Annotated in this window: 42 protein-coding genes, 1 tRNA gene, 1 pseudogene and 1 other annotated feature (2 of these 45 running past the window's edge); of the genes and pseudogenes, 12 read left to right on the plus strand and 32 right to left on the minus strand. The window is 66.2% G+C overall.

The window, feature by feature from the left end:
- The 11 genes from ACE11G_RS11655 to rpmE form a co-directional block, all read right to left on the minus strand.
- Positions 1-687, minus strand: the 5' portion of a protein-coding gene (locus tag ACE11G_RS11655) for a F0F1 ATP synthase subunit delta (protein WP_006896401.1). Its footprint begins 138 nt before the window's first position; 687 of the gene's 825 nt are visible here — the first part of the coding sequence; its start codon is at positions 685-687; the stop codon falls past the left edge of the window.
- Between the two features lie 124 nt (positions 688-811).
- A complete protein-coding gene (locus ACE11G_RS11660; protein WP_006896402.1) occupies positions 812-1366 on the minus strand; it encodes a F0F1 ATP synthase subunit B in 555 nt (184 codons plus the stop codon).
- A gap of 14 nt (positions 1367-1380) precedes the next feature.
- A complete protein-coding gene (locus tag ACE11G_RS11665) occupies positions 1381-1623 on the minus strand; it encodes an ATP synthase F0 subunit C (protein ID WP_006896403.1) in 243 nt (80 codons plus the stop codon).
- A gap of 113 nt (positions 1624-1736) precedes the next feature.
- Complete coding sequence (atpB, locus tag ACE11G_RS11670; RefSeq protein ID WP_231875735.1) at positions 1737-2465, minus strand: F0F1 ATP synthase subunit A; 729 nt, start codon at positions 2463-2465, stop codon at positions 1737-1739.
- Positions 2466-2766: 301 nt separating this feature from the next.
- Complete coding sequence (locus ACE11G_RS11675) at positions 2767-3258, minus strand: hypothetical protein (RefSeq protein WP_006896405.1); 492 nt, start codon at positions 3256-3258, stop codon at positions 2767-2769.
- Between the two features lie 27 nt (positions 3259-3285).
- A complete protein-coding gene (locus tag ACE11G_RS11680) occupies positions 3286-4443 on the minus strand; it encodes a glycosyltransferase family 4 protein (RefSeq protein ID WP_062367574.1) in 1158 nt (385 codons plus the stop codon).
- Positions 4444-4445: 2 nt separating this feature from the next.
- Positions 4446-5669, minus strand: coding sequence for a serine hydroxymethyltransferase (glyA, locus tag ACE11G_RS11685; RefSeq protein WP_006896407.1), 1224 nt, complete (start codon positions 5667-5669; stop codon positions 4446-4448).
- Positions 5666-6325 carry an L-threonylcarbamoyladenylate synthase gene (locus tag ACE11G_RS11690; RefSeq protein WP_062367573.1) on the minus strand — a complete coding sequence of 220 codons (660 nt, stop codon included), beginning with the start codon at positions 6323-6325 and terminating at the stop codon, positions 5666-5668. Before ACE11G_RS11690 ends, glyA begins: the two co-directional genes overlap by 4 nt.
- Positions 6322-7254, minus strand: a complete 933-nt coding sequence (gene prmC, locus ACE11G_RS11695; protein ID WP_062367564.1) for a peptide chain release factor N(5)-glutamine methyltransferase — start codon at positions 7252-7254, stop codon at positions 6322-6324. Before prmC ends, ACE11G_RS11690 begins: the two co-directional genes overlap by 4 nt.
- Positions 7251-8324, minus strand: coding sequence for a peptide chain release factor 1 (prfA, locus tag ACE11G_RS11700; protein ID WP_062367563.1), 1074 nt, complete (start codon positions 8322-8324; stop codon positions 7251-7253). The genes prmC and prfA overlap by 4 nt, the downstream gene beginning before the upstream one ends.
- Before the next feature lie 184 nt (positions 8325-8508).
- A complete protein-coding gene (rpmE, locus tag ACE11G_RS11705) occupies positions 8509-8721 on the minus strand; it encodes a 50S ribosomal protein L31 (protein WP_006896411.1) in 213 nt (70 codons plus the stop codon).
- Between the two features lie 300 nt (positions 8722-9021).
- On the opposite strand from rpmE, the gene ACE11G_RS11710 reads away from it, so the two are divergent.
- A complete protein-coding gene (locus ACE11G_RS11710; protein WP_062367562.1) occupies positions 9022-10206 on the plus strand; it encodes a sulfite reductase flavoprotein subunit alpha in 1185 nt (394 codons plus the stop codon).
- Positions 10207-10299: 93 nt separating this feature from the next.
- Here the strand turns inward: ACE11G_RS11710 and rho are convergent, their stop codons facing one another.
- The 9 genes from rho to ACE11G_RS11755 form a co-directional block, all read right to left on the minus strand.
- Entirely contained in the window at positions 10300-12228 is a 1929-nt protein-coding gene (gene rho, locus ACE11G_RS11715) for a transcription termination factor Rho (protein ID WP_217997340.1), read from the minus strand.
- Between the two features lie 212 nt (positions 12229-12440).
- Positions 12441-13391, minus strand: coding sequence for a homoserine kinase (thrB, locus tag ACE11G_RS11720; RefSeq protein WP_039867429.1), 951 nt, complete (start codon positions 13389-13391; stop codon positions 12441-12443).
- Between the two features lie 16 nt (positions 13392-13407).
- Entirely contained in the window at positions 13408-14493 is a 1086-nt protein-coding gene (gene thrC, locus ACE11G_RS11725; RefSeq protein ID WP_006896415.1) for a threonine synthase, read from the minus strand.
- Positions 14486-15793 carry a homoserine dehydrogenase gene (locus tag ACE11G_RS11730; RefSeq protein ID WP_006896416.1) on the minus strand — a complete coding sequence of 436 codons (1308 nt, stop codon included), beginning with the start codon at positions 15791-15793 and terminating at the stop codon, positions 14486-14488. Before ACE11G_RS11730 ends, thrC begins: the two co-directional genes overlap by 8 nt.
- Positions 15790-17214: a diaminopimelate decarboxylase gene (lysA, locus tag ACE11G_RS11735; protein WP_174302286.1), complete on the minus strand. Its 1425-nt coding sequence runs from the start codon at positions 17212-17214 to the stop codon at positions 15790-15792. The genes ACE11G_RS11730 and lysA overlap by 4 nt, the downstream gene beginning before the upstream one ends.
- Positions 17211-18863: an arginine--tRNA ligase gene (gene argS / locus ACE11G_RS11740; protein WP_375002252.1), complete on the minus strand. Its 1653-nt coding sequence runs from the start codon at positions 18861-18863 to the stop codon at positions 17211-17213. The genes lysA and argS overlap by 4 nt, the downstream gene beginning before the upstream one ends.
- A 97-nt stretch (positions 18864-18960) precedes the next feature.
- Positions 18961-19344, minus strand: a complete 384-nt coding sequence (locus tag ACE11G_RS11745; RefSeq protein ID WP_006896419.1) for a VOC family protein — start codon at positions 19342-19344, stop codon at positions 18961-18963.
- Positions 19345-19372: 28 nt separating this feature from the next.
- The gene (locus ACE11G_RS11750) at positions 19373-20083 is read right to left on the minus strand and encodes a haloacid dehalogenase type II (protein WP_231875733.1); all 711 of its coding nucleotides are present in this window, start codon (positions 20081-20083) and stop codon (positions 19373-19375) included.
- Positions 20080-20931, minus strand: coding sequence for a shikimate 5-dehydrogenase (locus ACE11G_RS11755; protein WP_006896421.1), 852 nt, complete (start codon positions 20929-20931; stop codon positions 20080-20082). Before ACE11G_RS11755 ends, ACE11G_RS11750 begins: the two co-directional genes overlap by 4 nt.
- A gap of 251 nt (positions 20932-21182) precedes the next feature.
- On the opposite strand from ACE11G_RS11755, the gene ACE11G_RS11760 reads away from it, so the two are divergent.
- Positions 21183-22559, plus strand: coding sequence for an NAD(P)-binding domain-containing protein (locus ACE11G_RS11760; protein WP_375002254.1), 1377 nt, complete (start codon positions 21183-21185; stop codon positions 22557-22559).
- A gap of 78 nt (positions 22560-22637) precedes the next feature.
- The gene (locus ACE11G_RS11765) at positions 22638-23939 is read left to right on the plus strand and encodes a replication-associated recombination protein A (protein WP_346075743.1); all 1302 of its coding nucleotides are present in this window, start codon (positions 22638-22640) and stop codon (positions 23937-23939) included.
- Between the two features lie 7 nt (positions 23940-23946).
- On the opposite strand, the gene ACE11G_RS11770 is transcribed toward ACE11G_RS11765, so the two are convergent.
- Both ACE11G_RS11770 and ACE11G_RS11775 read right to left on the minus strand, forming a co-directional pair.
- Positions 23947-25125: a serine hydrolase domain-containing protein gene (locus ACE11G_RS11770; RefSeq protein WP_375004145.1), complete on the minus strand. Its 1179-nt coding sequence runs from the start codon at positions 25123-25125 to the stop codon at positions 23947-23949.
- A 136-nt stretch (positions 25126-25261) separates the two neighbouring features.
- A complete protein-coding gene (locus ACE11G_RS11775) occupies positions 25262-26251 on the minus strand; it encodes an AraC family transcriptional regulator (RefSeq protein ID WP_375002256.1) in 990 nt (329 codons plus the stop codon).
- 334 nt (positions 26252-26585) lie between these two features.
- Between ACE11G_RS11775 and ACE11G_RS11780 the strand changes: the two genes are divergently transcribed.
- On the plus strand, positions 26586-26801 hold the full coding sequence (locus ACE11G_RS11780; protein ID WP_375002257.1) for a hypothetical protein: 216 nt from the start codon (positions 26586-26588) through the stop codon (positions 26799-26801).
- Here the strand turns inward: ACE11G_RS11780 and ACE11G_RS11785 are convergent.
- The 4 genes from ACE11G_RS11785 to ACE11G_RS11800 form a co-directional block, all read right to left on the minus strand.
- Complete coding sequence (locus ACE11G_RS11785; protein ID WP_375002259.1) at positions 26798-29422, minus strand: TrlF family AAA-like ATPase; 2625 nt, start codon at positions 29420-29422, stop codon at positions 26798-26800. The genes ACE11G_RS11780 and ACE11G_RS11785 overlap by 4 nt on opposite strands.
- Positions 29419-32391, minus strand: coding sequence for a DEAD/DEAH box helicase family protein (locus ACE11G_RS11790; protein ID WP_375002261.1), 2973 nt, complete (start codon positions 32389-32391; stop codon positions 29419-29421). Before ACE11G_RS11790 ends, ACE11G_RS11785 begins: the two co-directional genes overlap by 4 nt.
- Positions 32391-34349 (minus strand): site-specific DNA-methyltransferase, encoded by a 1959-nt coding sequence (locus ACE11G_RS11795; RefSeq protein WP_375002264.1) that lies wholly within the window; start codon positions 34347-34349, stop codon positions 32391-32393. The genes ACE11G_RS11790 and ACE11G_RS11795 overlap by 1 nt, the downstream gene beginning before the upstream one ends.
- A gap of 70 nt (positions 34350-34419) precedes the next feature.
- On the minus strand, positions 34420-37284 hold the full coding sequence (locus ACE11G_RS11800; protein ID WP_375002266.1) for an SNF2-related protein: 2865 nt from the start codon (positions 37282-37284) through the stop codon (positions 34420-34422).
- A 452-nt stretch (positions 37285-37736) separates the two neighbouring features.
- Between ACE11G_RS11800 and ACE11G_RS11805 the strand changes: the two genes are divergently transcribed.
- Together ACE11G_RS11805 and ACE11G_RS11810 are read left to right on the plus strand one after the other, a co-directional pair.
- Entirely contained in the window at positions 37737-38027 is a 291-nt protein-coding gene (locus tag ACE11G_RS11805) for a hypothetical protein (RefSeq protein ID WP_375002268.1), read from the plus strand.
- Between the two features lie 82 nt (positions 38028-38109).
- Positions 38110-38430 carry a hypothetical protein gene (locus ACE11G_RS11810; RefSeq protein WP_375002270.1) on the plus strand — a complete coding sequence of 107 codons (321 nt, stop codon included), beginning with the start codon at positions 38110-38112 and terminating at the stop codon, positions 38428-38430.
- Between the two features lie 212 nt (positions 38431-38642).
- On the opposite strand, the gene ACE11G_RS11815 is transcribed toward ACE11G_RS11810, so the two are convergent.
- A protein-coding gene (locus tag ACE11G_RS11815) for an IS3 family transposase (RefSeq protein ID WP_085948520.1) occupies positions 38643-39865 on the minus strand; the annotation gives its coding sequence in 2 pieces (ribosomal slippage) (positions 38643-39586 and positions 39586-39865; 1224 coding nt in all).
- Positions 39463-39596, minus strand: a sequence feature (AL1L pseudoknot). (Overlaps the previous gene by 134 nt.)
- Before the next feature lie 92 nt (positions 39866-39957).
- Here ACE11G_RS11815 and ACE11G_RS11820 point away from each other — a divergent pair.
- Positions 39958-40226: pseudogene (locus ACE11G_RS11820) on the plus strand (IS256 family transposase); the annotation flags it as partial.
- Positions 40227-40447: 221 nt separating this feature from the next.
- Here the strand turns inward: ACE11G_RS11820 and ACE11G_RS11825 are convergent.
- The 4 genes from ACE11G_RS11825 to ACE11G_RS11840 all read right to left on the minus strand — a co-directional run bounded on the left by ACE11G_RS11825 (position 40448) and on the right by ACE11G_RS11840 (position 46003).
- Positions 40448-40523, minus strand: a tRNA-Arg gene (locus tag ACE11G_RS11825).
- Positions 40524-40590: 67 nt separating this feature from the next.
- Complete coding sequence (locus ACE11G_RS11830; RefSeq protein WP_375002272.1) at positions 40591-43215, minus strand: AAA family ATPase; 2625 nt, start codon at positions 43213-43215, stop codon at positions 40591-40593.
- Entirely contained in the window at positions 43212-44501 is a 1290-nt protein-coding gene (locus ACE11G_RS11835) for an exonuclease SbcCD subunit D (RefSeq protein ID WP_375002274.1), read from the minus strand. Before ACE11G_RS11835 ends, ACE11G_RS11830 begins: the two co-directional genes overlap by 4 nt.
- Before the next feature lie 116 nt (positions 44502-44617).
- Positions 44618-46003, minus strand: a complete 1386-nt coding sequence (locus tag ACE11G_RS11840) for a DHA2 family efflux MFS transporter permease subunit (RefSeq protein WP_375004147.1) — start codon at positions 46001-46003, stop codon at positions 44618-44620.
- Between the two features lie 314 nt (positions 46004-46317).
- Here ACE11G_RS11840 and ACE11G_RS11845 point away from each other — a divergent pair, with 314 nt between their 5' ends.
- From ACE11G_RS11845 to ACE11G_RS11855, 3 genes are all read left to right on the plus strand, one after another.
- Entirely contained in the window at positions 46318-47115 is a 798-nt protein-coding gene (locus ACE11G_RS11845) for a hypothetical protein (RefSeq protein WP_006896431.1), read from the plus strand.
- Positions 47112-50930 (plus strand): ABC transporter ATP-binding protein, encoded by a 3819-nt coding sequence (locus ACE11G_RS11850; protein WP_375002277.1) that lies wholly within the window; start codon positions 47112-47114, stop codon positions 50928-50930. Before ACE11G_RS11845 ends, ACE11G_RS11850 begins: the two co-directional genes overlap by 4 nt.
- Positions 50931-51159: 229 nt before the next feature.
- Positions 51160-54858 (plus strand): multifunctional oxoglutarate decarboxylase/oxoglutarate dehydrogenase thiamine pyrophosphate-binding subunit/dihydrolipoyllysine-residue succinyltransferase subunit, encoded by a 3699-nt coding sequence (locus tag ACE11G_RS11855; RefSeq protein ID WP_375002279.1) that lies wholly within the window; start codon positions 51160-51162, stop codon positions 54856-54858.
- 96 nt (positions 54859-54954) lie between these two features.
- Here the strand turns inward: ACE11G_RS11855 and ACE11G_RS11860 are convergent, their stop codons facing one another.
- Positions 54955-55557, minus strand: a complete 603-nt coding sequence (locus tag ACE11G_RS11860; RefSeq protein ID WP_006896434.1) for a TetR/AcrR family transcriptional regulator — start codon at positions 55555-55557, stop codon at positions 54955-54957.
- Between the two features lie 78 nt (positions 55558-55635).
- On the opposite strand from ACE11G_RS11860, the gene ACE11G_RS11865 reads away from it, so the two are divergent.
- Complete coding sequence (locus ACE11G_RS11865; RefSeq protein WP_375002281.1) at positions 55636-57189, plus strand: flavin-containing monooxygenase; 1554 nt, start codon at positions 55636-55638, stop codon at positions 57187-57189.
- Positions 57190-57244: 55 nt separating this feature from the next.
- A protein-coding gene (locus ACE11G_RS11870) for an SDR family oxidoreductase (protein WP_045538384.1) crosses the window boundary here: on the plus strand, positions 57245-57671 show its 5' portion. The gene runs 404 nt beyond the window's last position; the window shows 427 of its 831 coding nt (coding positions 1-427); its start codon is at positions 57245-57247; the stop codon falls past the right edge of the window.

A 57671-nucleotide genomic window follows, 5' to 3' on the forward strand; every position in this document is an offset into this window, starting at 1 on the left:
CTCGGTGAGCTTGGCCGCGAGCGCGTTGCGCTGATCGCTCGACAGCTCGCCCGCGCTGGTGACGTAGGCGACCTTGCGGCCGTTGCTCGCCGCGGCGAGCTGCGACAGTTCGTCGACCGCGTCGCCGGGGAGCTCCTCGGTGGTCGCGACCGCGTTCACCGCCAGCCGCTCGGTGATGGTGTCCACCTTGCCGTCGATCAGCTTGCGCAGCAACGCGGTGCGATCGGCGGTGCTGCGTGCACGATCGGACAGTGCCTGCTCCAGAGCCGTGTCGCCCTTGATCACGCGTGCGAGGCGGAACAGCTCGTCTTCGACGGCATCGGACTTGCCCGCGTCCTTGGCAGCCAGCAGCAGAGCCTCTCGGCCCAGCCGGCGGAGGCCTTCGACGAGGTCGGCATCGCTTGACCACGCCCGCGCCGCCGTCGAGGAGACGATGGAACGGGTGGCGTCAGAGACCTTGCCGGTCAGGACCTTGTCGGCCACTGCCGCCCGGGTGTCGGGCGCAGTGCTCGAGTCGGCCAGCGCGATGCGCAGCGAGCGGTCACCACTGACGGCGTCGGACACCGACAGCAGTTCCTCGCCGACAGTCACCGCATCGGTGTCGGACGATGCGGAGGTTCCACGAAGGACGGTTTCCAGCTCAACGCGGGCCCCTTCGAGGGCTTCGCGGCTTGACGCTGCGTACATCTAGCTACATTCCTTGTCTAGGCGGACCCCGCCTGGGTGTCGGCTTGCCTCGGATGCGGCGGAGCGAGGGACGGAGATCTCTCCGACCCCCTCGCCGACCCGCACCATCGGTGTATCCATCGGATTACTTGGCGGTCTCGTTCGACACGCCGTCCAGCTCGGCGAGGAACCGGTCGACGGTTCCGGCCTGCTTGACGTCGTCCGACAGGGACGCACCGACCAGCTTCTCGGCCAGATCGACCGACAGCTTGCCGAGGTCACCGCGCAGTTCGGAGACGACCTGCTGACGCTGGGCGTCGAGCTGAGCCGCGCCGTTGGCGATGATCCGCTCGCTCTCGGTGGTTGCCTGAGCCTTCATGTCCGAGACGATCTGCGCACCCTGGGTGCGTGCCTCGTCGCGGATCGCCGCAGCCTCTTCACGAGCTCCTGCGAGCTGCTCGCGGTACGCCGCCAGCTGCTGAGCCGCTTCGGCCTGAGCCGCCTCGGCGCGGGCGATACCGCCCTCGATCGTGTCGTGACGCTCGTCGAGCACCTTGCGGTACCGCGGGATGACGAACTTCCAGAAGACGAAGAGGACGACGGCGAAGGCGACCAGCGACCAGGTGATGTCGTACCACTCGGGAAGGAGCGGGTTATGGCTCTCGCTCTCTTCGGCGAGAATCAGACTGGTGTTGATCATGTCGTGGTCTCGTATCAGAAGATGAAGCCGGCGACGATACCGATCAGCGCCAGAGCCTCAGAGAGTGCGATACCGAGGAACATGGTGGTGCGGATCTGACCGGCCAGCTCGGGCTGACGGGCGATACCCTCGATGGCCTTGCCGGCCACGATGCCGACGCCGATACCGGGGCCGATGGCAGCGAGGCCGTAGCCGATCGCGCCGAAGCCCTTACCCGTGATGGTTTCGTCGGCCAGAGTCTGGGCGATGTAGCTCATCTTTGCGATTCCCTTTCTTGGTGGCTCCCCACCCGGTCGGGCGAGCGAGTCAGTCTGTTTCGGTCCGGCGCTCGTGCCGGCCCGAAGTATTCAGTTGGTCAGGACGAGTCGTGTCAGTGCGCGTCTGCGTGGATCGACTGGTCGATGTAGACCGCGGTCAGCAGAGCGAAGATGTACGCCTGCAGCGCGATGACCAGAAGTTCGAAGAAGGTGAAGCCGACGGCGGCGACGAGCGAGCCCAGTCCGGCGACGCTCCAGATGCCGCTCTTGTCGATGATGAAGAACTGCGTCGCGGCGAAGAACAGCGCGAGCATGATGTGGCCGGACAGCATGTTGGCCATGAGTCGGACGGTCAGCGTGAACGGCCGCAGAATGAAGGTCGAGACGAACTCGATCGGAACCAGCAGGAAGTGGATCGGCAGCGGCACACCGGGGAGCACGATCGAGGATCGGATGAAGCCGAAGAAGCCGAACTTGGCGATGCCCACCCAGCAGTAGGTGATGTAGGCGACCGCCGCCATCACCAGCGGCATGCCGATGCGTGCGTTGGTGGAGATGTTCAGGAACGGGATGATCGAGGTCAAGTTCAGGAAGATCGTCGCGAAGAAGATCGAGGCGATGATCGGCAGGAACTTGCGGCCGTTCTGCTTGCCGAGGATCTCCTCGGCGATGTTGATGCGCACCCAGTCGATGAAGCTCTCACCGACGTTCTGAAGACCACTCGGGACGATCTTGGGGCTGCGCAGAGCGAGCGCGAAAAACGCCGCGACGAGCACCGCCACGACGACTCGGATCAGCATGAGCCGGTCCATTCCCCACCAGGTGTCTTCTCCGAACAGCATCGGGGGGTAGAAGTCATCCAGGGACGGTGCGTGGAACTCGGCTGCGAGGGTGGCGCTCAGCGTTCTCTCCCGTTCTCGGGCCCGCACAACTTCTCAGCCGGCGGGTTCCATCGTTCAGTGTGCGAGGTGCCGCAGTGCATTGAACTGCACATTGCCGCATCGACCCGCGGTGAGCAGACTAGCAAGTCAGGATGGTCAGCGACCAATCCGGGGCGACAATATCTGCATATCGTCCCGATGCAATCGTTCTACTATCAGCCGTAGTAGCTGGTCAGGCGACCCTTCGTGATACTCGTCACATTCAGACCTCCGAGTCGGCGTCCGGACCCACATAGGTCTGCCGGGTGGTCAACACTCCCCACAGTTCGCTGCCCAGAACCAGAACGATCGCGCCGATCAGCATGCTGACCAGCGCGCCTTTGCTGTAGAAGGTCATATCCTTCAGAAGCGCGGTCACAGCGATCACGATCACCACCTTGACGAGGTATCCACCCATGAGGGCCCCCATCACCACGCTCGGTGACGCCTTCGCGGTGAGCAGGATGGTCAACACCGTGATGAGGATGAAGCCGCCGCCGATCGCTGCGCCCACCAGTACGCCCCACAACCCCGGAGTGCCCTTCCAGGGCCACCAGATCAGCAGGCCCGCGACGAGCAGCGCCCCGAGTCCGTAGAGGCCGTACTTGAGGCCGGCCCGCAGCGGCGCGGTGGGATCGGTGGCCTCGTCCAGCGCCCCCGAGTCGATGCCGCTCGCGGCCGGTTCGGGTGATTCGTTCTCGTCATTGGTCGACACGAGAGACCAGGTTAGCCAGCCGCCCCGCTATCGGGCGAACCGGCGGCTCAACCGCGGAGCGAAGGTCGCCGCCAGCGCGATGACCAGACCACCGAAGAACAGCGGCATCACCACCTCGAGAGGCAGCAGGCTGCCCGCCGCCACGGAGAAGGCCAGCACGCCGACCCACAGGTAGATCAGCAGCGCCACGCGTCGCTGCGAATGTCCGAGTTCGAGCAACCGGTGGTGAAGGTGCATCTTGTCCGGCGTGTAGAAGCCCACTCCGGCGCGCGTCCGCCGGATCACCGCCATGATCATGTCGAGCATCGGAATGAACATCACCGCCGCCACCAGGATCAGCGGCGAGAGCAGGGTGAACATATCCGCGGGGCCGTATGCGCTGCGGGCGACGCGGCCCGAGGCGCTCGTCGACGCGGCGGCGAGCATGAGTCCGATCAGCATGGCGCCCGAGTCGCCCATGAAGATCCGCGCCGGCGAGAAGTTGTGCGGCAGAAAGCCCAGGCACGCGCCGGCGAGAGCCACGGTGATCAGGGCCGGCGGGTAGTAACTCACGTCGCCGCCCTGGTCGTGGAGGAGTCCGAGGGAGAACAGGCAGATCGCACTGGCGGCGATGAGCCCGAGTCCGGCCGCGAGGCCGTCGAGTCCGTCGACGAAATTGATCGCGTTGATCGTGGTGACCGTGATGGCGACGGTGAGCAGGCCGGCCTGGAGCGGATCGAGGACCACCGTGCCGATGTCGGCGAACGGCACGTAGAGCAGGTACCAGCTGACGCCCATGATGACCAGGACGCCGGCGGCGGTGAGCTGTCCGACGAATTTGGTCAGCGCATCCAGGCCCCAGCGGTCGTCGATCACGCCGACGAGCACGATCACCAGTCCCGCGGTGATGACGGCCAGCATGTCGTGGGTGTACGAGAATCCGCGGTTCAAAGCGGGCAACTGTGCGGCCAGGCCGATCGCGCAGACGATGCCGATGTACATTCCGACACCGCCGAGCCGCGGCGTCGGGATCACATGGACGTCACGCTGCCGGGGAACGGCGACGGCGCCGAAGCGGACCGCACAGACCCGCACCAGCGAGGTCAGGAAGTACGTGATCCCCGCGGCGGTGAGGCCGACGAGCGCGAGTTCGCGCAAGGGCACGCCAGCACCGCCGCCGGACGACTCCAGCGCGTATCCGAGCACCGTCACCCCTCCCCCACGGCCGCCACGGCGGCGGTGATCGCCGCGCGGCGGGCCTCGTCGGACGGATCGGTCCGCATGGCGTCGAGCATGAGGTCGGCGATCTGCGGCATGTCCGCGGGCCGCAGTCCGTCGGCGGCGAGTACGGCCGTGCCGAAGCGGATGGCCGAGCCCTCGGAGACCGGCGCCTCGTCGAACGGGGTGACCGCCTTGTCGACGATGATCCGGCAGGCCGCCAGCCGCTTGGCCGCTTCCCGTCCGGTGATGCCGAGCGACGAGACCTCGATCACCGCCAGATGCGTGTCGGTGCCGCCCGAGACGGTGCGCAGCCCGCGGGCGCCCAGTTCGGTGGCCAGGGTGGCGGCGTCGTCTGCCACGTCGCGGGCATAGGCCGCGTACTCCGGGCGCAGGCACTCGCCGAACGCCACCGCCTTGGCCGCGATCGAGTGCATCGCCGGAGCACCCTGCATGAACGGGTACACCGCCCGCGAGAGCGAGTCCTCGTGTTCGGACCTGGCGAGCAGCAGTCCGCCGCGCGGTCCGCGCATCACCTTGTTGGTGGCGACCGTCACCACGTCGGCGTACGGCACGGGCGAGTCGAGCACCCCGCCGACGGCGAGACCGGCCAGATGCGCCGCGTCGACCCAGAGGATGCAGTCGGCCTCGTCGGCGATGGTGCGCATCGCCGCGAAGTCCCACGACCGGGAGTAGGACGTACCGCCCGCGACGAGAATCCGCGGCCGGTGGATCAGGGCCAGATCCCGGATCTGGTCGTAGTCGATCCGCTCGGTGTCGCGGCGGACCTCGTAGTTCAGGACACTGAACCAGCGTCCCGACAGGTTCGCGCGCGAGCCGTGTGACTGGTGGCCGCCGTGCTTGAGATTCAGGGAGAGCACCTGATCGCCCGGCTGCGAGAACGCGGCGTACACCGCGAAGTTCGCGAGCGCCCACGACAGCGGCTGGACGTTGACGTAATCGGCGCCGAACAGCGTGTGCGCGCGGCTGATCGCGAGCTGCTCGACCTCGTCGACCACCTCCGCTCCGCCGTGGTACCGGTGGCCGGGATAGCCCTCGGCGTACTTGTCCGCCAGAATCGATCCGACCGCGGCCCGCACCGCGGGGGTGGCCGTCGACTCCGCGGCCACCATCTGCAGGCTGCCGCGCCGGCGCGTCTCCTCGCGCCGAAGCAGTTCGGCGATCTCCGGATCACTCGCCAGCGGATCGGTCACGGCCGTCCCCGGAGCTCATCCGCGTCCACGTCGAGCACTTCGGCGATGTCCTCGGCGGTGATCGCGCCCTCACGCAGAATGCGAGGGCCCGGGCCGGTGAGGTCGACGATCGTCGAGGCGACGGCATGGTCGGCCGGACCGCCGTCGAGATAGACCGACACCTTCTCCTGCAGCTGCTCGCGGGCCTGGTGCACCTGCACCGCCGGCGGATGGCCGGAGATATTGGCGCTGGAGACGGCCATCGGCCCGATCTCCCGCAGCAATTCGATCGCGACCGGATGCAGGGGCATGCGGATCATCACGCTGCCCGAGGTGTCGCCGAGATCCCAGGCGAGAGACGGGGCCTGCTCCACCACCAGGCTCAAACCGCCCGGCCAGAAGGCCTGCACCAGCTCTCGGGCCTGCGGCGACACCGACCTGACGAGACCGTCCACGGTGTGCCACGAGCCCACCAGGACCGGTACCGGCATGTCCCGCCCGCGGCCCTTCGCCGCCAGCAGCGACGCGACCGCTTCGCTGTCGAATGCGTCGCACCCGAGTCCGTAGACCGTGTCGGTCGGCATCACGATGAGCCGCCCGGCGCGCACGGCTCCCACCGCCGCCCGGATTCCGGCTTCCCGCTCGTCTGGATCACTGCAATCGAACACCGCGCTCACGTATTCCATCCTTCCACGCCGTCGGCCCCCGATCGCGCAGGGTCACCGACGGCTGCTCGTACAGCGGTCACGAACCGGGGTCGCCCGGCGAGGTCGTCATGGGTGCGGACGGCGGCGAATCCGCCGGTCGCCGTCAGCGCGTCGCGCACCAGATCGGCGGTCGTGTCGTCGTGCTCGACGGCCACAGACGCGCCCACTCGCAGAGCCGAGGCGAGGATCGGCGCCAGTTGATCGATCAGGTCCATTCCGCAGTCGCCGGAGAAGACCGCCTCGGGCGGATCGTGCGCCACCTCCGGTGAGACCTCGGCGCCGGACGGAACGTACGGCGGGTTGCTCACGACGACGTGCGCCGAAGCCAGCAGGGGCGCGACCGCCGCGACATCGGTGACGTCGGCCCGCACCACGGCGACCCGTTCCGTGAGTCCGGTCGCCTCGAGGTTGCGTCGCAGATACGACAGCGCCCGCTCCGAGCGCTCGACGGCCGTCACCGTCGCGTCGGGTGCGCCGGCGGAGATCGCCAGGGCCAGCGCGCCGCTCCCGGAGCACAGGTCGACCACGCGGATCGGGTCGCCCGCACTCTCGCGGAGTTCGGCGATGCGGGCCAGCGCCCACTCCGCTAGCAACTCGGTCTCCGGCCGCGGAATGAAGACTCCCGGTCCCACCGTCAACTCCAGGCCCGCGAAGAATGCGCGAGAAGTGATGTGCTGCAAAGGAACCCGCGAGCAGCGTTGCTCCACGGCGGCAACGACGCGACCGCGCAGCTCGGCAGGCACCTCATCGACGAGAAGCAGCCGTCCGGGATCCACCCCGAGCATCTGCGCCACCAGTTCGGCGGCCTCGGCACCGGCCGAGTCGATCCCGGCCTCGGCCAGCCGCACCGCCGCCCACCGGCGCAGAGCGTCGGCCGAACCGCCTTCGGGTGCCGTCACTGCTGCAGGCGTGCCTGCTTGTCGGCGTCGACGAGCGCGTCGAGCAGCGCGTCCATCTCACCGTCGAGCACCGAGTCGAGGTTGTTGGCCTTGTAGCCGATCCGGTGGTCGGTGATGCGGTTCTCCGGGAAGTTGTACGTGCGGATCCGCTCCGAACGGTCCACGGTCCGGATCTGCGCCTGCCGGCCGGCGGCGGCCTCGGCCTCGGCCTCCTCCTCCGCCAGGGCCTTGAGCCGCGCCGCGAGCACCTGCATGGCACGGGCCTTGTTCTGCAACTGCGAGCGCTCGTTCTGACAGGTCACGACGATGTTCGTCGGCAGGTGCGTGATGCGGACCGCCGAGTCGGTGGTGTTGACGCCCTGACCGCCCTTCCCGGAACTGCGGTAGACGTCGATCCGGAGGTCGGACTCGTCGATGTGGATCTCCTCCACCTCGTCGGGCTCCGGGTAGATCAGCACCCCGGCGGCCGATGTGTGGATCCGGCCCTGGGACTCGGTGACCGGAACCCGCTGAACCCGGTGGACACCGCCCTCGAACTTCAGCCGCGACCACACACCGTCGCGGAGCGTCTCCCGCGCCTTGATCGACACGGTGGCCTCCTTGTAGCCGCCGAGATCGGACTCGGTGACGCCCAGGACCGTCGCCTTCCAGCCGCGCTTCTCGCAGTACTTCAGGTACATGCGGACGAGGTCGGAGGCGAACAGCGCCGACTCCTCGCCACCCGCTCCCGACTTGACCTCGAGCACGACGTCGTCGGAATCGTGTGGATCGCGGGGCGCCAGCAGGTCGGTCAGCGCGGCGTCCAACTCGGCGACGGTCGACTCGAGCGCCGGGATCTCCTCGGCGAATCCCGGATCTGCCTCGGCGAGTTCCCTGGCCGCCTCGAGGTCGTCGCGCGCGGCCGTGAGCTTGGTGTAGGTGGTCATCACGGGTGCGAGTTCGGCGAACCGTTTGCCCACGCGGCGCGCGTTGGCCGGATCGTCGTGCAACGACGGGTCGGACAACTGAGCCTGGAGTCCGGCGTGCTCGGCGAGGATGTCGTCGATCGCGGACGGTTCCTGCGTACTCACCTGATGATTCTCTTTCGTCCTAGGAGGCTCCACCCAGACACTCCGGCGTGCCGCGCTGCGCCAGACGGCGGCGTCGAACGACAGCGGGCGTTAACCGACGGTGGCGTTAAACGACGGTGGGCGTTAAACGACAGACGCCCGACTCGAGATCCGCTGGGATCTCTCGCCGGGCGCCGGATGCAAGCTACTTGACGCGCTTGCCGTAACGCTTCTCGAAGCGAGCCACACGACCGCCGGTATCGAGGATCTTCTGCTTGCCGGTGTAGAACGGGTGGCAGTTGGAGCAGACTTCCACGGTGATGTGGCCGCCCTTGGCGGTGCTGCGCGTGGTGAACTCATTGCCGCAACCGCAGTTGACGGTGGTCACCTCGTAGTCGGGATGGATTCCCTGCTTCATTGATGTCCCTTCATCATGGTCGCCGGGTCACCTCTGATTTTTCAGTGGTGTGAACCGGAACCGGACTGACCGGAGAATTATTCCACAACCCCGGTCACCCCGGCCAATCGCGCAGGTGCGAGGCCTGGCGGTCCTCCAGCGCGACAGCAGTCAGATCGCAGTGAGACCGGTCTCTCTTCCTGTCGGGCCGAACCGGAGCCGACCGCCGGACGGTCTACCCTCGTACTCGGACCGGCCCGGTCGAGGACGCCGTCCACCCCGCACCACGTCCCTGCGAGCCTCCGGGAGCACCGAGTACACATGACGACCGCGAATCCGACGAGTGATGCCGCAACCGCCCGCGCCTCGAAACGGCCTCGCTGGTCCCGCCGGAATCCGTACCCTGCGACCGTGGTGCGCAACAGCCTCCTGACGGCACCCGACAGCGACAAGGAGGTGCGCCACCTCGTACTCGACATCTCCGGCTCCGGGCTGGAGTACCTGCCAGGCGATGCCGTCAACGTCACCCCCGCCAACGAGCCGGCGCTGGTCGCCGCGATCGTCGACCGGCTCGGCGTTCCGGGCGACACGGTGATCACCGACCGCAAGGGTGAGCGGACGCTCACCAATGCACTCACACACGGTTTCGAGATCACCTCGGTCTCGCCGTACCTGCTCGATCACCTCGCGAACGCCCGCGGCGTCGGAGAGGTGGCCGACCTGCTGGCCGGCGACCGTGCCGCACTCGAAGAATGGTCGCGCGGCAGGGACGTCCTGGACCTGCTCAACCTGGACCCCACCTGGTTTCCGACGCCCGAGGCCTTCCTCGGCGAACTGCGCCCCCTCGCCGCCCGCACGTACTCGATCTCGTCGTCGCCTGCCGTCCACGAGGGAACCCTGCACCTGACGCCCGCCACCGTGCGACATTTCGCGACCGAGTTCTGGGGCGATGGCCGCGACCGCGGCGGCGCCGCGTCCACCTATCTCGCCGACCGCGTGGAACCCGGCGACACCGTGGGGATCTACGTGACGGCCAACAAGTCGTTCCGGCTGCCCGAGCCGGACACCGACATCATCATGGTGGGCCCGGGCACGGGCATCGCCCCGTTCCGTGCCTTTCTGCACGAGCGCCGCCAGGACAACGGCCGAGGACGCAACTGGCTGTTCCACGGTGCTCGACATCGCGACCAGGACTTCCTGTACCGCGACGAGATGTGGGCGATGGAAGCCGACGGGACCCTCCGGCTCGACGTCGCCTTCTCCCGCGAGCAGGACGAGAAGGTCTACGTCTCGCACCTCATGGGAGGACGGGGCGAAGAACTGTACAGCTGGATCCGCGACGGCGCGGTCCTCTACGTCTGCGGCGACGCCACCAAGATGGCACGCGACGTGGAGGAGACCCTGGTGGCGATCATTCGCGAGTACGGCGGCTTCGACGATGAGGGAGCACGCGCCGAACTCCAGCGGCTGCGCGAGTCGGGTCAGTACCGCCGCGACGTCTACTGACGCCGCACTCTCCCGAAACGCCCCTGTGCCGTACCCCGTGACCCGATTCGGGTCACGGAATACGGCACAGTGCACCACTCCGCGGTGGAGGCCTCAGTCGTTGTCGACGACGCTGGGCGCGTTCTTGCTCACCTGCATCAGGAACTCGACATTGCTCCGCGTCTTCTTGAGCTGCGCGACGAGCAGGTCGATCGCGGCCTGCGAGTCCAGTCCGGAGAGCAGACGGCGCAGTTTGTGGACGATGGCGAACTCATCCGGCGACAGCAGGAGCTCGTCCTTGCGCGTGCTCGACAGGTTGACGTCGACCGCGGGGAAGACGCGCCGCTCGGCGATCTTACGGTCGAGCTTCAGTTCGGCGTTGCCCGTGCCCTTGAACTCCTCGAAGATCACCGTGTCGCCCGTCGACCCGGTCTCGACCAGCGCCGAAGCGATGATCGTCAGCGATCCGCCGTTCTCGATGTTGCGCGCGGCACCGAGGAATCGCTTCGGCGGATACAGCGCCTGGGAGTCGACACCACCGGAGAGGATGCGGCCCGAGGCGGGCGATGCGTTGTTGTACGCGCGGCCGAGACGGGTGATCGAGTCGAGCAGCACGACGACGTCCATACCGTTCTCCACCAGCCGCTTGGCACGCTCGATCGCGAGCTCCGCGACGCTGGTGTGATCCGACGGCGGGCGGTCGAAGGTCGACGCGATGACCTCGCCCTTCACACTCCGCTGCATATCGGTGACTTCTTCGGGACGCTCGTCCACCAGCACCACCATCAGGTGGCATTCCGGATTGTTGGTGGTGATCGCGTTCGCGATGTCCTGCAGGATCGTCGTCTTACCGGCCTTCGGCGGGGAGACGATCAGCGCACGCTGCCCCTTGCCGATCGGCATGATCAGGTCGATGACGCGGGTGGAGATCCGTTCGGGCGTGGTCTCGAGCCGCAGTCGCTGATTCGGGTAGAGCGGAGTCAGCTTGGTGAAGTCGGGACGCTTGCGCGCCGAGTCGACGTCGGTGCCGTTGACGGTGTCCAGCCGCACCAGCGGATTGAACTTCTGCCGCTGGTTGTTGGGGTTCTCGCCCTCGCGCGGCACCTTCACGGCACCGGTGATCGCGTCACCGCGGCGCAGTCCGTTGCGGCGGACCATGTTCATCGATACGTAGACGTCGTTGGGTCCGGCCAGGTAGCCGGACGTCCGCACGAACGCGTAGTTGTCGAGCACGTCGAGGATGCCCGCCACCGGCGCGAGGACGTCGCCCTCGTTGACCTGGGGCTCCCCCGCGTTGCCGCCGTCGCGGTCGCGTCCGCGACGACGCTCGCGGAACCGGCGTCCGCGGCGACGACCACCGCCCTCGCCGTCGTCGTCATCGTTGTTGTTGCGGTTCTGGTTCTGACCGCCGCCCTGGTTGCCGCCCTGGCCCTGGTTGCCGCCCTGGTTCTTCTGACCCTGGTTCTGGTTCCCGCCCTGGTTCTGATTGCCCTGACCCGACTTATCGCCGCCGTCCTGGCTCTTGTCGCCCTGGTTCCGCTCTCCCCCGCGGTTCCGGTTGCGGTTGCGCCGGTTGCCGTCGCCGTCCTGCTCGCCGCGCTGCTGGGCGGGCTTCTCGTCGCGGCCCTGCTCGGTGTTGCGCTGGTCGGAGCCCTTCTGGTCGGAGCTCTTCTGGTCAGCGCTCTTCTGGTCAGCGCTGTCGGTCTGCGGAGCCTTCGCGGTCTGCGACGATCCACCGTCGCCCGCAGCATCGGCGCCGCGCCGGGCGTTGCGCCGTCCACCGGGCTGCTGATCGTTCGCGGCACGCTCGCCGGCCTGCGGCTTCTCCGGCGCAGACTTCGCTGCGTCAGACTTCGCTGCGTCGGACTTCTCTGCGGACTTCTCTGCACGCTTGTCCGCTGCGGCCTTCTCTGCGCCCTTGGCGGAGCCTGCTCCGCCGTGCTGATGAGCCCTGATCACGTCGATCAGATCGCCCTTGCGCATTCCCGACGTGCCCTTGATGCCCAGCTCAGCAGCCAGACTGCGGAGTTCGGGCAGCAGCATGGCGGAAAGTCCGGTACGGGCCCGCTTGGGTGCCTGCACATCCGTTTCGGTCACGGAATTCCTTTCGTTCCCCGGCTTCAGATGCCGGGGGCCCCACCCAGAACACGGGTGGAGGAGCAAAAATTGTTGGTTCGCCGGACAATCGGGTGGAGATCAGACACGCCCTGGGTCCCGGTGAAGCACTCTCAGCGTACCACCGGGTAGCCGCTGCGTCAGGAGACCACCTCGACGCCGTCCGCCACCGCGACGGGGATCATCGCGAAACCCAGATCGGCGGCGAGGTCTGCCTCGTGCGTTCCGAGGGGACTCGTTCCCAGCACCAGAACCGAAGGCCCAGCACCCGATACGGTAGCGGCGTGTCCGCGTTCGCGCAATGAATGCACCAGGCGAGTCGTCTCTGGAAGCGCCTGTTCGCGATAGCCCTGGTGCAGACGGTCCTCGGTGGCGTCGATCAGCCAGGCGGGATCGGTGGTCAGTGCCACGACTCCCAGTGCCGCGCGGCTGACGTTGAAGACCGCGTCCGCTCGCGGCACCGCGTCGGGAAGCAGGCCGCGCGTGGTCTCGGTGGACGACTCGGTCTGCGGCACGAATACCGTGGCCACCACCGCCGGATGCAACTCCAACCGGCGGGCGTAGAACGACTCCTGACCGTGCGACCACGTCACCACCGCCGAGCCCAGCACGGACGCCGCCGCATTGTCGGGATGGCCTTCGAACTCACTGGAGAGCTGCACCAGCGCAGCGTCGTCGAGGGCCGGGCGCCGACCGTCGAGGGCCACCAGCGCCGACGCCGCCGCGAGTCCGCCCACCGCTGCCGCGGCCGACGACCCCAGCCCGCGCGAGTGCGGGATCGCGTTGCGGCATTCGAGGTGGAAACCGCCGACTGCGACGCCGGCGCTCTCGAACCCCCGGACCACCGCGCGCGCCACCAAGTGGCGCTCGTCGAGCGGAACCTGGTCGGCGGCTTCGCCGGTCACCGCGACGGTGATGCCGGTTCCGGTGACGGTGACCGCGACCTCGTCGTAGATCGCGAGGGCCATGCCGAGGCAATCGAACCCCGGACCCAGATTCGCACTCGACGCCGGGACCTTCACTCGGACCGAAAGCCCCTCGGGCAGAATGCATTCCGCGTCGGGATGCCCGATCAGCGCGTCGTTGGTCATCGCCGTTTCCACGTCGTCAGTTCACACCCAGCGCAGTCGCCACGGCGACGGGATCGACCTGGATCGCATCCACCTTCGGCATGCCGAGCAGCGCCGTGTCCGGGTCCTTCAAACCGTTGCCGGTCACGGTGCACACCACGGTCTCCCCCGGCTTCACCCAGCCCTCCTCGCGGCTCGCGAGCAGGCCGGCGACGCTGGCGGCCGAGGCCGGCTCCACGAAGACGCCTTCGCGTCCGGCGACCAGCTTGTACGCCTCGAGGATCTTCTCGTCGGTGGCCGCCCGGAACATGCCGCCCGACTCGTCCTTGGCGGCGACGGCCTGGTTCCAGCTGGCCGGCGAGCCGATGCGGATCGCGGTCGCGATGGTCTCCGGGTCGCTCACCGGGGCTCCGTTGACCAGCGGCGCGGCACCGGCGGCCTGGACGCCGAGCATGCGCGGCAGGGAGTCGATGATCCCGTCGGAGTGGTACTCGCGGTAACCCTTCCAGTACGCGGTGATGTTTCCCGCGTTACCGACCGGGAGTGCGTGCACGTCGGGGGCCTTGCCGAGGACGTCGACGATCTCGAACGACGCCGTCTTCTGGCCCTCGATGCGGGCCGGGTTCACCGAGTTGACCAGCTCGATCTCCGGGTAGTCGGCGGTCACCTTGCGCGCGAGCTCCAGACAGTCGTCGAAGTTGCCCTGCACCTGGATCACCTTCGCGCCGTGCATGACGGCCTGAGCGAGCTTGCCCATCGCGATCTTGCCCTCGGGGATCAGCACCGCACAGGTGATTCCCGCGCGCGTCGCATACGCCGCAGCCGACGCCGACGTGTTGCCGGTCGAGGCGCAGAGGACCGCCTTCTTGCCGTTGTTGACGGCATTGGTGACGGCCATCGTCATACCGCGGTCCTTGAACGACCCGGTGGGGTTGAGCCCCTCCACCTTGAGGTAGACCTCGCAGCCGGTGATCTCCGAGAGCACCGGAGCCGCCACCAACGGCGTCGCGCCCTCCAGGAGGGTGACGATCTTCCAGTCGTCGCGCACCGGCATGCGGTCGCGGTAGGCCTCGATCAGGCCCGGCCATCCGCGGTGGACGGGCTGGTACTCGGCGTTAGTCATTGGTTCCCTCCAGACGGAGCACGCTGGACACCTTGATTACGGAGTCCATCTGTTCAAGTGCGGCAACGGTTTCCGACTGTGCGCGGTCGGAGGCGCGATGTGTGACGACGATCAGCCGGGCGTCGGTGCCCGCGCCCTCCTGGCGTACCGCGGCAATGCTGACGTCGCGCGCCGCGAACTCGCCCGCCACCTGCTGAAGGACTCCGGGCTTGTCGGCGACCTTCATCGAGACGTAGTAGCGCGTCGGGACCTCGTCGATCGACGCGATCGGCAGCGAGGCATACGTGGATTCCAGCGGACCGCGCCCGTGGTACACCCGGTTCCGGGCGGCCATCACCAGATCACCGAGCACCGCCGATGCGGTGGGTGCGCCGCCGGCGCCCTGACCGTAGAACATCAGGCGGCCGGCATTCTCCGCCTCCACGGCGACGGCGTTGAACGCGCCGTTGACGGTGGCGAGCGGGTGCTCCAACGGAACCAGCGCCGGGTAGACGCGGGCGGAGATCTTCTCCCCGTCGGCGGTCTGGATGCGCTCGCAGATGGCCAGGAGCTTCACCGTGCAGTCGAACTTCTTCGCCGCCTCGAGATCCTTCGAGGTGATCTTGGTGATCCCCTCGCGGTAGACGTCCGACGCGGTGACCCGGGAATGGAAGGCGATCGAGGCGAGAATCGCGGCCTTCGAAGCCGCGTCGTATCCTTCGACGTCCGCGGTGGGATCGGCCTCGGCGTAGCCCAGCCGGCCGGCCTCGGCGAGTACCTTGCCGTAGCCCGCGCCGGTCTCGTCCATCTCCGAGAGGATGTAGTTGGTGGTGCCGTTGACGATTCCGGCCACCCGATTCACCGAGTCGCCCGCGAGCGACTGGGTCAGCGGGCGGATCACCGGGATCGCGCCCGCGACCGCCGCTTCGAAGTACAGGTCGACCCGGTTGTCCTCGGCCGCCTTGGCCAGTTCGCCCGAGTGCGCGGCGATCAGCGCCTTGTTGGCGGTGACGACGGACTTGCCCGACTCCAGGGCGGTCTTGATGAGCGCGCGGGCCGGCTCGATGCCGCCGATCAGCTCGACCACCATGTCGACGTCGTCGCGGGCGACGAGGCTGTGCGGATCGTCGGTCAGCAACGCCGGATCGACGCCCTCGCGCGCTCGGGAGGCATCGCGCACCGCGACGCCCCGGAGCACGAGCGGCGCGCCGATCCGAGCCCGCAGGTCGGCGGCGTTCTGGGTCAGAATCCGAACGACCTCGGTGCCGACATTGCCCATGCCCAACACGGCCACGCCGATCGGACGGGATGATTCGCTCATTCCGGGTCCACCTCCAGGCTCAAGAAGTCCTCCACCGTCTCCCGCCTCAGCATGAGCCGGGACCGGCCGTCATTGACTGTCGCGACCGCCGCACGCGGCACCATGTTGTAGCGGCTCGACATGGAATAGCAGTAGGCGCCGGTGGCGCCCACCACGAGCAGATCGCCCGGGACCAGGTCGTCCGGCAGCCAGCAGTCGCGGATAACGATATCGCCGCTCTCACAGTGCTTGCCCACCACCCGGCAGACGACGGCCTTCGCGTCCGAGACCCGCGAGGCGAGCCGGACGTCGTACTCGGCGTCGTAGAGCACCGTGCGGATGTTGTCGCTCATGCCGCCGTCGACCGAGACGTACCGGCGCACGGTGTTCCCGTCGAGTGCGACGTCCTTGACGGTTCCCACCCGGTACAGCGTCACGCCCGCCGGCCCCGCGATCCCGCGACCGGGTTCGACCGCGATGGTCGGCATCGGCAGGTTCAGCGCGGCCGACTCGCGGCGGACGATCTCCGCCAGGGCCTCGGCCAGCACACTGACCGGCGGCGGGTCGTCGCTCTCCAGGTATGAGATGCCGAGACCGCCGCCGAGGTCGAGCACCTTGAGCTGCGAGGTCTTCTCGACCCCGAACTCGGCGACGATGTCGGCGAGCAGGCCGATCACCCGGCGTGCGGCGAGCTCGAATCCGTCGATCTCGAAGATCTGCGAGCCGATGTGGCTGTGCAGCCCCACCAGACGCAGGTTGTCGGCGGCGAAGACCGCGCGAACCGCGTCGAGCGCCACACCGCCGGCGAGTGCGAAACCGAACTTCTGGTCCTCGTGCGCCGTCGAGATGAACTCGTGAGTGTGCGCCTCGACGCCCGGAGTCACCCGGACCAGCACGTCGGCGACCACTCCCCGTTCACCGGCGAGACGGTCCAGACGCTCGATCTCGATCATCGAGTCCAGGACGATGTCCCCGACACCCGCGTCGAGTGCCGCCGCCAGTTCGTCCTCGGCCTTGTTGTTGCCGTGCAGTGCGATGCGCTCGGCGGGGAATCCCGCGTGCAGCGCCACCGCCAGTTCGCCTCCGGAGCAGACGTCGAGCGAGAGGCCCTCGGACTCGATCCACTTCGCGACCTGCGAGGAGAGAAAGGCCTTCGACGCGTAGTGCACGCGGCCGTACGGCCCGAACGCCCGCTGCATGTCGGCGCAGCGCGACCGGAAGTCCGCTTCGTCGTACACGAACAGCGGGGTGCCGTACTGCTCGGCGAGCCGGTCGACCCGGACTCCGCCGATCGTCACGACGCCGTCCTCGTCGCGGACGGTCCCACGCGGGTAGACGTTCTCCGGGATACGGGAGAGCTCTTCGGGGCGGTTGGGGCGCTCCGCGAGATGCGGAGCGGCGAGGATCTCGGCGTGGCGGGGGCCGGCGGGGTGTGCCATCACATTCTCTCCGGAGCGCTGACGCCGACCAGCTCGAGGCCGTTGGCGAGGACTTGGCGGGTGGCTTCGCAAAGCGCGAGCCGGGCGGCGTGCACATCGCCCGCCTCCTCGTCGCCCTGCGGGAGGACGCGGCAGCGCGCGTAGAACCGGTGATAGGCACCGGCCAGCGACTCCAGGTAGCGGGAGACCCGATGCGGTTCGCGCAGTGCGGCGGCGGTGGCGACCACCTCGGAGAAGTCGCCGATGGTGCGGATCAGATCGCCCTCGGACTCGTCGTCGAGAAGCTCCAGACGCGCGGTGCTCGCCGACAACCCGAGCTCGGCCGCGTGACGGGCCAGCGCCGACAGCCGGGCATGCGCGTACTGCACGTAGTAGACCGGGTTGTCGGAGGACTGCTTGCGCAGCAGATCGAGGTCGATGTCGATGTTGACGTCGATCGACGAGCGGATGAGCGCGTAGCGGGCGGCGTCGACTCCGACCGCCTCGACGAGGTCGTCGAGCGTGATGACGGTTCCCGCGCGCTTGGACATCCGGACCGGCTGTCCGTCCCTCACCAGATTCACCATCTGCCCGATGAGGACCTCGACGGCTTCGGGGTCGTATCCCAGCGCGGCGGCCGCGGCCTTCAGCCGAACCACGTAGCCGTGATGATCGGCGCCGAGCATGTAGATGAGGTGATTGGCGCCGCGGTCGTGCTTGTCCTTGAGGTAGGCGATATCGCCCGCGATGTAGGCGGCGTTCCCGTCGCTCTTGATGACGACGCGGTCCTTGTCGTCGCCGTAATTCGTCGACCGCAGCCACCAGGCGCCTTCGGCCTCGTACAGGTTCCCGTTGGCCTTGAGCTCGTCGATCGCCTGCGCGACGAGGCCTCGATCGAACATCGAGTTCTCGTGCGTGTAGACGTCGAAATCGGTGCCGAACTCGTGCAGCGTCCGCTTGATGTGCGCGAACATGAGCTCCACGCCCTCGGCACGGAAGACCTCCCGCGCCTCCGCGACCGGCAGCTCGAGGACTCCGGGCGACTTCTCGACGACGGTCGCGGCGATCTCGTCGATGTACTCGCCGGCGTACCCGTCGTCGGGGGTCGGCTCACCCTTGGCCGCGGCCAGCAGCGAGTTCGCGAACCGGTTGATCTGCTCGCCGTGGTCGTTGAAGTAGTACTCGCGCGTCACCTTCGCGCCGCGTGCGGTGAGCACGCGCCCGAGTGCGTCGCCCACCGCGGCCCAGCGTGTGCCGCCGAGGTGGATGGGGCCGGTGGGATTGGCGGACACGAACTCCAGGTTCACGTTCAGCGCCGAGAGCTCGTCACCGCGGCCGTACGCATCCCGCTGTGCGAGGACGGCGGCGACCGTCTGATTCTGTGCGGCCGCGGCCAAGCGCAGATTGACGAATCCGGGTCCGGCGACCTCCGCGGAGTCGATGCCGGGGTCGGTCGCGAACTCGTCGGCCAGCCACGTCGCCAGTTCGCGCGGATTGGCTCCCGCTCGCTTGCCCAGTTGCAGGGCGATGTTGGTGGCGTAATCGCCGTGCTCCGGGCTGCGCGGACGCTCCACGACCACGGTCTCCGGAATCAACGACGTATCGAGGTCATGAGCGTGGAAGACCTTCTGCGTCGCAGCGCGAAGCAGAGCAGCGAGTTCGGTGGGAGTCACGGGAACCTATCTTATTGTCCCAGGTGCGGTTCACGACAATCGGACCTCGGTGCCGGGAATCGGCGCTGTCCGAGGCCCCACCCGCCGGGCGGAGTGCTCAGGGCAGGTTCAGCTGCCAGGACACTCCGAATCGGTCGTTGACCCAGGCGAAGGCCTGCGAGAAGCCGTAGTCGCCGATCGGCATCAAGACCCCTCCGCCTTCGCCGAGAAGTGCGGCGAGACGCTCGAGCTCGGCGCGATCGTCGACGTCGACGAACAGCGAACTCGACGGGGTGAAATCGAAGGCGTGGCCGACGGCGCTGTCGCTGACCAGCACCCGCAGGCCGGCGAGATCGAGTTCGGCGAGCATGATGCCCTGGGCCGGGTCGGCGTGCGGCGTGGACGTGACCACGCGTCCGCCGGGGAATGCGGAGAGGTACAGGTCGATCGCGTCGGCGGCGACGGCCCCCTGGAACATGAGGAACGGACGGATCTGCGTCATGACGCGAGCGTAGTGGCGGTAGCGCGGTTCAGCAGCCGAGCAGGGTCGCGAGTTCGTCGATGCCGCGAACGTGGAAGCGATCGTCGGGGCAGCGCGCCTCCGGCTTGGGCTCCGGACCCCATTCCGCGGGCCGCTCCACATACGCCGTCTGCAGGCCGAATCCACGCGCCGCGGCGAGATCGGTCACGTGCGTCGCGACCATCAGGACCTCACCGGGATCCACCCGCATCAGCCGCGCGAGCCCGAGGTACACCTCACCGGACGGTTTGTAGTGGCGCCAGAGGTCCGAGCCGCCGATGAAGTCCCAGGGCAGACCCGCGGACTTGGCCATCTCGGTCAGGAGTGCCACGTTGCCGTTGCTCAGGGCGCAGATCGTGTACCTCTCCTTGAGGCGGCGGAGTCCCTCGGGCGAATCCGGCCACGCCGGGAGGACGTGCCACGCGTGCACCGCGGCGTCCAGCTGATCGGCGCCGGCCCGGATTCCGTGCTCTTCGCGCAGCAGCCGGTCGAGTGATTCGCGATGCAGATCGTCGAGCAGCGTCCAGTCCCGGCTCCCCTGTTCCACCTCGGCCAGTGCCGGCGCGTAGGTTCGTCGCCAGGAACGCGCCAGCGCCGAGGCGTCGATCTCCGGAAAGATCTGAGCCAGAACACGACTGACCCCGGTATGCCAGTCGGCCACCGTCCCGAAGGTGTCGAAGGCGATCACTTTCACCGAGGGCGCGCCGGTAGTCGAAGTCACCCGGTCAGTGTCGCATCGCCGGCACGTGAGTACTCGGACGCCTCCCGGATCTGTTCCGGCGTCGGCGTCACTCCGGTGTAGAGCGCGAACTGCGCCGCGGCCTGTCCGGCGATCACCGCGTCTCCGCTGATCGTCTCGAGTCCGCGGGCCCGCATCGCCCGCACCATCGGCGTGTCGGGCGGCATCGCCACCACGTCGAGACAACCGGTCGCCGCGTCGACGAGAGCCTCGTCGAACGGCAGCGCGTCGGCGTCCGGTCCCCCGGCCATGCCGATCGGCGTCGCGTTGACGAGAGTCGCGGGGGCGAGTCCCGCTGCGTTGACCGCATGCCGGTAGCCGTATCGCGCGGCGAGCACGGCACCGGCGGCCCGGTTGCGCGCGACCACGGTCACATCGGTGAAGCCGGTCGCACGCAGCGCCGCGACCACCGCCTTCGCCATTCCGCCGCTTCCGGCGACGGCCACCGGCGCGGTGCGATCGAAGCGCGAGGCGGCCAGCAGGTCGGCGACCGCCTGATAGTCGGTGTTGTACGCGTGGAGCACGCCGTCGTCGTTCACGATCGTGTTCACCGAGTCGATGGCCGCGGCCGACTCCTCCATCACGTCGATCAGGTCGATCACCGCCTCCTTGTACGGCATCGACACCCCGGCACCGCGGATCGGGAGGCCACGGATCCCGGCCACCGCCGAGGCGATGTCGGTCGGCGCGAAGGCCTTGTAGACGAAGTTCAGGCCCAACCGGTTGTAGAGATAGTTGTGGAAGCGGGTCCCGATGTCGGACGGCCGCGCCGCCAGCGAGACGCACAGCACGGTGTTTCGGTTGAGAGCGCGGGAATGCGGGGCGGTCATGGACCGACCGTAGCGGGCAGCCGGTGCCACGAGCCACCGAGCCGGCGACCGATTCGCTCTGAAGAATGCGAAACATGCAATTCTATCACGCCGCTGAAATCACTCCCGACGAGTTTGACATCGGTCGGACAATTCACCATCGTGACCCTTGGGACGACCATCGATCGTTTGACCACAGATGGGCCGGTACACGGCCCGGGACCGGCGGATTCCAACGACATCCCTCAGTCCAGTCTGGCGTGAAAGGTAAAATGTTGAATAGTGTGAAAAGAGTTGCGATCATCGGCGCGGGGCCCAGTGGAATGGCAGCCCTGCGCGCTTTCAGATCGGCGGAGAAGTCCGGCTCCGAGATCCCCGAAGTGGTCTGTTACGAGAAGCAGGACGACTGGGGTGGACAGTGGAACTTCACCTGGCGCACCGGAACCGACGGGTACGGCGAACCCGTGCATTCGAGCATGTACCGGAATCTTTGGTCCAACGGCCCCAAAGAGGCGCTCGAGTTCGCCGAGTACACATTCGACGAGCATTTCAACCGTCCGATCTCCTCTTATCCTCCTCGCGAAGTCCTCTGGGATTACATCAACGGCCGTGCCGTCCAGTCGGGTGTGAAAGAACTCGTCCGATTCGCTCACGTGGTGCGTCGGGTGGAATTCGACGATGAGACCGAACAGTTCACCGTCACCGTCGACGATCTGCGCGAGCATGTGACCTCCACCGAGGTCTTCGACGAAGTCATCGTCTCGACGGGTCATTTCTCATTTCCCAATGTCCCCGACATCGCGGGAATCGAAACCTTTCCCGGCGAGGTGATCCACGCGCACGAGTTCCGCGGCGCCGAGCGATTCGCCGGTCAGCGCCTGCTGCTCGTCGGGGGGTCGTACTCCGCCGAGGACATCGGCATCCAATCTCACAAGATGGGGGCCCGGCACGTGACGATGAGCTACCGGTCGCGGCCGCAGGGATTCGCGTGGCCCGACGGTGTCGACGAGAGACCGCAGATCGACCGGATCGACGGCGGTGTCGCCACCTTCATCGACGGCTCATCCGGAGAGTTCGACGCGATCATCCTCTGCACCGGGTACCTGCACCACTACCCGTTCCTCCCGGAGCATCTGCATCTGCGTTCGCCCAACAACCTCTACCCCGGCGGTCTCTACCGGGGCGTGACGTGGCAGGCGAACCCGCACCTGCACTACCTCGGCGCGCAGGATCAGTGGTTCACGTTCAACATGTTCGACGCGCAGGCCTGGTATGTCCGGGACCTCATCCTCGGTCGAGCCCAGCTCCCGTCCGCCGATGAGCGTGCCGCGCACATGCGTCAGTGGGCCGATCGTTACCGCGGCGTCGAGGACGACGCCGCCGCTGTGCGTTTCCAGGCCGACTACATCCGCGATCTGATCGAGCAGACGGACTACCCGATGTTCGACCTCGACGAGGTGGTGCGGATCTTCCTCGAATGGAAGGCCGACAAGAAGCGGAACATCCTCACCTACCGGGATCAGGTGTACCCGTCGGTGATGACGGGAACGATGGCCGCCGTTCACCACACCCGCTGGATCGACGAGCTCGACGACTCCCGGGAGCGCTACCTCGAATCCCAAACCACGGCCGACCGTGTGACGAGCTGACGGCCACCGGCGCAGACGGCCGGATGTCGGAGGGCGCACCTACAATCGGGGCAGCATCCGCGCGACGAGGAGCACAGCGTGCAACAGCCGTCACTCTTCGAGCCCGACGACACCGGCCGTCCGCTCGCCGACCGAATGCGGCCTCGGTCGATCACGGAGGTGGTCGGGCAGGACCACCTCCTCGGCCCGGACGGAGCGATCGGCCAGATGGTCGCCGAGAAGCGGCTGGCGTCGATGATCCTGTGGGGTCCCCCGGGCTGCGGCAAGACGACGATCGCGCGGCTTCTCGCCGAACAGACCGACCTCGTCTTCGAACCGCTGTCGGCGACATTCGCGGGAGTCGCCGATCTGCGGAAGGTGTTCCGCGCGGCGGAGAAGCGCCGCGAGCTCGGCCGCGGCACCCTGCTGTTCGTCGACGAGGTGCATCGGTTCAACCGCGCGCAGCAGGACTCCTTCCTTCCCTACGTCGAAGACGGCACCGTCGTCCTGGTGGGCGCGACCACCGAGAACCCCAGCTTCGAGCTCAACGCCGCCCTGCTCTCCCGCTGCCGAGTCTTCGTTCTCAAACGACTCGAGGAGGCCGCGCTCGTCGAGTTGGTCGAACGAGCCGAGACTCTGACGGGACGGGAGCTGCCCCTCGACGGCGAGGCCCGGCAGGCGCTGGTCGCGATGGCCGACGGCGACGGACGCTATCTGCTCAACCTCGTCGAGCAACTCGGCCACATCAGCACGCCGATCGGCGTCGACGAGTTGGTCCGGCTGGTGCAGCAGCGGGCTCCCCTGTACGACAAGTCGCAGGAAGGGCACTACAACCTGATCTCGGCCCTGCACAAGTCGATGCGCGGCTCCGACGCCGATGCCGCCTTGTACTGGCTGGCCCGGATGCTCGACGGCGGAGAGGATCCGCTCTACATCGCCCGGCGCATCGTGCGCTTCGCCGCCGAGGACGTGGGCATGGCCGATCCCCGGGCGCTCGCGCAGGCGCTGGCCGCGTGGGACACATACGAGCGGCTCGGCTCACCCGAAGGTGAGCTCGCCATCGCACAGGCGGTGGTGTACTTGGCCACCGCGCCGAAGTCGGTCGCCGTCTACCGGGGGTTCGGGGCGGCCCGGGCCCTCGCCCGGCGCACCGGGTCGCTCATGCCGCCGAAGCACATTCTGAATGCGCCCACCGGATTGATGCGCGAGCTCGGCTACGGTGCCGGCTACCGCTACGACCCGGACACCGAGGACGGATTCTCCGGGGCCGACTACTTCCCCGAAGGCCTGGAGCACGAACCGCTGTACCGGCCGACGGCCAACGGTTTCGAAGCCTCCGTCCGCGAGCGCATCGCCGAATGGGACCGGTTGCGTCTCCGCCGCCGCGGCGAGGGACGGTGACCGCGCCTCAGCGGATCGAGCGGTACACCGCGGTCTCGAAGTCCAGGAAGGCGGCGACCGACGCGGGATCGGCGAACGGCAGCACTTGCGAGCCCCACATCCCGGCGACGTCCGCCTCCCTGTCGATCCAGTAGTAGAGGTTGGCCAGTCCGGCCCACGCGAGCGAGCCTGCCGACCGGCCCGTCGGTGCGGGCTCGTCGTTGACCATGAACGAGTAGGCCCACGACTTGGACTGCCCGGGGAAGAACTCCGCGTCGTGAGTCAGGGCCGGCGCCGACCCGACGAGCTTTCCGATCTTCAGCTCGCCCAGCCCGTTCCGGGATGCCGCCCGCACGGTCTCGGGCGCGAGCACCCGACCGCGCTCGCCCTCGCCGTCCCGCAACCACATCCGCAGGAAGCGGGTGTAGTCCGGGATCGTGGCGTACACCCCCTGTCCGCCCATGTCGACCTCCGGGTCCTGCGGAAGCACCAGGCCGGTGGCGACCAATGACCCGTCGTCGACGCGCTGGTGGACCTCCGCGCGACGATCCGCCATCGACCGGCTCATGACGAAGGCCGAATCGTCCATGCCGAGGGGCTCGAAGATCCGCTCCCGCATCACCTGCGACAGCCGTTGTCCCCGAACGGCTTCCACCACCAGCCCGGCCCAGTCGATGTTGGTTCCGTATCCCCACCGAGTCCCGGGGTCGAAGAGCAGTGGCGAGGTGAGGCATTCGCGGGATGCGGTGAGAATGTCCGGCTGTCCCGTCGACTCGAGCAGGCGGGCGTACTCCGGTGAGAAGAAGGAGTACGACAGGCCCGCCGTGTGGAGCAGCAGCATCCGGGTGGTGATCTGCGTCGACGGTGCCCGCAGTCGCGGTGAGCCGTCCGGGGCGAAGCCCGCCAGCACCTGCAGCCGGCTGATGTCCGGTACATAGTCCGCAACCGGGGCGTCGAGGTCGACCAGCGCCTCCTCCACGCATTGCAGCACGGCGGTGGACGTGAGCGCCTTGGTGCACGAGAAGATCGCGAATACCGTGTCGGCGGTCATCGGCCGACCGTCGTCCACCGACCGGACGCCCGCGGTGCCGAGGTAGGCGTCGCCGCCGCTGCGGGTGACGGTCGCGACGACGCCGGGCACGCGCTGGGCGTCGTCGGCGGAGGCGGCTCGGTTCAGAATGTCGTCGAGGCGAGTGAGGTCGGGCATCGGGATCTCCTGTGCAGCAGTTGATGACACCAGTGATCCTGGCCGGTGTTCACGGCCGGGTACGTCTGCGAACGGCAGGCACCGTCTCCGAGCGGCGAGCTTCTCGTAGCGGAGACTCGTCCCTACCGGCGGCGGGTCACGACCGCGCGCGAGCGAGCGTCTCGGAGGGATTCTCGCCGAACCTGCGTCGATAGGAGGCCGCGAAGACGCCGAGGTTCACATAACCCCAGGCGTGGGCGGTCGCCGTCACCGACTCGGCGCCGGAGCGCAGTTCGCGGTAGACGCCTTGGAGGCGCTGCTCGACGAGATAGGAGCGCACCGACGTTCCCAGATAACGAGCGAATCCACCGCTCAGCGACCGCACGCTCACGCCCGCCGCGGCCGCGATCTCGGCCACCGTCGGCAGGTCGCGGGCGTGGGCGTCGATGAAGTGCGCCGCGGTGCGGACATAGCCCGGTGCCGCCACGGCGGGCCGACGTTCGAGGTCGACGGCGGCTCGCAGCGCCCAATCGTGCAGGAGTTGCGCGGCGATGAGCTCCTGCAGATGGAGCCCGATTCTGCCCGAGGCGACTGCCTCGGGCGAGATGGCCGCCGTACTCGTCGCATACCCGAGCAGATTCCACCACGGGCTCCCCGATCCGCCGATCACGGCGCCGCGGGACCACAGGGCGTCGTCGGGGACGTGGCCCCACCACTGCAGCGAGAGATCGGCGAGCAGTCGGTGCGGCACCGTGAGATTGAGCTGCAGATGGTCGTCGTCGGCGGCGAGCCGGAAGTCGGTGCGGCTGCAGTCCGCGACGAACGTCTGCCCGGCCCCGAGTTCGGTCCCCTCGGCGCGCCCCACCTGGTGCCGCGTCCGTCCGCGCAGCGTGGTCAGGACCAGCACGTTGCCCGCTTCGGCGTCGAAGTCCCGCAGTGCCACCTCGGTGCCGTACCGGAAGTGCGTCATGGTGATCTCACCGACGTCGATCGAGAACATCGACGAGCAGGGCGACGTCGAACGGCCCGACGGCCGGACGTCGAACGACATGTACTTGTCGTCGGTCCACGCCGCGATCGCATCCCAGTCGGTCTCCGTCACGGACGAGAGGACACCGTTCGGGCGCGGATCGAGCTGTGTCGGCATGGTCGGTAGGTTACTGACACACTGCGACGTTCGGCAGGGATTCACCAGGCCAGGCGAGGTCTCGGAGGACCGCTGAGAATGATCAGCGCTGACAGATCTGGTGCACGCACTGGGACGGTACTCAGGCATGCGGGAGGCGCCGTCCCTCCTTGAACGATGCCTTGCCTTACGGGAACGCGAACCGGTTGAGTTCCCGGCCCGACCCACGGGACGCCGACTCGTTGGCAGAATCGATGACACCGACCGGAAGGCTATCGTCGCTGCGTATGTCGCCGGAGGTACGAGCCTTGCTCAACTTGCCGAGCGATATGGCGTCAGCGACTACTCGATTCGCATGATCCTGCGAAAGGCCGGCATTCCGCCGAAGCGGCGCAAGGTGACGGCCGAACAGGAGGTTCGGGTTCGTGAGCTGTGGACGGAAGGCTTGAAGCCAGAAGCGATTGCGGTGGAAGTTGGCATGGGGCATGCGAATGTGCGGCTGATTGTCGCAGAGCACTCACTCGGCATGACGGACGATGGCACACCTGAACATTCACCAATGATGACTTAGAATCCATAGAGGTGTTGTCTAGCGTTAAAGGCAGCTGGCCCCCCTTCGAGCACATTCTCGACATGAGACCGAATCGAGACGTCGTCCAGTGAACCGATTCCATCTGATGCGGCCCTCCCGTTTGTGCCATCGCCTTCGAGTGCAACGATCAGCTCTGCGTCACCCAACACAGGCACATTCGCATTATGGGTGCTTGCAACGATCTGACGCTTGCCCTTCAGGCTTCGGAGGTTCGCGACGACACCGTCATAGACGAAGCGGTTGTCGAGGTCGTCCTCCGGCTGATCGATCACGAGCGGAGCATTCGATGCGCCGAGAAGAAGGAGGAGTAGGGCTGTAGCGCGCTGACCCTTCGACAAGTCGTCCATCTTTTTGAATTCACGCGTACCGCTCCCAGCTTGGACGTCCAGTTGGACTTCCACCGCCAGTCCGACCGACAACTCTTCAAGCTGACGAAACAGGTGCTCACCCGCTTCGAGCAACGAGCGTGCTTGAGCGCCGCTGACCGAGAACTGCGCGCTCAGCTCGTCTTCTCCCTTCCGTGCTGCCTCCACAAAAGCCCGCGTCGAGAAGTCCTCGTGATCGATGGCGGCCATGATGCGGTTTCGCTGACCGGAGATGGATTGCTCGATCAGCAGCTTGATGTGCTTCCGGTCAGAGGCTGGGACTGGCTTCACGATTACGACGCCACCGGTGGCAGCGTTCGCGGCGCGAACCGCCTGAGCGAGCTCCCGCGCCCTGTCGTTCTCGTGACCAGCGAGTGCCTGCAATAGGGTCGTTCGCTCGTTCTGCAGCGCCAGAAGGCTCGTGGCGATACCGCTGCGTCGAGACTCCTTGGCTTTTAGCGTCTCGAGCGCCTTCGTTGTATCGAGGTACTTATTCGGTTCCAGACCCTCCTCGACGAGTTTGCGAAGCACCTCGTCATGCTCGTCCCGCTGCTCACGAACGGCGTTCGTCCATTCGCACTTTGCCGCTTCGATCTCGGAGGCTGCCACCTCGATCGCCTGACGGGCTTCGGTAGCAAGCGTGGCGAGCTTGGAAGCAAGCGCCGTCGAGGCGGCCTGTGCGCGCTTGAGGTAGTCAACTCGTGGCGAATCGTCGATGTTCTCGAACCCGGCCTCGAGCTTAGTGATCAGCTGTGGGTCTGTAAGAGCAGTCAGTGAATCCTGCGCTGCGGTCACGCGCTCGTTTGCCTCGGTGAACACGGCATCATCCTGTGTGAGCCGTGTGACCTCTTTCAGTCGCGTCGGTACGTCCGTGTCGGTGTAGTGCCGCACCTGCTCCTCAAGCCGAGGGATGTCCGCAAGCTCGTCCTCCAGCTGAGCGCGCCCTTCCTCTGCGCGAGCAAGCTTCTCGCGGTTCTCCTTAAGCTTCTCCAGGGTGTCAATGTGTTCAGAACTGAGGTCGCCGCCACCTTGGAAGCGCTGCAACATGCTCGCGACCTTCGAGCTGTCGTTCGTCAGCTCAGCGAGCTCGTGCTGCCCGAAAATCTCGACGTTGGCAATCACGTCCATCGGCTGAAGATTGGTGGCGGTGCCACTTTCGTCTTTCACAACCGGAAGGTTGTTGACAGAGCGCTCGATAGTGAACGTACGCACCGCGGGCGAGGTGGTTTCGACAAGCAATTTCACAACTGTGCCTGACTTGAGCACGCCGCTGACGATGCCGTCATGGTCTCGCTTTGCCTCCACGCCAATCGGTGTGAGGCCCAGCACAAATCTAAGACTCTCGATAGCAGTCGACTTGCCGGTTCCTCGTCCTCCGATGAACGTAGTGAGATCACTCGAGAGTGGAATCGTTACGCCGTCGAGGAAGCCGCCGACCCATGAGATCTCCTTCAGCGTGGGGCGTGATTCGGTTGCCGGGTCTTCAAGCGAAACTCGAGTCTCGGGAGTCCTAATTGCGAGCTTGAGACTGTCGACAGAGAGGCGACTCACCTTGAACCAGCAGCTTGCGCCCTGACTTTGGAGAGCGGAAGGCTTCGTCACATCATCGGCATAGATCGCTGCGAGCGGGTGTGCTCTGTCGTAGGGCCTCGTGCCATTGAGGATCGCGGCCTGATCCGTTCCATCAGACTGACTGGGTGTGATGCCGAGTGCGTGAAGGTCGGGATGCTTGATCTTGGTGACAAGCGGCTGTCCAGCCCGGCCGGTCAACAGTCCACTGTTCGGCACGTTGACGTGAGCAGGAATCACAAGCGCGCCCTGTGCCGTCATCTTCTCTAGAATCTCTGCGAACGATGCACCGGTCGTTCCGTTTGCGCAGCCCGGAGCGGCGCCACACATTCCGATCGCGGCGTTGACTGTCGCAGCTGTAGTCCCGCACTCAAAGATCACAAGAATGTGGACGCCCTCGGCGGAGTTCGCTTCGAAGCCGGGAAGTCCAACAATGCCCCGGGCCGCTGCGTCCTGAATGAGCTGTAAAGCCGAGTCGACCTTCCAATGGTCGGTGACCGCGAACAGCTCGATCCCCTGAGACTCGCACTCATCGAGGAGTGCCGTGTTGTAGTCGGCTTCCGTCCCATACGACGCCGACGGCGCGTTCTTACCTTGGTACTCGTACGGGTTCACCTGTAGTGCCGCGCGTACCCAACGCGCACCCGGTGTTGTCTTGCCGCTCATACCCTCCACGCTCCCGGTACGGAGACCGCGTAGTCGCCGACGCCGATGGCGGCGAAGTGCTTGGTGGCTGCCTTGATCTTGGCGTTCTCGGTCGGGCGGCGCTTGACCTCGTCGTCGGTGCTCTTAGTCTCGCGGATCATGTAGATCCGGTCCTGGCCGGCCTCGTGCTTGATGATCGCCCAATCCGGGTTGTAGGGGCCGACTGGAGTGTCGATCTTGAACTTGGGCGGCAGTTTCATGAACAGCTTGACGTCTTCGCGACCGTCGAGCAGCTCGGCGAATTGGCGTTCCGGTTCGGAGTCATAGACGACGTAGTCGAAGTCCGACTTCTCCGGATTCTGCAGCTTGTAGATCTGGTCGAGGAAGCGGTCCTTCTCTTCCTGCCCATCCTTCTGGAGTTCGCGCAGCTCGTAGACGTAGCCGCCGATCTTCTCGTACTGGATGCCCTCGGTGACGATCTCGGCGAGCACGGACTGCAGGCGGCCCTTGACCATCTGGATGAAGTCGTTGGGGTTGCCGATGAACTCGGGCAGCCGTCCACTGTCGAGCAGGATGTCAATGATCGTCTTGCGAGTCAGCGAGGTGGCTTCCTGCAGTTCAGTGATGATGTCAGGCAGGTCGTAGGCACCCTGAAGCGACGCTGACCGCTGCCCGGTCTCGGTGGCCTTGGTGCCGCCGCGGACGATCTTCACGCCGGCTCGCGTGACCTGAATACGAAGCGGCTGAATCGGCGGCGCTTCCTTGATCGCCTTGACCGTTGCTTCGATCAGGCAATCGCGGTCGACGGCGACACGGTAAGTCGTGCGTCGCGAGATGGTGCGCCAGAACTCCTCGAACTCGGGGTTGGCGAACAGCTCCTTGTTGAGCTTGCGTGCTTTGCGCTTGGACTGCGGCTTGACGTAGCGCTCAATACTGGAGCGTCCGATGTATTCGATGATGACGTCTTCGTAGGGCCAGTAGAAGTCCGGGACGTGCTGCTTGAGATCGAAGCCGAGGTGTGTCGGCTGGTAGGCGGCGGTGATCTTGCCGTCCTTGATCATCCCCGAAGACTCCAACGCCTCGTAAAGCGTCTTGGATCGTTCGTAGCCGAAGTACTCCGGGCCGTCGGGCTCGATGTGTTCTTCAAACAGCGGGATCTTGGAGAACTCCTGCAGGCGAACACGGCCGATCTCAACGCCGGACTTCTCGTACTCGGTCTGCAGCTTCTTGGCGAACGCCTGGTAAGACTCGTTGGCGACGACCGTGAGCTGAGCAATACTGCGGTCAGCAACACGCTCACCCGTCTGATCAACTGGTAGACGCAAACCGCGACCGATGGTCTGCCGGCGTTCGACTTCGGCACCCATCTCGCGCAGGGTGCAGATTTGGAAGACGTTCGGGTTGTCCCAGCCCTCGCGCAGTGCGGAGTGGCTGAAGATGAAACGGACGGGTTCGGCCTCGTCGAGCAGCCGTGCTTTATCGCGCATGATCAGGTCGTAGGCATCGTCATCGGCTTTGGTAGCCCCGGAGGTATCCTGGAACTTGTCGGCCGTCCCCTTCTTGCCCTTGAGTACGGAGAAGTAGCCGCGACGCAGGTCTGCCGGATCTTGCGGGAACAGTTCTTGCCACTGGGCCGACTTGGCGCGCTCCTCGCGGAACAACTCGTCGAACCACTGGACAAACTGACCATTGGCATCGATATTGTTGACACCGTCACCGAGGAAGTTCTCGACCTTGTCGATGAAGAACAGGCTCAGTACCTTGATGTTCTTGCTGGCCAACATCGTCTGCTTGCGAAGGTGTTCCCTGATGGTTTCGCGAATCATCTCCCGGTAGATCGAGTCGGAGTTGCCACCGATCTCCTCGCCCTGCTGCAGCAGGCCGTACTTGTTAAGTTCCACATACTGGGGCTCGATGGACAGTTCGGTGATCCACCAACCTTCGTAGGCAGGGTTGTTGGTCAGCTTGGATAGCTCCTGATCCTGCTTGACATTGACGATCCGACGAGGCGTCGAACCGTCAGCGGCGCGGACAGCTAGCTCAAGCTTCGCGACCCACGGGTCGCGCTTGACTTCGATCACCTTGATGTAGGGAGCGGCGTCGGTGCCCTGTTGAGCAACTTCGGCGACGACGATCTGCTTGACTAGCCCGTGGTCGTGGGCGTCGACCGGATCGAGTCGATAGACGACGTTGCGCTGTTTGCGGTGCGTGGCCGAAAACCTCAGGTATGCAAGCGGTTCCATCTCAGCAATGGATGCGAGAGAGGGATCCGACTCCATGTTCTGGGGCTCGTCCATGATCACGATCGGATGAGTTGCCCGCAGATAGTCGATCGGTTGCAGACCATTGAGCCTGTCGCGTGTTTTGTGAATATTGAGGCGTGAATCTCCACGGTTCTTCGTGCGGATCGAGCCGATCGTCATGATCATGATCTGAAGGCTCGTCGACGTTGCAAACGGTTGAACGTCCTCTGGGGTACTGCCGTCATAAACAAACCAGTCAAAGGGCTGAGCTGGGTAGAGCTCGCGGAAGTGCTGATGCATCAGCTTGATGCTGGTGGCGACGCCCTCCTTGATTGGCACGCTCGGAACCAAGATGACGAACTTGGTGAAGTTGTATTCCTTCGCCAGCTCAAAGATCGTCCGGAGGTAGACGTAGGTCTTACCTGTTCCGGTCTCCATCTCGATGTCGAAGTCAAGGGTATTTCCGGCCAGTCCTGGTAAAACTTCCAGCCCGTTCTTGTCCTGCACAGCTTGCAGGTTTTGCAGGATTGTCGTGTGGTCGAGCACGAGGTTGTTGCCGACTGCCCCGATCTCCTGTGTCAGGTCGAGGTTCAGCGCTGACTGGTTGGTCGCACCCTCGACCGCAGCGCTTCCGCGCAGCTTGGTGACGAGCTCGTCGGCATCCTTCGGTTGACCATCGAAAAGTTGCACCAACGACCCGATCGCGTCCAGCTGGTACTGCTGCTTGGCGTCAAACTTGAATTCCATCAGGCAGTCCAGAGCTCCACGCCCTTGCTCTTGCAGAGCTGGGCAAGGTTGGTCTTCAGCTCGTCATCGCCCTGGAAGGCGTCTTCGAGGATCACGAAGCGGGCAGGCTCCTGGTCGATGACTTTGCGCAGTTGATCGAGCTTCGGCTTGGTGTGCTCATCCAAGTAGGCCAGCAGTAGGCCGCCACCGACCGATGCCAAAGACAGGCCAGCCACGTCCAGTTCAGACGACTCTTCGGTAAGCGAGTAGCCCTGCTTCAGGAGGAGCTCAGTAAGCAACGCATCCGGGGTTGCATCGTCGTCAGCGCTGTCACGCAGCGCTAGGAGGCGCTGCTCGAGCTTATCGGGCTCAACGTCACTTGCTAAGCGCCACTTAGTGAAGTTGGTGTCTACAAGCGTGAAACTGCGAAACCCGAGGTCAAACTGTTTCCCGCGCACCTGGTCTTCGAGGCGGTTCAACACTTTCGCTATACGCGTGCGGGAGATGTCAGCGATTGTCTTCTGGCCGGCCTTTGCGGCTTCACCTGTCGGATCGAGCGGCTCCGGTAGCTGGACCTGGACAAACCTGCGGTTGCCGCCGTCCTCTGCGTTCAATTCAAGGACTGCCTGGGCAGTGGTGCCTGATCCTGCGAAGAAGTCGAGCACGATTGAGTCAGAGCTGGCACCAAATCGGATGAGATATTTGATCAACGCCAACGGTTTCGGGTAATCGAACCAGTTCGCGTTGAGGCCAAGGGCCGAAATGTCGGCGCTTCCCGCACTCGTCGTGATGTCCATGACCAAATCTTTGACTGCTGTCGAGTCGACGTCGCGTACTTTTGTGAAGATCTTCCAACCATTAGCCGCCTGGACGAACTCGAGATTATGCGACTCGGCTGCGATCTTCTGGACGCTCCATCGATATGCGTGATACTTGTTCACGCCGTTGTTATTCTTCTTAGGCGAAATCTTATCGAAGCCGACGTGTAGGTGATTGTCGGACACGGGCTCGGTTCGGATTGCCCCGTCATCCGGCCTGTAATAGATATCGAACACAAGATTCGGTCGGGTCACCTCATTGAATGCCGAGTTGGTGTTGTACAGCTCGTTCTTCGTTACATATGGGCCGTACTCATCTTGCTTGGCCTCATATTTGAAGCCCTTGTAGATTGAGGGCATGACTTTCTTGAGTTCGTTCGCTGACGCCCGGAATTCACCTGCCTGATCTGCCTGACGCGCAAACGCAACGATATACTCCTTTGTCCCCGCCGCACCGCTCGCGGAGATCTGACGTCCCTTAAGGTTGCTGACCCAGACAAACGTGTTCAGGTGGTTAACTTCTCCGAACACTTCCTTCCCAAGCTTGGTCAGGTTGTCGATCTCGTTGTCGTCAATCGAGATGAAGACGACGCCGTCATCGGTAAGCAGGTTCCGCGCGAGCTTGAGTCGCGGGTACATCATATTGAGCCAATTGGAGTGGTAGCGACCCTCAGACTCACTGTTGGTCGAGACCTTCTTGCCTTCCTCGTTGACCTGCTTAGTCCATTCGAGGTAGGTCTCCAGACCCTCCTTGTAGTTATCCGGGTACACAAAGTCTTTGCCTGTGTTGTATGGCGGATCAATGTAGATCATCTTGATCTTGCCGTGATAGTGCTTCTGCAGAATCTTGAGTACTTCCAGGTTGTCGCCCTCGATGAAGACGTTCTTGGTGGTGTCCCAGTCCTTGCTGTTGGCCTTGTCGGGGCGCAGTGTGGCGGTCGTGGGTTCTTGGGCGGCACGCAAGGCGCGCTTCTTCCCCGGCCAGAACAGTCCAAAACGTTCGTTGCTGTCGGCGGCATCGTCCGCGAGGAGTTCGGCGAGCTTGGCGACGTCGACCTTGCCGTCAGCGATGGCTTCGGGTACCAATTCCTGCAGCTTCTGCGCCAGCTCGGTCTGGAGGTCGGGCGTCTTACTAGGAATCTCGTAGATTTCGTCAGTCATTCAGTTTATCCTCATTATTATCGATTGCTTCAATTTTACTATTTATTGCCGTTTTTGATAAGCATTGCGTTTAGGTGGTCACTCTCCAGCGGATAGCGAACAGGTCGTCTATTTCTTGCTTGCATTGGAGCGACTGCTCGATCAGGTCGAGGTATTTGTCGGTTTCCTCGCGCAGCTTGATCCGGTCACTGCGGGCGCGATCATCCTCCGCCTCGGCCTTTTGCGACCACCGGCGTGCTTCCTTTTTGTGGCGCAGCTGTTCCATCGGGTCGTCGGTCACCCGCGCAGCCTTGCGGCTTTCCTTTTCCTTCTGACGGTACTGGCGGATAAGCGCCTCGGACTCGGCCTTGCGGTCGAGGGAGTTGCGGTACAGGATCTCCTCCTGCTGGTCGTAGTAGCGAGCGTTGCGCGCCTGGACTTCCTTCTCGAACTTCTCGCGCTGAGCGTCGAGGTGCGGAGTGAACGGCGACTCGTCGATCATGCCAATGGGGTCTGACACGTTCGTGCACGCCAGGTCCATCAGGTCGGCGACGTACTCGTGGTCAAGCCACTGGCCGTCGTCGGTGAGGATGCCAGCGAGAGAATAGGACTCGGAGATGTCCTCGTCTCCGGCCTTCATGCGGAAGGTGACGACCTTGCTGACGAGCTGGCCGCTCTTGCCTGCGAGGGCCTTGATAGCCGTACTAGCCCTCTCGGATCGGGAGATGTTGAACGTCAGCTCGCGCGGGGGCGTGGCCGCGCTCTTGCACCCGTCCATGACGTACCCAGCGAGTGGGCTGGCGAAGCGGTACTGGTGCGAATGCGCTTGCGGCTGCGACTTAAAGTAGTAACGGCCAGTCTGCGCGCCAGACACAGGCGCGGTATGGAGATCGAACACTCGCCCGTCACCCTCGAAGGTGGCGTCGTCGGCGAGCTGGTACCTCGTTACGGCGAGGAGCAGTCGCTCGAACTTGTTCAGTACCTCACCTGACTGGGCGTCGTAGGACTTGAGGCGATCCTGGACGTTAGGGTCCAGGTTGTCGAACACCTTGGCCTTGGCGGTAGCCATCTCCTTGGAGATCTCGCCCTCGAACTGCCTCTCGAGCTCGTTGAAGGCGAAGTCGATGTCTGCGGCTGTCCGGCACCGGTTCAGGATGTCGGAGATGCGCTTCTCGAAGTCGAGGCCGTCTTCGATGGTGCCGAGCACCTCGTCACTCGCCCCGAACACACCCTGGAACAGGTGGAACTTTTCGTCCAGCAACTCAAGAATGCGCTGCTCGGCGAGGTTGCCCTTGTTTGAGAAGTTCACGACGACCACGTTGTGTTTTTGGCCGAAGCGGTGGGCGCGCCCGATGCGCTGCTCGACGCGCTGAGGGTTCCACGGCAGGTCGTAGTTGACGACCATGGAGCAAAACTGCAGGTTGATGCCTTCCGAGGCTGCCTCGGTGGCGATCATAATGGTGCCCTCATCACGGAAGTAGTCCACGAGTGCTTTACGTCTGTCTGCGGCGAGTACACCTGTAATGACGTCGCTGCCCCGGTTCTTCTTCAGCCACTCCTGGTAGATCTCGGTCGACCGAGGGGAGTCGTTCTGCCCGTTGAAGAGAACTAGGCCGTCGCCGCGGCCGGCCTCTGTCAATGATCGCGCGATGTACTCCTGTGTGACCGTGGAGTCGGTGAAGATGATCGCCTTCTCGGGAGCTCCAAGGTCTCGAAGTCGATCGAAGCCGAGGTCGAGGGCGTGGTTGAGCTGAACTGCCTTCTCGTTCACGGTGATCGACCGTGCGAGTGCGGCGTACTCCCTGAGCTCACAAACTTCGTCGCGCATGAGTGCGATGTCGTCCTGCGAACTGTGTCCTGAGTCCTGGCGAGCCGGTTGGTCGTCGAACTCATCAGACTCTTCGTCCGTGAGGTCGGCATCGATGAGGGCGCTGTCCATGGGGGAATGTCGCCCGCCAGCGGAGATTTCGGCTTCCAGTCGATCGGCGATTCGCTCCAGCGTGCTCGCTATGGCGTAAGTGGATGACCCGAGGCGCTTCCGGATGATCAGTGCACTCAGGTGTCGCGTGGACTGTGAGAAGGCATAGAGCTCGTCGCGTTGGAGGTAGTGGTTGACAAGTTCGTAGAGGCGCTGCTCGTCGGCTGAAGGTTCGAAGCCGACAGTGATCGGCAGCCGCTCGGTGAAGCGGATGTACTTGTCCGCGTCGCTGCGAAGCGTGCGCTTGCTGATCTGCGCAACACGATCGCCGAGATCATCGAATGCAGCCGTCTCGCGATTCTTGATGTAGCGCTCGCGGAATGCGTCCAGCGAGTGAAAATACTCGGGGTCGAAGACTGAAACGAGACCGTAGAGCTCTTCGAGCTTGTTCTGCAGCGGCGTTGCGGTCAGCAGAACGGTCTTACGGGCACTTTCAACGATGTTTGCGACAGCGCCGGCAACCTTGGCTCGACCATTCCAGAAGCTGCGCAGACGGTGGGCTTCGTCAGCGACAACCAAGTCCCACGCACGAATCAACGAAGCCTCGTGTCGTTGGGCGAACTCGTAGGAGCAGATCAGGACCTCGGGATTGCTTCCCGCGTTCAGGAGGCGCTCCTTGGTCTTGGCGTCGAGTAGCGAGGACGGAATAAGGAACTTCTCGTACAGTTCCTGCTGCCACTGCTGCCGCAGACTCGATGGTGCGACGATCAGGATGTTGCGCTTGCGCTCCGCCCAGTACTGGCTGATGACGATGCCAGCTTCGATGGTCTTACCGAGACCAACCTCGTCGGCCAGGATGACGCCCTTGAGGAACGGTGTCTGGAGGGCGAACAGCGCGGCGTCGATCTGGTGCGGCTTCGGCTCGACCTGCGCGTCAAACAGGAGGCCGGCGAGCTTGCCAACGTGGTCGCTAGCGTAGCTGCGCTGGAGCTCGTGGGCGTAGTACTTGGCCTGGTAGTCCGTGAAGCCATCGATCATCGGGCGACCCCCGACGTGACTACGGTCTTGCGACTGGTAGCCGCCCGTAGCTTGTTGCCCATGGTGTCCTCCGAGCGCATGTGCGGGAGGACTCCGCGACGCGCTCCCGAGACTTGATGCCGCACTCTACCCGCAAGTCCAGCCGCCCAGCTGTAGGGCAAGCCCACGGCGTGTTGGCACGCCTCCACGAACTCGTGAACCAGTGCAGGGGATTTCAATAATACATGTAAATTGCCGACCATTATTGATTCAATAGTATCAAATTCATGATGATTTAAGAATTTCCCATGAGTTAATGCGCTCAAGTAGTCGTTGACGCTGGCGACGTCACCAATTCCATGCAATTCCGCTGAACATCCCGCCGTACTGGTCGTGGGTCTACAATTCCGCGGACTTCGATTCCGTGAGGTCGATCTGTTTAACCGCATTCGGCTCACCAGTGCGTTCGAAGAATGTCAGGCGTTCGTAGCTCCAGGCCTGGTGCGGCGTCCGCCGACCTGTTCGAGCGCGTCCAGAAGGTCATCGAGGACCGCTCCGCCCGCGGGCAACGTGACCGCGTCCTCTACCACTATCTCAAGGGCCTGCTGTACTGCGAACGCTGCCGAGCCAACGGCCGCGCCTCGCGACTGGTCTACACCGAGGCGAAAGGCAACGGCGGCAACTATGCCCACTACATGTGCCTGGCCCGCCAACGCGGTGAATGCGACCTCCCACACCTGCCGGTGCTCGATGTCGAGTGGTAGGTCCTCGACCACTACGCCAAGCTCGGCCTACCTCCGAAGTTCCTGGGCTACATCCGCGAGGCCATCGATGTCGCGATGGCAGATGCGCATGCTCGTGTCCGTGACCTGTGTGTCGCCTACCGGAAGAAGCTCGACAAGCTCGCCCCAGCAAGAGGAGCGACTGATCGATCTTGCCTCGGACGGTGAGCTCGCGCCCGAAAAGATCCGTGCACGGCTGCGCAAGATCCAGGTAGAACGTACCCGCGCACAACAGGGCCTCGACGACACCGGTGACCAACTCGAACTCGGTGCCCGCAAGCTCCAGCAGTACCTCGATCTGCGCGACAATCCGCAGGCGCTCTACTTGCGTGCGCCCGAGAATGGACGACGTGACCTCAACACCGCCAGCTTCAGCAAGCTCTGACTCGACGACGGTGGCGTCGTTTGCGACGAACTCACACCAGCCATTCATGAGCTGCGCGCCGCTGCACGGGCGTTCACACGCTGGCGGGGCGTTGTCGCTGCGGCGCGTGACGATGAAGCGCTGCGCGTCTCTGAGGGTTAAAGGCCAAAATGTGTGTACAGATACGCCGGTTTCCGGTGCCTGACTGAAGCGCCCTGGGTTTCGTTCCGTGGTTACACGGTCGCGGGCGCGGTCGTCGTGGTGTGAGTGTAGGTCGCTTCGACGTTCGCCGGGGTGCGGTAGCCGAGAGCTTCGTGGAGCCGGGAGGTGTTCCACCAGTGGACCCAGCCCATCGTGGCGAGCTCAACCTCGCTGACTGACTCCCAGATCCGCTTGGAGTAGATCAACTCCGCCTTGTATAGGCCGTTCACTGTCTCGGCCAGCGCGTTATCGTAGCTATCGCCGACGGTACCTACTGAAGCCGTAACTCCCGCGGCGAGCAGAGCGTCCGAATAGGCGAGCGAAACGTATTGACTACCCCTGTCGGAATGGTGGATCAATCCGCTTTCGTTCCTGCTCACCCCGGTGGACTGCAGTGCATGCTCCAGTGCGAGCAATGGCAGAGACTCCGTGTGGAGCGTGGGCGCGACCGCCCAGCCGACAATTCTGCGACTGAAGACATCGGTAACGAATGCGACGTAGCAGAACCCGGAGAGCATCCGGACGTAGGTGATGTCGGCGACCCAAAGCTGCTGCGGTCGATCCGCGACGAACCGCCGTTCAACGAGGTCCGGGCGCTGGTCATCTCCGTCTGCGGAGCAGGTGGTGACGGGCTTTCGACCTCGGCGAACGCCCTGCAGGCCGGCGATCTTCATCAGCCTCGCGACCTGGTCGCGACCGACGTTCCATCCTGCGTGGCGCATTGCGTGCCACATCTTCCGGACCCCATAGACGCTGTAGTTCGCCTGATGAATCCGCTGCACCTCCTCCGCCAGCATCTCGTCCCGAACGCTGCGAGCGGAGGCCGGCCTGTTCTTGGCAGCGCGGTATCCGCGGGAGGTGATGAACCCACATTCTGTCGCACTGAGGATGCGGCAGATGGCCTCGACCCCGAACTTCTCGCGATGCATGTCGACGAACGCGATCATTTCGTCGTGGGGCGGTCGAGTTCCGCTGCGAAAAACGCTGAGGCGGCCTTCAGGATCTCGTTCGCACGTCGCGCCTCGGCGAGCTCCCGCCGGAGACGGCGATTCTCCTCCTCGAGCGGCTCTCCCGGTCCGACCGGCTCGGTGGCGCCGTAGCGATTGCACCAGATCCGCAGCGTCTCTGTGCCGACACCGAGCTGCGGCGCGACGGCACGGATCGATGCTGCGCGAGGGCCGCCCTCGCGGGCTTGGCGGTCGTAGACCATGCGCACGGCACGCTCACGCAGCTCTGGACTGAACTTCTTGGGCATACTCCGATTCTCCTTGCTGAGACTCGGAACGGAACCCAGGGCGCTTCAGACCTCGACTGACAGTGGGCCGGACATGCTTTGAAGCATGTCCGGTGTCAGGTTCTCGGAATTGCCCCTCATGTGGTGTATGCGGCCGCAAGCTCGTCAAGAACGGAACCACCAGCGCCGGCCGCACCCGCTGGCGCTGCAAAGACTGCGGCCCTCCAGCACCCAGAAACGCCCCGACATCACCCGCAAAGCCGAACTCACCGCGTTCCTCACCTGGCTCCTGCACGGCCGACAACCCGACCACATCAGCGCCCGCACGTTCCGCCGATCACGCTTCTGGTGCTGGAACATCGAAGTCCCACCACCTGCACCTGGGAAGACGGCAACGGCATCCAAGCATGGATGGGGAGGTCGAAACAGATAAACCACCCGACGCCACGCCCGGGCCATACACACATTCTGGCCTTTAACCCGCGCTGCGCGTCTCTGACGTGCTGAAAAACCAACGACTCCCCGGAGATTCCGGGGAGTCTGGATTGAACCATCGGTTCCGGCTCGCCGACATGTTCCGTGTCGGTTCGAGTAAGAACGTTCTGGTGCCCCCCGTAGGATTCGAACCTACGACCTTCTGCTCCGGAGGCAGACGCTCTATCCCCTGAGCTAGGGGGGCTCATCGGGCGAAAGCAACATTAGCGCACAGGGACCTCACCGCCCAACACCGGGGTCACCGCAGCGCGTCAGACGGCGATCAGCTTGGCTCCGGCCACTTCCCGGTACCGGTCGGGCGTGCAGGTCAGGACGATGATCTGCGCATCGCCACCCGCGGTGCCGAGCACATGGGCCATCGACGCCAGGCGCGTCGGATCGGTGTAGCCGAGCGCATCGTCGAGGATCAACGGCACCCCGTCGGCCTTGTCGACCAAAGTGGCGCAGGCGAGCCGGGCGAGCAGACCGAGCTGCTCCTTGGCACCGCCCGAGAGCGAGTCGACGTCGACCGTGACGCCGTCGAGGGTGCGGGTGGCGATGACGAAGTCGTCGTCGATGTGGAACGACACACCGGAGCCGAAGACCGGGGCCGCCAGCTCCTCCAGACGCTCGGCGAATGGATCCACGTACCGCGCGCGGCTCTCGTTGCGCTTGCGCTGCAGCGTCTCGTGCAGCACACGCGCTCCTGCGGCGCGCTCTCGGACGCGTTGCAGGTGCGCCTGCGCGGCGTCGTTCGCCGCGACCGCCTCCGACAGTTCATCGAGACGTCCGTCGCTTCGGCACACCTCGAGTCTGGTCGACAGCTCGGTCTGGATTCGCTTCTGCTCCGACACCTGCCTGCGCAGCCGGTCCTGCGCGGCCTCGGCCTGCGCGAGCTTCTCGCGCAAACCGTTCAGATCCAGCTGCTCGAGGCGCTGCGTCAGCCGAGCCAGATCCGCCTCCGCGTCGTCGACCTCGGCCGCGTGCTCACAGACCCGCTCCGCGAGCGTCTCGTCGGAGGCCGCCGCGGCGGAGGCGCTGAGCTCGGACTCCAGTGCGGCCGACTCTTCGGCGATGCGGACGCCGGTCTCCTCCAGCGCCGATGCCCGCGACTCGTACTCACGCACCGCTGCCAGCCGCGCCTGCCGTGCTCGGTCGGCTTCCGCGGCGAGATCGGACGCCTCACGTTCGATCCGCCGGAGCTCGGCGAGGTCGGCGTGAGCGCGCTCCCCCTCGTGCCCGTTGCCGGCGTCTGCTCCCGCCTGCTCAGGGAGGCGAGACAGCAGGTCCAGGCGCTGCCGTTCGAGGTCCTCCGCCTCGGCTCCGCCGAGCTCGCGCGCCAGGGCACGCTCGGTGTCCTGAATCCGCCGAAGGATCTCCGCTCGTCGCGCGGCCGCCGATGCGACGAGCGACAGTTCGGCTACTCCGCACCGGCGACGAAGCTCTGCGGCCCGCTCGCGGAGCGTCTCCAGTTCTGCGGCCGGCTCGGCGGAATCGGCGCCCGGCCGGACCTCGACGCGCACCGATCCCGGCACCTCCACGACTGTGGGCCGCGCCGCCGAGACCTGCGCACCGTCCGCCGCCGTCTCACCGTCGAGGAGGACCTCGTCCGCGCCCAGGCGAGTGATCGTGACCGTGGGTGCGGCCGCGTCGAGCCGAGCCGCGGTGGCGGCGAGATCGCGCTCGAGTGCGGCGGCGAGCCGGACGTCGTCCTCGCTCACCGGGACGGCTGCGGCTTCGGCACGCGCCGACGCCAATTCCGATCGCAGCCGCCGGACCTCGTCGAGTGAGTTGTCCAGGCGGGCCAGACGGGCCCGATCCGATGCGACCACCGCCGCCCTCTCGGCCGCCCGGAGTTCCGCGCCGAGGTCGTCTCGCCGCTTCTGCGATTCCGCGAGCGCCGACGCAAGCTCGGCCGCCTCGCCGGCGGCGGCCTCGGCCTTCGCGCGCGCCTGACTCACGGCTCGGCGATTCTCCGCGAGGGACTCGCGCAGCGCCGCGGCTCGTTCCCGGTCGCGCCGACGGCTTCGCAGCGCGTCGGCCGCGACCCGGTGCGACAGCTTCCTGCTCTCGACTGTGGCCCGAGCCGCCTTGACCTGCTCGCTCACCGCTTCGGCCTCCGCCAACGCCGCGGCGGCGGTGGAGACCTCGACGTTGCCCGACTGCTCTTGCGCCACCAACCCTCGGATGGTCTCGGCCACGCGGGGAAGCCGATCAGCGGCGTCCTGAACCCGCGCCAGGATCTCCTCGCGCTCGGCGACCGCGGCGGCTGCCCGATCGGCCGCATCGGCGGCCGCGGCGAGTTCACCGGTCGGCCGTCCTTGGGCGAGGGTGAAGTACTTCTTGTACTCCGCGGCCACCGCCGCGACCAGTTCCTGGGTCTGCGGCGTCTCGCCGCCGTCCGACTCGGACTGTCCCGCCGCACGGTCGAGCGCCTGCGAGAGCGCCGAACTGTTCGCGAGGTCGCCCAACCGCGGGTCGGCCGACTGCAGCAATCGGAGCGCCCCGAACAACGTCTTGTCGAGCGCCTCCGCGAGAATCTGGTCCACACGCTCGTGCGCCTCGCGCCCGGTGAGTTGCTCACACACCGGCCGCGTGATCGTCAAGGTGGTCTCCGGCTGCCGATTGAAACGTTTGAAGTACTCGAAACGCCAAGAGCCGCAAGAGATATCGGCCCAAACCTCGGTACCGACGTCGCGCCCCGCGGGCTGGACGGCACGGACGTTCCTCGCCTTGCTGCTCGCCTGAGCGGTCAGCAACAGGTCGAAGGCCTCCATCATCGACGACTTGCCCGCCTCGTTGTCGCCCTCGATGACGGTGACGCCCGTGTCGGCGAACTCCACCTCGCGGGCGGCCACTCCGCGGAAGTTCGCCACTCGCAGTCGGTGCAGTCTCATCGGCCCGCCCCCGACAGCCGGTACAGCAGGGCGAGGGCCGCGCGCGCGTCGGCGGCGTCCGCGGTGTCGGAATCCGACGCCGCCCGCTCGGCCAGCTCGGCCGCGGCGAGCGCCGCATAGCCTTGGAGATCGAGCTGGGCCACATCGGAAGGATCGGACACGACGGTCAAGTCGTGGTGCCGCTCCCAGATCTTCAACGCCGCGAACCGGTCGCCGAACTCGTCGAGCAGGTCGGCCAGTGCGACTTCGTCGGTCACGCTGATGGTCCCGGTCAACGCCAACTGCACCACCGTGCGCGACTTGTCCGGGATCTCGGAGAACAGTCCGCGCAGCCGCGCGATGTCGTCAGCGCCGTTCATGTGCTCGCGGATCGTGCGAAACGACCACTGCCCCACGCGGTGCGGGGTCACCTCGATCGAGGACTCGCCGCCCCGGCTCAGGGTCACCTCCAGAACGTGCCCCGGCGCGGACTCGACATGATCGAACGCGGTCACCTCTGGCGCACCGGAGTACCACACGCGCCCCGAGTCGCCGACCGAAGTGAGCGAATGACGATCCCCCAGGGCGACGTAGTCGACGAGCTCCGCGGCCACCGCGACATCCAGGGCGGTGCTGCCGACGATCGACGGGTCGTCGTTGGGACTGAGCGAATCGACCCCGCCGTGTCCGACCACGATCCGAATGTCGTCGGACTCGGTCAGCTGGGACAGTTGATCGCTCACCAGGTCGGTCAACGGCCGTTTCGTGGTCCACGGGGCCGCCACCAATGCGACACCGTCGCGCACCGCCACCACCCCGGGCTCGTCGAGGACGATGACGTTGTCCGGGCAGGCGGCGACGAACTCGCGCGAGCGGTACACGCTGGTGGCATCGAGCGGATCGTGATTGCCGGGCAGCAGGTACACCGGGACCGGATACTCACCCAGCGCAGCGAGCGTGCGGCGGATGATCCGGGTCGACACCCGGGGGTCGTCGAAGACGTCTCCGCAGACCACGACGAACTCCGCTCCGGTGGCGCGTGCGAGATCGCCGATGCGCACCACTGCGTCGTCGCGGGCCGCACTGTACGTCGACTGCGCGTCCCCGGACAGGAAGTGCCGGGTCATGCCGAGTTGCCAGTCGGCCGTGTGCAGGAAGGTGACGCTCCGTGCCGCGGCGGGCTCGGGCGTCGATTCCGCAGCGTCGGCGGGGACGGAGAACAATGCCAGCGGTTCGAGGTCGAACAGCGGTTCCGTCACGCACGACGCGCCGTCGAGCGCCGAATCGTCGTAGGCCGGCCGTGACATGCTCCCGCTCCCTCCAGATCGTCTGTCGGACCGGAGTCGGCCCGTCGTGACGATGGTACGAGGCACCTCCGACAATCCGGGTCAGACGCGGCCGCGGCTCAGTCCGCCGAACCGACTCAGGTCCGCACGAGGAAGAGCGTGGCGACGGCACCCACCAGCAGGACGGCGGCGCCGAGATAGATCGACTCGCCCATCGCTCTCGCGAATCCGTCGCGCAAGAACTCCGGCAGCTGGTGAACCTCCCCGCTGTGGCCGGCGGTGTCGACTCCCGGCAGGTGCGCCGAGAGCCGTGACATCATCAGCGCACCGATTCCCGCCGAACCGATCACCGAGCCGATGACCCGCGTGGTGTTGTACACGCCGGCGCCCGCCCCCGCCTGATGCCAGGGCAGATTCCGCGTCACGGTCGCCGCCAGCGGCGCCCAGATCCCGGCGCTCGCCAGACCCATCAGGAGCGTGGGCGCGACCACGAGCCACACCGGGCTCTCCGGCCGGAACACGGCTCCGGCCCAGAAGGACGCCACCGCATAGACGAACAGTCCGAGCGCGACCACGTTTCGCGGATGGACCCGGTCGAGCACGCGCCCGACGATCGGCGCGAAGATGCCGGTCAGCACGGCCATCGGCACCAGGACGAGCGCCGACCGCAGCGGCGACATCCCACCGACCAGCTGGAGGAAGAACATGATCGGGATCATCGAACCGGAGACGGCGAATCCCATCGTGGCGATACCCACGTTCGACACACTGAAGTTGCGGTCGCGGAACAGCGACAGGGGCACCAGCGGCTCCCCCCGCGTGCGGCTCTCCCAGAAGACGAACACCCCCATCACCGCGACTCCGGCGCCGATGAGCACCCAGATCCATGCCGCCCAGTGGTACGACTCTCCCTCCTGGATGCCGAAGACCAGCGCCGTCAGACCCACCGCGGACAGCGCGACGCCGACCCAGTCGAACTTGTGGTCATGGGTCTCCACCCTGGGCACCAGCATCTGGGCGAGCACCAGTCCGACCAGCCCGACCGGGAGATTGACGAAGAAGATCCACTCCCACCCCAGCGAGTCGGTGAGGACGCCGCCGAGAAGCGGACCGACCAGTGTGGCGACACCGGCGACCGTGCCCCAGACGCCCATCGCCGCACCGCGCCGCTCGGGCGGGAAGATGCGGGTGATGAGCGCCATGGTCTGCGGTGTGATCAGCGCCGCGCCGAGTCCCTGCACGCTGCGGGCCGCGATGAGTTCGCCGATGCTTCCCGACAGTCCGCACCACACGCTCGCAGCGGTGAACAGGAACAGGCCGGCCTGGTACACCCGCTTCGGCCCGATCTTGTCGCCGAGACGGCCGGCGACCAGCAGCGGCACCGCGTAGGTGAGCAGATAGGCGCTGGTCACCCAGACGATCCCGTTCACATCGGCGTCGAGCGCCTCCATGATCTGCGGCTGGGCGACCGCGACGATCGTCATGTCGACGAGGATCATGAAGAAGCCGACGCACAGCGCCATCAACGCCGCCCACGGCCGATCGGTGACCGATTTGAACACCGGAGTCTGCAGGGTTGTGGTCACGTGCGCGTCCTTTCGGATCCGGACATCGGCGCGAGGCCGAGCGAGGGCATCAGGTTAACACCGCTCACCGACCTGTTCCGGACGCCGCCGGGCTCTCTGGCGGACGCTCGGCGCACCACCGATGTCAGTGGTCGCGCATATTGTGGAGTCGTCGCCCGGCCATCGCGTCGCGCACCGGTCGCGCGGAATCCTCGCGCGGAATCGGAGTACACGTCCGCGCCGACAGCCCGGCCGACAGGGAGGATCGACACATGCGCAAGTCGAAATCCGTCGCGCACAGCGACGACAACCGCCGCAGTGGCGCGCCCGCTCCGGTGACGTACGTCGACGGCCGGGCCGCCCAGAACGCGGGTAAGTCGTCGCTGGCGATCTTGACCGTGCTCGTCGACAAGGCCCAGCGACTTCAACAACCGGCGGTGGCGAAGTACGTGCGCCGCGTGCGCCGCAAGCATCCCGACGAGGGTCCCGAGCAGGTGATCCGACGGCTGGAGAAGCACTACCTGCGCTCGGTCACCGCATCGGGAGGCGCGGTCGGCGCGGCCGCGGCGATTCCCGGCGTGGGCACCCTGACCGCCCTCGGCGCGATCACCGCGGAGAGCGCCGTGTTCATCGAGGCGTCCGCCCTGCTGGCCCTGGCGGTCGCCGAAGTCCACGGCATCTCGCCTGCGGACACCGAACGCCGCAAGACGCTGGTGCTCGCCGTCGCGCTCGGCGAAGAGGGCACGTCTGTCGTCGGGAAAGCGCTCGGAGCGCGAGGCGGTGACGCGATCGCCAAGCTCGGCGTGCCCGGGATGCCCGGGGTCAACCTCTCGACGCTCAATAAGACGCTCGGCAACCGGTTCATCAAGAAGTTCACGATCGGCAAGGCACCCGTCGTGATGGGCAAGCTCATTCCGGGCGGCATCGGCGCGGTGGTCGGCGGCGTCGGCAACCGGGCGCTGGGGTCGCTCGTGGTCCGCAATGCGCGCGAAGCCTTCGGTCCCCCGCCCCGCTTCTGGGACGTCGACGGGGAGGTTCTCGCGCACCAGCGCACGATCGAGGCCGGTTGACCGGCCGCGCGGCGCCGGCCGCGCAGGGCTGGATTCGCCGCCTGGTCGGCGAGTGCGGACGACACCGCCGCCTCGCCGTGGTGCTGGTCACCGTCACCCTCGGCGCCGTTGCCGTCGATCTGGTCACTCCACTCATCACCAAGGCCGCCATCGATTCGGCCACCGGTCAGCAGGCGGCCCGTGTGGGACTTCCCGTCCTCATCGGTGCCCTGCTGGTGGCCGCGGCACTGCGCTACGCGTGTCAGTTCGGCCGACGGATGACCGCCGGTCGCATGTCGGTCACGGTCCAAGACGGTCTGCGCCGCCGGCTGCTCGACACCCTCCATCACGTCGACGGACCGGCGCGCGACACGATTCGCACCGGCCAAGTGGTGTCCCGCTCCATCTCCGACCTCCAGGTGGTCCAGTCACTGCTGGCCATGGCACCGCTCTCGCTCGGCGGCGCGGTCCAGGTGGTGCTGTCGCTGGGTGTGATGGCCTGGCTGTCGCCGCTGCTGACGCTGGTCGCGATCGCCATCGTCCCGCTCATCGCGGTGATCGTGTACCGCAGCCGCAAACGGCTGTTCGCCGCCACCTGGGCGGCGCAGCAGGCCTCAGCCGAGGTGGCCGGCCACGTCGAGGAGACGGTGACCGGCGTGCGTGTGGTGAAGGGTTTCGGCCAGGAACGCAGGGCCACCGACGAACTCGCCGCCCTGGGCGAGCGGCTGTACCGCTTCAAACTGCGCGCCGCAAACCTGAGCGCGCGCTTCACGCCGACCATGGCATCGATTCCGCAACTCGGGATGGTCGCCGTCATCGGTCTCGGCGGATACCTCGTTTATGCCGGCGACATCACCGCGGGCACGTTCCTCGCCTTCTCCACCTATCTCGCCACCATGACCGGCCTCGCGCGCATCCTCACCAACCTGGTCGTGAACGCGCAGCTCGCCGCATCGGCGGTGACTCGCGTGTACGAGGTGGCCGACCACCCGCGCGATCGCGCCTTCGAGAACACGACGACCGTTCCCGACGGCCCGCTCGGCCTGAGCTTCGACGGCGTCGGACTCACGCTCGGCGGACGCCGGGTTCTCCGCGGCGTCGACCTGCGCGTGGCGCCGGGGGAATGCGTCGCCGTGGTCGGCGCGCCCGGATCCGGCAAGTCGACCCTCGCCGAACTCGTGACCGGCGCCTATCGGGCCGAGTCGGGGACGGTCGCGCTCATCGGCGCCGAGGGAAGCGGTCTGGACGTCACAGAGCTGGCGCCGGACGAACTGTACCGAGCAGTGGCGTTCGCCTTCGACGACCCGTTCCTGTATTCGACGACGATCGCCGCGAACATCGGCCTCGGCCCGCAACCGGTGCCGCCGGACGGGGTCGACGATTCCATCCGGGCCGCCGCACGCGCGGCGGCCGCCGACTTCGCCGCGGAACTGCCGGACGGATACGCCACCGAGGTGGGCGAGCGAGGCCTCACTCTGTCCGGAGGACAGAGACAGCGAGTCGCCCTCGCCCGAGCCCTGTATCAGGGCAGCCGGGTACTGGTCCTCGACGACGCGACGTCGGCGGTCGATGCCGCGACCGAGGCGCGGATCTTCGCTCATTTCCGCGCTCTCGGGACCACGATGCTGGTGTTGGCGCACCGCGATTCCACGCTGGCGATCGCCGATCGGGTCGCGGTCCTCGACGACGGCGTGGTCAGCGACGTCGGAACGGTCGCCGAACTCACCGAACGCAGTGCGCGTTTCCGCGCGCTGATGTCGCCGACCGACACCGCGGAACAGCGGGCGGCGGCCTCCGCGAGCGTGCGCGCGCAGAACGACATCGGCATCGAGGAGCTGTGGCCCGGCGGCGTCGACGCGCCGGCTCCGAAAGCCCGCCGTGAGGCCGCGCCCCCGATGCGCATCGGTCCCGGCGGCGGCGGTCGGGCCGGAGTGCTCGGCGCCATGCCCGCCACCGACGAGATCCGTGCCGCGGTGGCCGCACTGCCGCCCGCCGACGACGATCCGAAGGTGGACGTCGAGGCCGCCCGCGCCGAACGCACCGACTTCAGTCTCAAACAGATTCTGCGTCCGGTGGCCGGTCTGCTCGCCGTGGTGCTGGCGACGATCGCTGCGGACACGCTGATCGGACTGGCCTTCCCGTCGCTGGCGCGCACAGTTCTGGACGCCGCCTCGCGTTCGGATGCCGACGTGATCGGGGTCGCCGCGCTCACCGGCTTCGCGCTCGTCGCCGCCGCCTGGATCGCGGGGGCGGTGAACGTGGTGGCGGCGGCCCGCGCGGGAGAACGCGTCCTGTACGGCCTCCGCATCCGCAGCTACGCCCACCTGCAACGACTCGGCCTCGACTACTACGAGCGCGAACTCTCGGGCCGCATCATGACGCGGATGACCACGGACGTCGATGCCCTCTCCGGATTCGTCCAGAACGGGCTGTCGTCGGCCGTGGTCGCGGTGCTGACCCTGGTCGGTGTCTTCGGCGCCCTGATCGCGACCGACTGGGAGCTCGGTCTGGTGATCGCTCCGGTGTTCCCGGTCCTGCTGATCGCGACCGTCGTGTTCCGCCGGATCAGCTCGCGCGCCTACACCCGCACCCGCGAACTGGTGTCTGCGGTGAACGCGGACTTCCAGGAGAACATCGCGGGTCTGGCGACCACACGCGTGTACCGGCACATCCCGGTGGCACGGGCCGAGTTCGGCCGGCGCAGCGACGAGTGGGTCGACGCTCGGATGGACTCCCAGCGCGCCATCTCGGTGTACTTCCCCTTCATCACGTTCTGCTCCGACGCGGCCACCGCCGTCGTCCTCGGGTTCGGCACCCATCAGGTGGCCTCCGGCGCGATGTCCTCGGGCACCCTGATCGCGTTCGTGCTCTACCTCGCGATGTTGTTCGGGCCCGTGCAGCAGCTCACGACGGTCTTCGATTCGTATCAGCAGGCGGCGGTCGGTCTGCGTCGCATCCGCGATCTGCTGCTGACCCCGAGTTCCCTGGTGGACGCACCGCAGGCCGATTCGGAGGCCTCGCCCGCCGAACTGGCGGCTCCCGCGTTCGACGGCGACGTTCGGCTCGACCGCGTGGACTTCCGTTACGCCGGGGCCGACCGCAACGCGTTGAGCGGGATCGAGATGCACATCCCGGCGGGCACCTCGCTGGCGCTGGTCGGCACCACGGGCGCGGGCAAGTCGACCATCGTCAAACTGCTTGCGCGCTTCTACGACCCGACGGCCGGCAGCGTGCGGATGGACGGTATCGATCTGCGGACCATCGATCTGCACCGCTATCGCAGCCGCCTGGGCGTGGTCCCACAGGAACCCCACCTGTTCGCGGGGACCGTTGCCGACAACATCGCCTACGGCAGGCCCGGTGCCTCGCGCGAAAGGATCGCCGAAGCCGCGCGACGAGTGGGCGCGGCGCAGATGATCGCCGGTCTCCCCGGAGGCATGGAGTTCGGCGTGTCCGAACGCGGGCGGGGACTCTCGTCCGGGCAACGCCAGTTGATCGCGCTGGCCCGCGCCGAACTGGTGGAGCCGGATCTGATCCTGCTCGACGAGGCCACCGCGACTCTCGATCAGGCCACCGAGGCGCAGGTGCTCGCGGCCGGCGAGGCACTCTCCCGGCGCCGCACGAGCGTGATCGTCGCGCACCGCCTCGCCACCGCCGCACGAGCGGATGTGATCGCGGTGGTCGAGGGCGGCCGGATCGTGGAGAGGGGCACGCACCACCGACTGCTGGCGGCACACGGCGAGTACCGGCGTCTGTGGGACGCCGGCGTCTCCCCCGACGACTGCGAGGCGCCGGCTGCCGGGCCGCGCCCGGCCGACCGCTCCAGCGTCGGCTGAGCCGCTCGGCGTTCCGCTGACCGAGACGATCCCCGCTGTCACACGGTGGTCAGCACGTGAGATTGACCACTTACCGCGGCGTGTCACCGTCTGTGCGGCACACAGCGCCCGAGCCGCGAGCGGTCCGCGTACCATCGATTGATGGCAGGTCGGCCGCGGTTCACGAGACCAGCGGTTCACCCGCCACGCGATCGAAGAACACCTGGGTGAATTGAGGCGAGACAGCGCTGTGAGCAGTTCGATTTCCGAATCCGACTTCGGACAAAACGAATGGCTGGTCGAGGAGATGTACCAGCGATTCCAGACCAACCCCGAATCAGTCGATCCGAGCTGGCACGAGCTTCTCAAGAACTATCGCCCGGGTTCGACGGCGACCGCCCCGTCCTCGAACGGTGCGGCCCAGGCGACCCGGGTGGCTCCGAAGCAGGCGGTCACGCTCGACACCGAACCGACCAAGGCCGCACCGGCGCCCACCCGCGCCCCCGCACCGGCACGTGAGTCGGCCGCGACCAAGGCCGCATCCGGTACCAGCCTGGCGGCGTCCGCCGCCAAGCCTGCCGCCGATGCCGGGACAGACACGAATAAGGTGCTCCGCGGCCCCGCCGCGACCATCGTGCACAACATGTCGGCCTCGCTCGAGGTCCCGACCGCGACCAGCGTCCGCGCGGTTCCCGCGAAGCTGATGATCGACAACCGCGTCGTGATCAACAACCACCTCGCCCGCACCCGCGGCGGCAAGGTGAGCTTCACGCACATCCTCGGCTATGCGATCGTCCAGGCGATCAAGGCGTTCCCGAACATGAACCGCCACTTCGCCGTCGTGGACGGTAAGCCGAACGTCGTCACGCCCGCCCATACCAATCTCGGCCTCGCGATCGACCTGCCGGGAAAGAACGGGAACCGCACGCTGGTCGTCGCCGCGATCAAGGGCTGCGAGACCAAGAACTTCTCCGAGTTCGTCGCGGCGTACGAGGACATCGTCCGCCGGGCCCGCGACGGCAAGCTCGGCGCCGAGGACTTCGCCGGCGTCACCATCTCGCTGACCAACCCCGGCACCATCGGCACCGTCCACTCGGTGCCGCGGCTGATGCAGGGCCAGGGCGCCATCATCGGCGCCGGAGCCATGGAGTACCCGGCCGAGTTCCAGGGCGCGAGCGATGAGCAGATCGCCGAGATGGGTGTCGGCAAGCTGATGACGCTGACGTCCACCTACGACCACCGGATCATTCAGGGCGCCGAATCGGGCGACTTCCTCCGCAAGGTCCACACGCTGCTGCTCGACGACTCCTTCTGGGACGAGCTGTTCACCTCGCTGCAGATCCCGTACGAGCCCGTCCGCTGGCGTCGCGACGTCCCCGCCGGACTCGTCGACAAGAACACGCGCGTCCTCGAGCTCATCGCCGCGTACCGCAGCCGCGGTCATCTGATGGCCGACACCGACCCGCTGATGATGAACGCGGCCGCCAAGGCCTCGCATCCGGACCTCGACGTACTGACCTACGGCCTGACTCTCTGGGATCTGGACCGCACCTTCAACGTCGGCGGCTTCCACGGACAGCGGAACATGAAGCTGCGCGACGTGCTGTCGATCCTGCGCGACGCCTACTGCCGCCACGTCGGCGTCGAGTACACGCACATCCTCGACCCGGAGCAGCAGCGCTGGCTCCAGGAGCGGGTGGAGATCAAGCACGCCAAGCCGTCGGTCGCCGAGCAGAAGTACATCCTGAGCAAGCTGAACGCCGCCGAGGCGTTCGAGACCTTCCTCGCGACCAAGTACGTCGGCCAGAAGCGCTTCTCGCTCGAGGGCGCCGAAGCCGTCATCCCGATGATGGACGCGGTTCTCGATCAGAGCGCCGAACACCAGCTCGAAGAGGTCGTCATCGGCATGCCGCACCGCGGCCGGCTGAACGTCCTGGCCAACATCGTCGGCAAGCCGTACTCGAAGATCTTCACCGAGTTCGAGGGCAATCTCGGCCCCGCTGACGCGCACGGCTCCGGCGACGTGAAGTACCACCTCGGCGCCGAGGGCAAGTACTACCAGATGTTCGGCGACAACGAGATCACCGTCTCGCTCACCGCCAACCCCAGCCATCTGGAGGCCGTCGACCCGGTCCTCGAGGGCATCGTCCGCGCCAAGCAGGACGGCATGTCGGAGGACCGCGAGTTCGACGTGCTGCCGCTGATGCTGCACGGTGACGCCGCCTTCGCCGGTCAGGGCATCGTCGCCGAGGTGCTGAACATGTCGATGCTGAACGGCTACCGCACCGGCGGCACCGTCCACATCGTGGTGAACAACCAGGTCGGTTTCACCACCGCACCCGAGCACTCGCGCTCCACGCAGTACTGCACCGACATCGCGAAGATGATCGGCGCACCGGTCTTCCACGTGAACGGCGACGATCCGGAGGCCTGCGTCTGGGCCGCCAAGCTCGCCGTCGACTACCGCGAGGCGTTCCACCGCGACGTCGTGATCGACCTCGTCTGCTACCGCCGCCTGGGCCACAACGAGGGCGACGATCCGTCGATGACCCAGCCGGCGATGTACGACGTCATCAACAACATCCGCAGCGTCCGCAAGAGCTACACCGAAGCGCTGATCGGCCGTGGTGACATCTCCACCAAGGAGGCCGAGGACGCACTGCGCGATTACCAGGGACAACTCGAGCGCGTCTTCGTCGAAGTCAAGGAACTCGAACGGTTCACACCCGAGGCGTCGCCGTCGGTGGAGGGCGAGCAGACGCTGCTCACCAAGCTGGTGACCGCGGTGCCGCAGGAGAAGCTCGCGGAGATCGGCGACGCCTTCGGCAATCTGCCCGAGGGATTCAACGCCCATCCGCGCGTCAAGCCGGTCATCAAGCGGCGCCACGAGATGCCGGTCAAGGGCGACATCGACTGGTCGTTCGCCGAGATCCTCGCCTTCGGCACCCTGGTTCAGGAAGGCCGCACGGTGCGGCTGTCCGGTCAGGACTCCCGCCGCGGAACGTTCACTCAGCGCCACTCGGTGCTGATCGACCGCGAGAACGGCTCGGAGTACACACCGCTGAACCACCTGCCCGACGCGACCGGCCGCTTCCTGGTGTACGACTCGCCGCTGAGCGAGTACGGCGTGCTCGGCTTCGAGTACGGCTACGCCCTCGCCGACCCCGACGCACTCGTCCTGTGGGAGGCGCAGTTCGGCGACTTCGTCAACGGTGCGCAGTCGATCATCGACGAGTTCATCAGCTCCGGCGAGGCCAAGTGGGGTCAGCGCAGCGACGTCGTGCTGCTGCTGCCGCACGGCCACGAGGGCCAGGGTCCCGACCACACCTCGGGCCGCATCGAGCGCTTCCTGCAGTTGTGCGCCGAGGGTTCGATGACCGTCGCGCTGCCCTCGACTCCGGCGAGTTACTTCCACCTGCTGCGGCGCCACGTGCACGATGGCATCAGCCGGCCGCTGGTGGTCTTCACCCCGAAGTCGATGCTGCGCAACAAGGCGGCCGTCTCGCCGGTGGAGGATTTCACCGAGGGCAAGTTCCTCTCCGTGATCGACGATCCGCGTTTCGCCAAGCAGGGCGGCGACCGCGACAAGGTGCAGCGCGTGCAGCTGGTCAGCGGCAAGCTCTACTACGAGCTGGCCGCACGGCAGGCGAAGGACGGTCGCGACGACGTCGCGATCATCCGCGTCGAGCAGCTGTACCCGGTGCCCTACCGCAGGCTCGCGCGCACGCTGGAGCAGTACCCGAACGCGAAGGACTTCGTCTGGGTTCAGGAGGAGCCGGCGAACCAGGGTCCGTGGCCGTTCCTCGGTCTCTGGCTGCCGGAGATGCTCCCCGAGTTGCTCGGCGGCCTCCGCCGGATCTCGCGCCGGCCGATGTCCGCGCCGTCGTCGGGCTCCAGCAAGGTCCACGCGGTGGAGCAGCAGGAGATCATCGATCAGGCCTTCCGCTGATCTGATGCGACTCTGACACGACACACGAGAGGGGCCGCCCCGCTTCGGCGAGGCGGCCCCTCTCGTGTGTCCGCGGCCGGCATCGCCGGCGCCGGCTCATGTCTGAGTCACGTTCCCGACCAGCCCGGCTAGGGTGGGCAGAGCGGCGACGAAGATCTGTACGAGCTGTTCCCGGGTGATCACCGGGTCGTCGAGCCAGCGGACGAGCGTCTCCTCCACGAAGGCGATCCAGCCCGCCACCGACAGTTCGATCGCCGGGCTCCGTTCGATCCCGATGGCGGGCGCGTGCGTCAGAATCCGCTCGGTCATCGCCGCGCGCGTCCGGTCGGCGACCGCTCTGATCGCGTCGTCCGCACTCGCCGCGCCGCGGATGACTCCCACGAACCCGCGCCCGTTGTCGGCGACGTAGTCGACGTAGGCGGTCATCGAGGCCTGGAGCATCGCGATCGGATCGCCGAGCTCGGCCTGCGGCTCCGTGCGGGCGAGCATCTCCTCCGCCTGCTCGGTGATGACGCTCAGATGGAAATCGGCCTTGGACTCGAAGTAGTGGAAGATCAGTGCCTTCGACACTCCCGCCGCTTCGGCGACCGCTTCCATCGTGACCGACTCCAGGGGACGGTCGCGTGCCATCTGCACGCCCAGATCGATGAGCTGACGACGGCGTGCAGCAGGGCTCAAACGGGTTCTGGCGGTGGTCATGCACCAACCGTAAGCGCTTATTGACCTGAATTCAATTGCCTATTGACTCGCGGTCAACACGCGCTTATCGTAGGCACCATGACAACGCATGATGTAGAGATCGCGATCATCGGAGCCGGGTTCTCCGGACTCGGTGCAGCCATCAAGCTCAGCCAGGAGGGTGTGGACGATTACGTCCTGCTCGACCGCGGCCAGGACTTCGGCGGCACCTGGCGCGACAACGTGTACCCGGGTGCCGCGTGCGACGTCCCGTCGCACCTGTACTCCTACTCGTTCGCGCTCAACCCGGACTGGTCCCGGTCGTACTCTCATCAGCCCGAGATCCACCGCTACATCAACGCCGTCGCCGACAAGCACCGCATCGGCGAGCACGCTCTGTTCGGCTCCGATGTGCGCCGTGCGGAGTGGGACGAGACCGCCGGACGCTGGAAGCTGGACTACGAGCGGGACGGCGAGAGCCACACCCTCACCGCGCGCACCCTCATCGGCGGCGTCGGACCGCTGTGCGAGCCGAACCTCCCCGATATCGAGGGCTTCGGCGACTACCGGGGCAAGATCGTGCACTCGGCCCGCTGGGACACCGACTACGACTTCACCGGCAAGCGCGTGGCCGTCATCGGCACCGGCGCCTCGGCGATCCAGATCGTGCCGCAGCTGGGCAAGGTGGTCGGACACATGGACGTGTACCAGCGCACCGCGCCGTGGATCATCCCGCGCAACGAGCGCCCGTACCTGAGCGTGGAGAACTGGGCGTTCAAGAACGTCCCCGGTCTGCAGGCGGCCATCCGCGGCGGCATCTACTCGTTCAACGAGGTGGTCGCGGCCGGGATGACCTACGCCCCGAAGGCGCTCAAGCCCGTCGAGGCGCTCAGCCGAGCCAACATCTTCCGCGGTATCCGCGATCCCGAGCTCCGCAAGGCGGTGACCCCGCGGTTCGCGGTGGGCTGCAAGCGCATCCTGAAGTCCAATGAGTGGTACCCGACCCTCGACCAGGACAACGTGGAACTGGTGACCGACGGCATCGACCGCATCACCGAGACCGGCATCGTCACCGCGGACGGCACCGCCCGCGACGTCGACGTGATCGTCGTCGCGACCGGATTCCACGTCACCGACTCCCCTGTCTTCGACACCATCGTCGGAGCGAACGGCGAGAGCCTGGCACAGGTCTGGGAGCGCGAGGGCATGCAGGCCTACAAGGGCTCGTTCGTCCACGGTTTCCCGAACCTGATGCTGCTGATCGGACCGTCGACCGGCCTGGGCCACACGTCGATGGTGTACATGATCGAGTCACAGCTGAACTACCTGGTGGACTACGTGCGCAAGTCACGCGCCCACGGCATCACCAGAGTGGACGTGCGCAAGGACGCGCAGGACCGTTTCAACGCGGGGATCCAGCGCACGCTGCGGTCCAGTGTCTGGGTGAACGGCGGGTGCGCCTCCTGGTACAAGGATCACAACGGCGATATCACCGTCCTGTGGCCGGGGTTCACCTTCAACTTCCGCAATCAGACGCGTTCGTTCGACCTCGACGCGTACGACGTGCGCACCGCGGACCGGCCCGCCGTCGTCGCAGAGTCCGTGCAGACCGCTGACGATGCCCCGGCCGAACCCGTCGGCACCGACGCCTGACCCGACCGGCACCCGACTTCCCGACACCGCAACTTCCCGACTTCAGGAGAGAACTATGAAGGATTTCAACAACAAGGTCATCGTCATCACCGGCGCCGGTTCCGGGATGGGCCGCGACCTGGCGGTCAAGCTCGCCAAGCGCGGTGCCAAGATCGCCATCTCCGATGTGAACCCGGACGGTCTCGCGGAGACCGAGCGGCTGGTCGCAGCGACCGGTGCGCAAGTGCACAGCCAGTTGCTCAACGTCGCCGAGCGAGAGGCCGTCCTCGCGTACGCCGACACCGTGGCCGGCCACTTCGGCACCGTCAACGCGATCTTCAACAACGCCGGCATCGCGCACCACGGTGAGGTCGAGACCATGGAGTTCAAGGACATCGAGCGTGTCATGGACATCGACTACTGGGGCGTCGTCAACGGCACCAAGGCGTTCCTGCCGTACCTGATCGCGTCGGGCGACGGCCACGTCGTCAACACCTCGTCGC

This window comes from Gordonia sp. PS3, from assembly GCF_041950545.1.
In the GTDB taxonomy this organism is placed as follows: Bacteria; Actinomycetota; Actinomycetes; order Mycobacteriales; family Mycobacteriaceae; genus Gordonia; species Gordonia sihwensis.

Coding starts and splice junctions, on each gene's coding strand:
- ACE11G_RS11860 (WP_006896434.1), bottom strand. CDS start 55,557: ATGACCACCGCCAGAACCCGTTTGAGCCCTGCTGCACGCCGTCGTCAG.
- rpmE (WP_006896411.1), bottom strand. CDS start 8,721: ATGAAGCAGGGAATCCATCCCGACTACGAGGTGACCACCGTCAACTGC.
- thrC (WP_006896415.1), bottom strand. CDS start 14,493: ATGACTAACGCCGAGTACCAGCCCGTCCACCGCGGATGGCCGGGCCTG.
- ACE11G_RS11840 (WP_375004147.1), bottom strand. CDS start 46,003: ATGGCGCTGTGCGTCGGCTTCTTCATGATCCTCGTCGACATGACGATC.
- ACE11G_RS11770 (WP_375004145.1), bottom strand. CDS start 25,125: ATGCCCGACCTCACTCGCCTCGACGACATTCTGAACCGAGCCGCCTCC.
- ACE11G_RS11805 (WP_375002268.1), top strand. CDS start 37,737: ATGTCAGGCGTTCGTAGCTCCAGGCCTGGTGCGGCGTCCGCCGACCTG.
- ACE11G_RS11810 (WP_375002270.1), top strand. CDS start 38,110: ATGCGCATGCTCGTGTCCGTGACCTGTGTGTCGCCTACCGGAAGAAGC.
- ACE11G_RS11865 (WP_375002281.1), top strand. CDS start 55,636: ATGACAACGCATGATGTAGAGATCGCGATCATCGGAGCCGGGTTCTCC.
- ACE11G_RS11845 (WP_006896431.1), top strand. CDS start 46,318: ATGCGCAAGTCGAAATCCGTCGCGCACAGCGACGACAACCGCCGCAGT.
- ACE11G_RS11660 (WP_006896402.1), bottom strand. CDS start 1,366: ATGATCAACACCAGTCTGATTCTCGCCGAAGAGAGCGAGAGCCATAAC.
- ACE11G_RS11795 (WP_375002264.1), bottom strand. CDS start 34,349: ATGACTGACGAAATCTACGAGATTCCTAGTAAGACGCCCGACCTCCAG.
- rho (WP_217997340.1), bottom strand. CDS start 12,228: ATGCTGCTGCCCGAACTCCGCAGTCTGGCTGCTGAGCTGGGCATCAAG.
- ACE11G_RS11785 (WP_375002259.1), bottom strand. CDS start 29,422: ATGAGCGGCAAGACAACACCGGGTGCGCGTTGGGTACGCGCGGCACTA.
- ACE11G_RS11745 (WP_006896419.1), bottom strand. CDS start 19,344: ATGACGCAGATCCGTCCGTTCCTCATGTTCCAGGGGGCCGTCGCCGCC.
- ACE11G_RS11710 (WP_062367562.1), top strand. CDS start 9,022: ATGACGACCGCGAATCCGACGAGTGATGCCGCAACCGCCCGCGCCTCG.
- ACE11G_RS11790 (WP_375002261.1), bottom strand. CDS start 32,391: ATGGAATTCAAGTTTGACGCCAAGCAGCAGTACCAGCTGGACGCGATC.
- ACE11G_RS11780 (WP_375002257.1), top strand. CDS start 26,586: ATGATCCTGCGAAAGGCCGGCATTCCGCCGAAGCGGCGCAAGGTGACG.
- thrB (WP_039867429.1), bottom strand. CDS start 13,391: ATGACCAACGACGCGCTGATCGGGCATCCCGACGCGGAATGCATTCTG.
- ACE11G_RS11755 (WP_006896421.1), bottom strand. CDS start 20,931: ATGACCGCCCCGCATTCCCGCGCTCTCAACCGAAACACCGTGCTGTGC.
- ACE11G_RS11830 (WP_375002272.1), bottom strand. CDS start 43,215: ATGAGACTGCACCGACTGCGAGTGGCGAACTTCCGCGGAGTGGCCGCC.
- ACE11G_RS11800 (WP_375002266.1), bottom strand. CDS start 37,284: ATGATCGATGGCTTCACGGACTACCAGGCCAAGTACTACGCCCACGAG.
- ACE11G_RS11730 (WP_006896416.1), bottom strand. CDS start 15,793: ATGAGCGAATCATCCCGTCCGATCGGCGTGGCCGTGTTGGGCATGGGC.
- ACE11G_RS11760 (WP_375002254.1), top strand. CDS start 21,183: ATGTTGAATAGTGTGAAAAGAGTTGCGATCATCGGCGCGGGGCCCAGT.
- ACE11G_RS11665 (WP_006896403.1), bottom strand. CDS start 1,623: ATGAGCTACATCGCCCAGACTCTGGCCGACGAAACCATCACGGGTAAG.
- ACE11G_RS11775 (WP_375002256.1), bottom strand. CDS start 26,251: ATGCCGACACAGCTCGATCCGCGCCCGAACGGTGTCCTCTCGTCCGTG.
- atpB (WP_231875735.1), bottom strand. CDS start 2,465: ATGCTGTTCGGAGAAGACACCTGGTGGGGAATGGACCGGCTCATGCTG.
- ACE11G_RS11835 (WP_375002274.1), bottom strand. CDS start 44,501: ATGTCACGGCCGGCCTACGACGATTCGGCGCTCGACGGCGCGTCGTGC.